This is a genomic window from Algoriphagus sp. 4150, from assembly GCF_031457395.1.
Taxonomy (GTDB): Bacteria; Bacteroidota; Bacteroidia; order Cytophagales; family Cyclobacteriaceae; genus Algoriphagus.
The window spans coordinates 1-57,671 of record NZ_JAVDWS010000021.1; the positions used below are offsets into that span (position 1 = coordinate 1).

The following is a 57,671-nucleotide window of genomic DNA, read 5'->3' on the forward strand; positions in this document are numbered from 1 at the left end:
AAAAATCAATCCGTACAACAACGGGTGACATCCTCAGCCAATTCAGGGCAATAAACTGGGCCCACACTTCAAAAATCAATTTCTCCGACTTCGTACACATCCAGAAAAAAATGCAAACACTCAAAAAATCAGATAATCCAGTCCTGTCCGCATTGTTTCATGCTAGAAATTAGCCAAACTTGAGTAAGCCTCTGAATCATATTCAGAGGCTTTTTTTTTACCAATTTTCCCTAGATTGAAAGACTGTCAGGTAGATGTGTTGAGTTTGAAAAAAACTATAGGCTTGTTTTTGCAATAGTTTTATCTTTGCATCCGAAAAACCCACAGGAGCGATGCGATTGCAGACAGTACCGATTATTGCGTGTATTTTTTTTGGACTAAGCTTCAACCAAGCCAAGGCACAATCAAAAAAATTCGTTGAGATTTCTTACGATCAGGGACCTATTATAGGCAACAATAAGGACTGGGCTGATGAGCTTATAGACAAAATAAATTACTCCGCCTTTGATGTGAGATTTGGTTGGAGGAGCAGTAATAATACTTATTACAATTACCTAAACAGGTACCCTAGCTATGGATTAGGGATTACCTCTACGGTAAATTATAGTCCCGAGATTGGCAGGCCAATGGGGATTTATGGATTTGGGGAGTTTCCTTTTGGCAAGAATAATATTTATCGCAAACTCAACTTCAGCTATTTCACCCAAATTGGTCTGGGATTTAATATGAATCCGTTTGACACTGAATCCAATCCTCTCAATGGATTTGTGGGTACTGCTGTCAATGTGCATGTTCATTTTGGCTTTAAGGCTAACTATGAATTATCCCCGGCTTTTGGAATCTTCGGTTCAGTCGGCACAAAGCATTATTCAAATGGCTCTATAAAAAAGCCTAATGCAGGGATCAATTTTGTGCCCATAGCAATCGGGCTTCGAATGAATATTGACCAGGAAAAATTCAATCCCGGTGCCAGACCGGATTTCCCGCCATTAGACAGAAGAGGATTTTGGAATATTGCTGCCTATACAGGATTGAAAAGCTACGAAATAGATGAACAAGCTTACTTCAGGGGAGGTTTGGGAGTGAATTATCTGTGGGAACTTTCTTATAAATATAGAGGTGGTATAGGAATAGATTGGTTTTATGGTGCAGGGGCAAGAGATAGATATCCCGGCGAAAATGTTAATTTTTCTGATGTGAATTCCTTCGCTGTGGTGGGCTCTTGGGAATGGAAACTGACAGAGAATCTGTATATGCCCATTGGCATCGGAGTTTACCTGAGTAAAGCACATTACAATCAGGAAACCACAGGTTTCTATGAAAGAATAGGTGTTCGCTATCGAATGAAAAACGACGTGTTTGCAGGAGTGCAGATCAAAGCACATAAGGCAAAGGCAGACTTTTTTGAGTTTACTTTAGGATACACCATCCCGGGAAAAGTGAGAAAAACCGTTCATCATTAAAGCGGCCTGCTTCCTTTAATCAAAAAATGTTTTTATTTCCATCCGGGTTGTCCTAGCTTGTAGGTATAAATTTCGCCCATTTATGACCAAGCCTATTTTCCTTAGCTGTTTAGCAATTGTTTGCCTTTTGCTGAATAGTTTGATATGCCCTGCACAGTCCCTCCCTTCTTCGGAGATTTATCACAAGCTACTTCAACTCAAAGAAACCAAAAGGGTACTCTATGTGGCTGCCCATCCGGATGACGAGAATACCCAGCTTATTTCTGCCCTGAGAAATGGAGAGCATGTAGAGGTAGCCTATTTGAGTTTGACGCGGGGAGATGGAGGCCAAAATCTACTGGGAAAAGAACTCGGGATAGAACTCGGACAGATTAGAACTCAGGAACTGATTCGGGCACGCGAAACCGACGGTGGAATACAGTTTTTTACCAGGGCAATGGATTTTGGTTATTCCAAGAATCCCGATGAAACCCTCCAAAACTGGGACAAAGAAAAGGTGTTGTCAGATGTGGTATGGGTAGTGAGGAAATTCAAACCTGACATTATCATTTCCCGGTTCAATACTGTGCCCGGAGGAGGTAATCATGGGCATCACACCACATCGGCAATTTTGGCAGAGGAAGCATTTGACCTAGCGCCCGACCCAAAAGCATTTCCTGAGCAGTTAAAGTATGTGGATACTTGGCAGACTAGAAGGATCTTTTGGAACTCATATAATTTTGGAGGGGAATTCAAGCCTATAGAGACTGAGAAATATGCGGTTTTTCAAGTAGGTGAGTTCAACAGTCTGCTCGGTAAAACTTACAGTGAAATTGCAGCGAATAGTCGTACCATGCACAAATCACAGGGTTTTGGTGCTACTCCAAGAATCGGCGCTTCCGAAGATCATCTTCAATTCATCAGAGGAGAATCCTTTGAAACCTCAGCGTTCGAGGGGATTCCGGATCGCTGGGAAGCAATTCCCGGAGGAAAAGAAATTAAAAGCAAAATTGAAGATGCTATCTTAACTTTTGATTTTAAAAAGCCGAGTTCCAATCTGAAAAATTTAATGCAGATAAGCCAAATGCTTTGGGTTGCCAATTCACATGTGACAGGAGGAGACAATTCTCAAGCGGCTTGGATTGTAGAAAAAACGCAAAAATTGGATGAGCTGATTTTTGAAGTCATGGGACTAAAAGTTGAGCTTGTCACGGATCAAGAGTTGGGATTTGGCGGTGAAGAAATCACGGCGAACCTTGTGGTAAACAATCCTTCAGATGTCCCACTTTCAGATGTGTCACTTGAGCTGTATGGTAATTCATATTCTGCTGAGAAAAAAGTTACAGTAAACAATGACCCTATTGAGGTTCCTGTTGCATTTCAGCTATCCGAAAACACTCCGTTGTCACAGCCTTATTGGCTGGAAAACCCAGTAATGGATGCGATCTACGATGTAAAAGACCAGCGTATGATCGGTAAGCCATTCAATGAGATGAAAGTAGGAGGTGAGCTGACTTTTAAAATCGACGGGCAAGACTTCTCAGTTGCAGTTCCGTTGGAATACAAGTATAATGATCAGGTAGATGGAGAGGTGAAGCAGCCGTTTACAGTTGTTCCTGAGGTTGACCTAAATGTGTCAGATCATAATGTGTTTATTGTTCCCGAGGTAAATCCTGTCGTAACCGTCACGGTCAATTTCGGCAGGGAGCTGAAAGAGGGGGAATTGTCTTTTGAGAATCTTCAGGATTCTGAGTTTGAAATATTGGGAGTAGAAGATAATCTGAGTCAGAGGAAGAGAGTTTACCGAGTTTCGTTCAACTTGAATAAAAACGAAAAAAGAGAAGTAATCGCCCGGTTTACTACTGCTGATAAAAAAGTCTTTGATCAGGTTACGCATCGGATTTCTTATAAGCATATTCCGAATCTTACCTATTTTTCTCCTGCTGCTATTAATTTGATTCAAGAAGACTGGGTAGTTTCCAAAGCCAGAATCGGATACATCATGGGAGCTGGAGATGATGTGCCGGCGGTACTTTCTTCTCTAGGTTATCAAGTCTCTGAGATTACTGATTATTCGCTGACAAACCTCTCACAGTACAAGAGCATCGTAGTAGGAATCAGAGCTTACAATACCAATTCAGCGCTTGCTGCCAACGAACATAACCTAATGACGTATGTAGAAAACGGAGGCACTGTAGTAGTGCAGTATAATGTGAGCAGACCCCTTTTGATTAAAAATTTCGGACCTTATCCATTTGCGATCAGCAGAGACCGGGTCACTGTAGAAGATTCTCCATTTGAGGCTGATTGGAATCATCCTGTTTTGGCCGGTCCAAATAAGATTACAGAAGAGGATTTTGATAATTGGGTTCAAGAAAGAGGGCTTTACTTTCAGGAGGATATAGCCCCTGAATATTCTACTCCACTTTCTTTCCAAGACCCGGGCGAGGAGCCTCTGAAAGGATCCTTGATTTATACCACCTACGGTAAAGGCACCTATATTTATACAGGAATCTCGTTTTTTAGAGAACTGCCTGCAGGAGTACCCGGAGCTACTAAATTATTTATCAATCTTATCGAGCAGTAATTTTGGAGGAAAAACCTATACGCTGGAAGTATCTATATGCAGGATTGATAGCATGTCTTTTTGTACTTATGACCTTGTTCTATTGGCTTAAAGTAGCCTACGCATGAGTACATTGGATTGGATAGTTCTTTTTGGGACTTTAGCGCTTATAACTACATACGGAATTTATAAAACCTACGGTGCCAAAAGTCTGGATTCTTATCTGAGAGGTAAAAACTCCATGAATTGGTGGTCGATTGGTTTATCCATAATGGCCACTCAGGCTTCGGCTATTACATTTCTGAGTACGCCGGGACAGGCATACGAAGACGGAATGAGGTTCATTCAGTTTTACTTTGGGTTACCGCTGGCGATGATTATTATTTCGGTGGTTTTCATTCCTATTTATTACCGACTGAAGGTTTACACGGCGTACGAGTTTCTGGAAAACCGCTTTGATCTGAAAACAAGGACACTTGCCGCTCTGCTTTTTATCCTACAGAGAGGTTTGGCAGCGGGAATTACCATCTACGCGCCGGCTATTATTCTGTCCACCTTACTCGGTTGGAATCTGACGGCTACAAATATCCTAATCGGCTCGGTGGTTATCCTGTATACCGTTTCGGGTGGTACGGAAGCTGTTTCTATTACCCAAAAGCAGCAAATGGCTGTAATGATGGGAGGGATGATTCTGGCTGGCATCATTGTGATACAGATGCTTCCTATTTCCTTTCAGGAAGCACTTCATGTAGCGGGAAAGATGGACAAGCTGAATATGATCAACCTGGAATTTGATATCTCGGATCGTTACAATGTCTGGTCGGGAATGACCGCTGCGGTTTTTCTTTTCCTATCGTATTTTGGTACAGATCAGAGCCAGGTGCAGCGCTATCTATCGGGTCAGACACTTTCCCAGAGTAGGATGGGACTGATCATGAATGGGTTCCTGAAAATCCCCATGCAATTCATTATTCTCTTTATTGGCGTGATGGTATTTGTGTTTTACCAGTTCTTTTTACCTCCCATCGTTTTCAACACCGTTCAAACAGACAAGCTTCGTCAAAGTGACTATGCCGGAGAGTTAGAAGGCTTGGAGGCTGAATACGCTGAGAATTTTGAAGAGAGTAAGTTGTCCTATCTGGATATGCTGAATGCTATAGATATGGATGATAAAAGCAGAGAAACTGAAATTCGGGAGAAGTTAACCGGCTTAAAATCCAAGCAGAATGCGATTCGGGATGAGGTGAAGGAGTTAATAGTGACCAATGATCCTATGGCAGAGACTAGAGATACAGACTACGTATTTATGCGCTTTGTGATGGATAATTTACCAAAGGGGATTATAGGGTTGCTTTTCGCAGTAATCTTCTCTGCCGCCATGTCATCTACTGCATCCGAGTTGAATGCACTGGGATCTACCAGCACTGTGGATTTGTATAAGCGATCTATTAAAAAGAATGGCAGTGACAAGCATTACCTTAAGTCATCTAAACTGTTTACCGCTTTTTGGGGTATAGGAGCCATACTATTTGCTACGTATGCATCCTTGTTCGAAAACTTGATTCAAGCCGTCAATCTGCTTGGCTCCTTATTTTACGGGACGATTCTCGGGATATTTTTGGTTGCCTTTTTTATGAAGTGGGTGAAAGGGCAAGCAGTATTTATTGCAGCTCTGCTTTCCCAGGCACTGGTTTTATTTGTTCATTTCAGCAATGGAGACGTAGGAGACGGTAACCTTTGGGATATAGGTTTCTTGTGGTATAATCCTATAGGCTGTGTGGCAGTAATGCTGTTTGCGGCTTTGATTCAGCTAGTGTTGCCATCTGGGAATACTGGACAGGATTAAGAAAAACCACCATAGATTATATCTTCCCACCCGAGGGGGAGACTGATACAGGCGGGGATGAAAGTGTATTTGGAGAAGAAGACTTCGACTTTGCCTGAGTATCATTTCTTAATTGTGGCCTCCTCAAAATAAAAAAAAACTCAGCGCCTACCGTGGTTTAAAAAAGACTTTCATAAAAAAGAGGCTGCCCAAAAAAAATTGGAGACAGCCTCTTCTGATGAATTTTCCTAGGTATTCGACTACCGGGCCAAATGAATTTACTTCAAGGATTTTATCAATCGTTCGTTTAATCCTACATAATCTTGATTTCCTGCTTCATCAGCCAAATTCATAGCTTTTTCGGCCGTCTCTACCGCATCGTTTTTTTTGCCTAAAGCAGCTTCAATTTTAGCTTTCATGTGCATGGTCCAATATTTTGGATCGTCTTCCACACATTCATTGATCCAGTTGTATGCCTGATTGATGTCTTTGCTATTGGTATAATAGTAGCTGGCCGCTGAGTATAGCAGGCTTGGGTCTTTCGTATGGCTGTCGATTACATATTCTTTGATCTGAGACATTACGAGAGGATCTACTTCAGTTTCTATTCTGAAATCCACACGGGTTTTTTCCCATTCCAAGGATAGATCAGATCCGGTATCAGTCATGTTGGCAAAGCTGATTTCGAAGGTTTCGTTTTTCTTTTTCAGTTTTGTAGGCTTTGCTTTGAAGCGAAGTACATCGTCACTTTGGTCATATCCTATGGCTCCCCATAGTTTGATGTTTTTGGAGAGAATCATCGTCCACTCGGATTTGCCCGGAATAGAGTAAAGTGCATATTGACCGGCCGGAATAGTCTTTCCGTCTATCAGCACATCCGAAGAAAAGGAAAGTGTAGTGGCGCCGTTTGCACCCGTTCTCCAAACCTGTCCATAAGGAACCAGTTCTCCAAAGATTTTACGGTCTTTTGTGCTTGGTCTACTGTAATCCACCGTGATATCTGTCAACCCCACTTTCTGGGCAATCTTTGCTGATGGTGATGCTTGAGGCATTTGGATTTGCTGCGCAAAGGAAATTAAGCTACACAGCAAAAAGGCTAAAGTGAATGCAATCTTTTGTTTCATTGGAATAGAAGTTATAATTTGGTTTAAAGTTTCTTAAGCGTAAAACCTGAAAGTATGTTTGGAAAAGCCATGCAATTTGATACTTTTTAATGGAATATTACAACGTGTAATGCCCAATTTTTTACATGAACTAGAATGTTTATTGTGATTTTTCATCCTCAACTTATGACATCCGTATAGAACATTATGAGTTTAGCTATTATAAGTCCCGGCAAGGATCCGGACGTTTGGATTAAAGAATTTAAAGCTCTTGCACCCGAGTTGGCAATTGAGATCTACCCTGATATCGCAGAACCCGAAAAAGTGAAATATGTTTTTCTGTGGCAGCATCCGGAAGGAATACTCTCAGATTTTCCAAATTTGAAGTTGATCAGTTCCATGGGAGCCGGTGTAGACCATATTCTCCGAGATAAGTCTATCCCTTCATCCATGCCGATTGTACGTATAGTGGATGAAAAGCTCACTTTTTCCATGACCAACTATGTGATAATGGCTGTATTGAATTTCCACAGACAGACGGCTCGCTATCAAGTAAACCAAGCAAGGAAAGTTTGGGATATGAGTAATCCGGAACTGGATGTGACCGTGGGGGTGATGGGAGTGGGGGCATTGGGAAAAGACGTGATGGACAAGCTCAATTATATGGGTTTTCCCGTGGTCGGATTTGGTTTTTCAGAGAAACATGACTTTGAGTACCCGTATTATTCAAAGGATGGGTTGGATGAGTTTTTAAAGAAAGTAAATGTTTTGGTGTGCTTGCTGCCGCTTACGCCCGACACCGAGAATATTTTGAATAGTGAACTCTTTGAAAAATGCAGTCCAAATACTTACCTCATTAATGTAGCAAGAGGTAAACATTTAGTGGAAGATGATTTGATAAAAGCTTTGGAAAGCGGACAGTTGGCCGGTGCCATGCTGGATGTGTATAGAGAGGAGCCTTTACCTGAGAACCATCCTTTCTGGGGAAATGATAAAATAACGATGACTCCGCACATAGCTAGTGTGACAAATCCTCAAGCAGCTGCACCCCAAGTGATAGAAAACATCAAGCGAATCGAAGAAAGCAGAGAACTTATTAATATTGTCAATCGAACAAGGGGTTACTAAATTACCTATGGATCAAGCTTTTAAAATATTGTGCCCAACGGATTTTTCTGAATGCTCGCTGAATGCCATCGAGTATGCGACCAGATTGGGAGAAAAATACAAGGCTGATTTGATTCTTTTCCATGTGCTAAATAGAGAGGATTATAAGAAATTGTCTCCCTCGGATGTGTCCGGAAAGCACCAGAATGAGTTTGTAAATGAAAAACTTAACAATCTGCAAAGTGCCGTCATCAAGGAGGGCATACAGAATGGGTTGAAAAGTTGTAGGTCAGTAGTAAAAGAAGGTAGTATTGTCAAAGAAACCCTAGATTTTGCCAAAGAAATAAATGCAGGTTTGATAGTGGTGGGAACTGAGGGAGTAAATGATTTCAGAGAAAACATCATAGGCTCCCGTGCCAGTAGAATTGTGGAGCAATCAGATCGTGACATCCTCGTTGTTCCCCGGAAAGTTTATTTCAAGGCTCCACGTAAGCTTGTATATGCAAGTGATTACATGGAGGAGGATAAGCTTGCAATTCAAAAAATCGTAGAGTTAGCCAGATTTTTCGATTCAGAAATTGATTTGGTACATGTTACTACCAGTCATAAAGCCCTCGATAAATCACTGCACATAACTATGGTGGAAGAGATTCGGCCTTTCATTAAGTATGACAAAGTCAATTACGTCTTGAAAACCTTTCGCGATGATGTCGCTTTGGGATTAGAAAACTACCTACAGACTGCCAAAGGTGATATGCTGGTAACCCTCAGTGAAAAGAAGTCATTCTTTGATCAGATTTTTTCGAAAAGCCTTTCAAAAAAAATGGCTTATTTTATCAACAAGCCGCTATGGGTGATTAAGTCTTTTTAAAGGGTAGTTTTTTTTTAACCGCAAAGTTCTCGGAGTTTTCGCGGATATACAATTTGGTTCAAAGATATGAGTCTTCTGACTTGGTCATAGTGTCGTGTCAAGCCTAAACCAACGGGTAATCCGGGGTGTCTTTTGGCCTACCTCTGCGTTGCAAAAAGCCTCAAATAGCTACGGCTATGCTCGTTTTTTGTGCCTTGATCTAGTCCAAAATACCCTACCGCCTTACCCGTCATTTAAGCATTGACATGACACTAGTATAATGCAGGATTCAGACTGCCCAAGACCAAAAAATATTGTTTAAACTTTGATTTCTTAAGTTTTTACTCACTCTTTTTTTCTGCCAAACACCCCTTTTAAATAATCAGCAAATTCTTTACGTGTCTTTGCATTTGTGAACATAGAACCCAACGTATTTAAGAAATGGTTAAATGACATTTCGTTCTTTTGAACTGGGACTGCAGGTTTTTCAATTGATTTTGGACCAACTTTAGGCAAGTCAGAACCTTCTTCAGATGGCTTTGGACTTGGTGTAGATGTTTCTTTTGGCTTATAGCCCACTAGATCATCAGCCTTCTCGAAACTTTTCTTTGACTTTTCCTTGTAACCCAGTTTCTCCTCTACGAGGCCCATATTATTGTGAGAAACTGCATCTTCAGGATCCAACTCAATGGCTTTCCCGTAATCTTCAATTGCTCCCTTAAGGTCTCCGATTCGATCTTTTAAATATGCCCGGCTGCTGTAGCGATAAGGGTTTTTCGGGTCCAGATTTGCTGCCCGGTCAAGTTCAGTGAGCGCTTCTTCATTTCTCTTGAGTAGGTGCAATACCACTGCTCTATCGGAGATGAAGTCTGTGTTGTATGGTTCCAGCGATGTAATCAGGTCAAACTCTACCAGCGCTTCCCCGGTTCTTCCAAGTCTTGAAAGTATCCTGCCACGATTAAGGTGCAGCTGTGTATGATTGGGAGTAGCTTTTACCAATTCATCAAAAATGGCCAAAGCCTCCTCAAATTTCCCTGATTTATATAATTCAATTCCTTTTTCGAAGCTCATAATCTAATTTTTTTAACCACAGAGAACACAAAGGTCACGCAAAGGGACGCTGTGTATATTTTAATTTTTCTTAAGGCTAGTTAAAGTCTTCAGACCTGCCTGACGGGAGGCAGGCTTGGACTTATCATAATGCAGTCTCCTGACTGCTCTATAAAAGCTGTTACTCTTACAAAGACAAAGTTAAGCCCTGAATAGTTTAACAAAGAATCTTTCAGCGGTTTTTGCAGGCAAATGAATAGGCCTGTTATCTTTAAGGTCTGAGATTACATAGAATTATGCCCCAACAACCACAAGCCGTACTTAAAGATCTGAAAGCGAAAAAGTTTGCTCCTATTTACTTTTTGGATGGGGAGGAGCCTTTCTTTATTGATCAAATTACCGACTTCATAGAGAAAAATGCAATTGCCGAACATGAACGCGGATTTAATCAAGTGGTGCTTTATGGGAAGGATTCAAATGTCGGTGTGATCCTCAATAATGCAAGAAAATTTCCGATGATGGCAGACCGACAGGTAGTGATCATCAAGGAAGCCCAAAGTCTTGCGGACCTTGGGAAAGAAGACATGCAAAAGCTTCTCATCAGCTACGTGCAAAATCCACTTCCAAGTACCATTTTGGTTTTCGCCCATAAGTACAAAAAGCTGGACGGAAGAAGCGCCCTTTACAAAGAGTTGGATAAGAAAACGGTCTATGTGCGCTCGGAGAAGGTCAAAGATTACAAGCTGACGGACTGGATAGAAGGATTTATTAAGGAAACTGAGCACTCGATAGATTCGCGGGCAGCACAGCTTTTATCCGATTCTATAGGGAATAATCTGGAAGTACTGTCCAATGAAATAGGTAAGATGCTTATCAATTTCCGGGAACCGACGAAAATCACTTCTGAGCATATTTCCAAATACATAGGCATCAATAAGGATTACAATAATTTTGAGTTTCTCAAAGCAATTGGATTTAAAGACGTGGTGAAGGCGAATCAGATAATCCACTATTTCATCCAGAATCCCAAGGCAAACCCGGTGATTCCCATGTTTTCGTTGATGTTCAACTACTTTACGAGGATTGCTTTAATCCATCAGGCGAAAAAATCAGGAGCAAACGAGCAGCAGCTAGCCAGTCTTTTGGGACTGCCACCTTTTGTGGTCAAAGAATATATGGTAGCGTCCAGAAACTATAATTTGGGCAAGGTAATTGATGTATTCGGATACATCAAAGAGGCTGATCTTCGTTTCAAGGGAGTAGATTCCGGAAGTCTGAGCGATGCAGAAAACCTCCGCGAGCTTGTTTATAAGATTTTGCACTGATTACCTAAGCCACTTTATGAAATCGAGTATGTCGTTGGCGGACACTTTGTGTGATTAAAGACCCTGCGAGATTCCATATGGCCATTCAAAGTCAATTATAAACACATGAAATCGAGCATGACTCAAAAGTCACACGGAGGGATGATTATTCGCCTTGCGAGATTCCATCTAACCTCTTAAAACAAAATATAAACAATGAAATCGAGCATGTCGAAGACGATACGCAGAGGGATGATTATAAACCCGGCGAGATTCCATATGGCCTTTAAGAAAAAAATGTAATCATATGAAATATCACCTTGTGCTCCTGGCGAGCCTTGGACTTAGTTTGGAGGCGTATTCCCAGTCTACCCTCTATCAGACCAGTCCCCAACAGAAGCTAGATCACAATCTAGCCCTTTTTGACAAGCAGCTTTTTTCTGCAAGTATCTATGACAATACCAGGCTTTTGGAAAAGCCTGTAAACTCAGGACAGGCAAAGTCCGCCGAATTGAACAGAGCCATGGCTGCACTGCAGCTGGAAAGTCCTGACGGTGCAGGCTTGATGAAAAAATATATTTATGACTATGGAAATGATCCCTCTGTGACCACAGCGGGGTTGTATCTGGGAGATCATTTTTTCTTCAAGAGAAATTTTGCCGAGGCACTGGATAGCTACAAGCTGGTCAATACGGATAAGTTAACTTTGGAGAATCGCGCTGAAGTACTGTTCAAGCAGGGCTATTCTCATTTTCAGCTGAAGCAATACGAGCTGGCAGCTCCCTATTTCGATGCCGGGAAGGCACTTAATCAACAGGCGAGTTTTGATTCCTATTACTATAGTGGCTTTATAGCCATGGAGGGTGGCAATACTACAAAAGCCATTTCGGATCTTCAGACTGCTTCGCAATCTCCCTACTACGCCGATAAGGTTCCCTATCTATTGGCGGCGCTTTATTACAGGCAGGGAAATTATGATCAATTGATCAGTTATGCAGAGCCGAAGTTGACTAGCGGCCAAAATTTGGAGAGAAAAGAGACGATCTATCTGTACTTGGCAGAGGCTTATTATGCCAAAAAGAACTTTCCAAAAGCTGCTGAAAACTACGATGCCTTCATTAATTCACGTAAAGGTGAGTTGGGAAGAGAGGAAATTTATAAAGCAGGGATATCCCAGTTTGAAATCAAAAACTATCAGCGGGCTACCGATTACCTGAAAGTCTCTGCATCAGCTACTGATGAAATAGGACAGGCTTCAAGTTATTATTTGGCGCATGCCTATATGAAATTGGAGAATTATCAGTTTGCTTCTACAAGCTTCCAGTCAGCAGCCAAGTCTGATTTCAACCCGGCGATCAAGGAAGAGTCTATTTTCAATTATGCTAAAGTGAATCTGCAGAAAGGAAGTTTCCAATCTGCAATCGCGGCTTTGGATGAATATGTGGATACCTATCCGTCGGGGAAATATAGGGCAGAAGCCGAGAGTTTGCTTTCTGAAGCACTCGTCAATACCAACGATTACCTGCGTGCCATTGAGCAGATGGACAAGATATCCAATAAGTCTCCCCGAATCCGGGAAGCTTATCAGAAAGTAGCTTTCTATCAGGCAATGGCCTATTACAGGGATCAAAAATGGAATCCGGCTTTGGCTTACATCGATAAATCACTGCAATTCCCTGTAGACAAAAGTTTGGTTTTAGACTCCTATTTTTGGAAAGGAGAGATCAATTCCGCTGCCAATAATTTGCCGCAGGCCATCAAAGCTTATGAGTCGGTGATTAGCAATCGTCCTTCAGGAGCGAATGGTACCGTATCCAAAACCTACTATGGACTTGGCTATGCCTACTTCAACTCACAGCAATATTCGAAAGCAGGGGAGCAGTTCAGGAAATTCACCGAGAATAGACAGATTATTGCCAACAAGCAGCAATACGACGATGCGATTTTGAGGTTGGGAGATTGTTACTACGTACAGAAGAGATTTGGAGAAGCTGCTTCCACTTTCCAGCGGGCAATCAGCGAAGGGAACACGGGAGCGGATTATGCTTACTATCGATTGGCTGTGGTACAGAATTTCCAGTCCAGAAACCAGGAGGCCTTGGGGCAATTGGATGTGTTGATCTCCCGCTATCCGAGTAGCTTGTATCTGGAAGATGCGCTATTTCAGCGTGGACAGATCTATATGGAAGAATCCAGCTATCAAGCTGCTTCCGTTTCTTTCACGGATTTGCTGAGTAGCAAACCGAATAGCCCATTTGTTCCTTATGCCCTGGAAGGTAGAGCTGTCGCAAATTTCTCTCTTCAGAATTATGACCAGACAGTGAAGGATTATAGCACAATCCTAAATAATCACCCAAATTCAGACAATTCTGAGACTGCGCTAAAAGGTCTGCAGGAGACGCTTGCTCTTCAAGGAAGATCAGGTGAGTTTTCTGATTATCTCTCGAAATATAAGGGCTCAAATCCAAGCAGTGGATCTGTTCAGTCCTTAGAATTCGAAGCGGCAAAAGGCACTTATTTTGATAAAAACTATTCCCAAGCAATACGAAGTTTTGAAAGTTATCTGAAAAATTATCCTCAATCAGCCCAGCGGGCAGAGGTATTATACTTCTTGGGAGACAGTTATATGCAGCTTGGTGATACTGATAAGGCATTGGCGCAGTTCAAAACGCTGGAAAGCGAACCTGCTTCTCCTCAGCGAATCCGTGCCATGCAGAAAATAGGCATGATAGAATTGGAAAGAAAGAACTTTGCCCAGGCGATTCCATACTTGGAGACATCAGTTCAAAATGCACGCAGCAAACCTGAGGAAGCTGAGGCTGTGCAGGGATTGATGATCGCAAATTTTGAAACCAAAAAATATCAGCAGGCAATCACGCAGGCTGAGCGTCTATCTACCCTGGACGGAGTGATCCCTGAATCATCTCCCAAGGCTTTACTTATTAAGGCAAAATCTCAACGGGAATTGGACCAGAAACCGCAGTCTGAATTGACATTGACAGCATTGGTAAACGACTACAAGACTGAGCAGGGAGCTGAAGGGCTTTATTTGTTGGCATTTGCCTTACAGGATAAGGGAGAGGTGACACAGTCAAACGAGATAATATTTGATCAGTCGGGTCCATTTGTCAATTATGACTACTGGTATGGGAGGATCTTCTTACTCTTGGCTGATAATTATGTGAAGAGCGGGGAGGAGTTCCAGGCGAAAGCGACCCTGGAATCTATAGTAGGAAATTCTACAAATGCTGAAATCAAAGAAATGGCTCAATCCAAACTTCAAACGCTTAATTAAACCATGAAAAAGCTAGCGAAAACTATCCTTTTGACAGGGATTATCGGTTTGACATCCGGATGGGCTCTGGCGCAGACTCAGCAGAGAGGGGCGGTTACTGATCAGGAATTTGTGATCAGAAAAGACCGAGTGCTCACTGTACCTGTACAGCCAAGAATGTACGAGAAATTGCCTGTATTGCCTAAACCTACAGGTTTGAGTGAATATAATTACCTGGTGACCGGTTATCCTTTGAATCTGAAGCCTTTGGATTTGAAAGCTGAGCCTTCACAGAAAGTCTATGTGCCCCAGCGACTTGATCTGTATCCGGGATACATCCGGGCAGGCTATGGCAACTTTGCCTCTCCGCTGTTGGAAGCCAGATACATGGGTACAGACATTGCCGATTTCAATTATTCATTGCAGCTCAATCATCAGAGTTTTGGAAAAGGACCGGTACTGGGAAAAGAATCCAAAGAATCCCATACTAATCTAGGGTTTGACGGAAGTTACTTTACAGATTTCTTCGAGGCCTTTGGTGGGCTCAGTTGGAATCAGGACAGTTATCAGTTCTATGGTCTGGATCCCAGTCAACTTACGGATGAAAATGGTCGGTTTGCAGGGTTTGACGGAAATGTGCTTCAAGCCGTAGAGGTGAAAGCAGGTATTAGGGAGCTTGAAAAAGTAGGTCCTTTTTCTTACGAAGGCCAATTGAGTTTTAGAAACTTCACTGATAGCTACATGGTCAAAGAGAACCAGATCGGTGTAGAAGCAAGCGGAACGTTCAGACCTACGGATGACTGGGCAGGGAGGGTAGGTTTGTCTTATTTCTCCACCAATCCTGAAGATGTAAATTATTCGTTGAAGAGGACGTACTTTGCTATCCGCCCTACGATTTCATACAAGTACGAGGCGTTTAATTTCACGGCAGGAGTAAACCTTGTTTCCGAGAATGATTCATTGGAGAATAAATCAAGTGATTTTCATGTGTTTCCTGTGCTGAAAGCTAATTACCAATTCGCTGAAGAGTTTGGCTTTTTCGCTGAATTATCCGGAGATGTACAGCGGAATACATACTACAGCTTTGTGAATGAAAATCCATTTTTGGGACCAAGTAAGCAATTGCTCAACACGGTTCAGAATTACAAAATCGAAGCAGGTATTGAGGGGCAGTTTCAGGAAGCATTCAGCTATCGCGCTACTGCCAATGTGAGCCGCTACAATCAGATGCATTTCTTTGTAAATAATTACACAAACAACCTGGTGACAACCGATTCTGCAAGGTTTAGTTTGGTATATGATGATAAAACTACGGTCTTTAATATCAATGCGGAATTGGGATACAAATTCTCTGATATTTATTCACTTAATAGTAGGTTGGACTTATATCAGTACGATCTGAGCACTCAGGCTGAAGCTTGGAATAGACCGATTTGGGAATTGAGAGTCAATAATCAGCTAACCCCGATCGAGCGATTGATTGTGCAGGCAAATTTGAATTTGATGGGTGGGATCAAAGCCCGTGGAGCTGACTTGAACGACATTCTTGGTCAAGAAACTTCTACTGGTCCATATGAGGTGGTTAAATTGAAAACGATTGCTGATTTGCAGTTGAAAGCGGATTATGGGATCACTGATAGAATCTCGATTTTTGCCGAAGGCAATAATATCCTGAACGGTAAGAACATGCGTTGGCTGAATTATCCCGTGAGGGGAATTCAGTTTATCGGAGGAGCATCCTTTAAATTCTAAGATGGTTGAAGCTTTGGGTTGGGGTTTAGACTCAATTCATTTAGTTTCGTAACATTCCCCGAAAACAATGACCGGTAAAATCACAGATAATAAGCACTGGACTGATCCTAAAGACTACGGACTTCCCTATGTGGAAGTTGTTCCTTTGGCGCAGGCTGAACCTCTTAAGAAAGAGGAAGGAAAGGCAGTTCCAATAGATGTCGCTGAAGTTAAAAACAGGACAATTCAGGCTATTAAACCTCATTTTGCTGAGCCGGAAAAGGTTTCTGGGTCTGAGTACACCATTGAGAAAAAGAAGTCCGGCAATTCCTGGATATGGATTGCTGCGATTTTGGCCCTGGCTGTAGTTGGAGTGATTATTTGGCAAATGAATAAATCTGTAGTTCCTGCCTCTGTTTCAGATGAGCTTGTTTCGGAATCCTTAGGAGATTTGGCAAATGGAAAAAATGATGAAGTAGCCGTCAATTCTACCTTAAATTTAGAAATAGAAAGCTCTGATAATCAAAGGGAAATTACGGATTCTGTAAGTTCTGTTTTAGCTGCTTCTGAATCCATCCAAACCGGTACAACTATTGCGTCTAAGGTCTCTGGAACTTTGGTTCGGGTAACAGAAAAAGCTGATCGTCCTCAATTTTATATTATAGTAGCGAGCCTTCCCGATGAAGCTACCGCTTTAAAGGAAGCTGAGCAATATAAGAACAGGACTGAGACCGTTTACCTGATTATGCCATACGAAGATGCTACAAATTATCGTTTGGCAATAGGGACTTCAAGAGGCTTCACTGCTATCAACGAAGAGTTGGCTCGGGTCAAAGACCAGTACTCAGAAGATTTATGGATTTTGAAATATTAATATGATTTTACTTCAAACGCTCTCTACAGATACTCTTTCTGCAGCAGACAGCTTGGCCATGGGGGCCACTAAAGGCAATATAGGACTTCTGGATCTTTTAATTAAGGGTGGATACATGATGGTTCCACTTTATCTGCTGTTTATTCTGGCGATTTTTATCTTTGTAGAGCGCTTACTTACGCTCAACAAAGCTTCTAAAACCTCTGCGCATCTGATGGACCAGGTGAAAGTCTTGGTCCAAAGTGGTCAGACGGAAAAAGCAAAAATTCTCTGTGCAGGTGAGCATACTCCTGTTGCTAATATGATTGCGAAAGGAATAGAGCGCATAGGTTCCCCATTGAAAAATATAGAAGTAGCAATTGAGAATGTCGGCAAAATCGAGATTTACAAGTTGGAGAAAAACTTGAATCTCTTGGCGACCGTATCCGGTGCAGCACCGATGATTGGTTTCTTGGGGACAGTAGCAGGTATGATCCAGGCGTTTATTGCTATAGCACAAGAAGAGGGGATGGTTTCACCAAAGCTTCTTTCAGAAGGTATCTATGAAGCCATGATCACTACAGCTGCAGGGTTGGTAGTAGGTATTATTGCTTATTTGGGTTATAATTTTCTGGTATCGAAGGTATCCAAGCTTGTTCACAACATGGAATATTCTTCTATAGAATTTATTGACTTGTTACAGGACTGATACTATGGGACTTCAGGCTAAAAATAAAGTAGATCCGGCATTCAGCATGTCATCCATGACAGATATTATATTTCTGTTATTGATCTTTTTTATGCTTACTTCTTCCTTCATTACCCCTTCGGGATTGCCTGTGAATTTGCCGTCCAGCGAGACTTCAGACATCATAATGCAGGAAGTTACCGTTACAGTGACTAAGGATCTTAAATATTCTGTCAATGATAGGATCGTCTCAAGGGAACAAATCAAGGGAGAATTGACTTCTTTACTTAAGGATAAGAAAGGTCAGGTCGTGTTGCATATAGACAAAGAAGTTCCTGTAGAGTATTTAGTGGAGATCGGAGGAATTGCAGCAGGATTGGAAGCAAATGTTTCTATCGCAACAAAACCATTCTAAAAAGAAATCGAGTATTTCTCATACCTCAAATACTGGAATGGTTTAATGCGAGATTCCATTTGGCCATTAAAAGACAATTTATTATCAAATGAAATGGAATACTGGGACGCAGAAAAAATAGAGAACGAAAGCAAGAAAAAATCGTGGATAATTACCATTATCTTCAACGTGTTGCTTTTGATTGCGCTCTATTTTATTGTGGTATGGAAGCAGCCTGTTCCGCCATTGCCTGCATTCGGTTTGGAACTTAATCTTGGTTTTACACCGACCGGTTCCGGTGAACGGAACAGCCCCAACGCTCCCTCAGAAGTACCTACGCCCGTAGTGGAAGCAGCCGCTCCCGGAGAAATAGCTCCGCAAGTGACCAAACCTGCCACTCCTGCACCAAGTCCCAAGACAGAGACTGCTAAGCCTGCCACACAACCTAAACCTTCTGTAAATAAAGCGGTGACTACCAAACCATCACCTATCAGAGGTGAGGAAAAGGCTACAGAGCAGACCAAAAAGCCCGAACCTGCAAAGCAAGAAGCTGCCAAGCCTGTGGAAACACCTGCAAAAGCCGAAGAGAAAGAAACAGTGCAAAAAGCTCCCGAACAGCCCAAAATTGATCAGAGAGCGATCTTTGGCGCAGGAGGGACCTCAGGAAAAGGAACCGCACCTGCTTCCGGTGGAGCTCAGGGGACTTCCAAAGATAAAGGAGATGAAGGTGATCCGAAAGGAACTGTAGATGGGAGAGCCATTATGGGAGTGGGTTCCGGAAAAGGAGCCAATTCGGGAGATGGATATAGTCTGGATCTTGCAGGTTGGGATTTTGCGCAGCGACCAAACATCAATGACAGAGTATCCACCCGAAACGGTAAAATTGTTTTTAAGATCACTATTGACGATATGGGAAGAGTAGTACAGGCAGTTCCCTTGGAATATAATGTCTCAAATGATGTGTTGGCTTATTATCGTCAGGTAGTAAACCAGATATCATTTAAAAAGCAAGGTGGTGCAGCGGCTGAGTTTTCTACCGGTAAAATCACGTTTGTCGTTAAGGTAGATTAGGAAATGGATTACCGGGAGACGCTGGATTATTTGTTTGATTCCCTTCCCATGTTCCAGCGAGTGGGGGCCTCAGCTTTCAGAAAGGATCTACGAAGTACTATTTTGCTCTGTGACCACCTAGGCAATCCCGAGCACAAATTCAAGTCAATCCATGTGGCAGGCACAAATGGGAAAGGAAGTTCCTCCCACAGTCTGGCGGCTATTTTTCAGAGTGCAGGCTATAAAACCGGACTTTATACCTCTCCCCATCTCAAGTCTTTTACTGAAAGAATAAGAATTAATGGACTGGAAATAAGTCCTGAGCTGGTTGTGGAATTTGTAGCGGAAAACAAAAGCTTTCTGGATGAACTGAAGCCTAGTTTTTTCGAGATGACAGTAGGTATGGCTTTCTGGCATTTTGCACAACAGGAAGTAGACATTGCTATCGTAGAAGTAGGTATGGGCGGGAATTTCGACAGCACCAATATCATCAATCCGGAACTCTCACTGATTACCAATATAGGGTTTGATCACGTACAGTTTCTTGGAGATACGCTGCCGTTGATCGCAGGAGAGAAAGCGGGGATTATTAAAGAAAGTGTCCCTGTGGTGATCAGTGAAACACATGAAGAAACCAGTGCGGTTTTCATCAAAAAGGCTAAAGAGATGAATGCTCCGCTAGTATTTGCAGATGAAAACTGGAAAGCCTATAAAGAATCGGAGGAAGAAGGAAAGACGAGTTATACTATTCAAACTAGCGGTGAGTTAAAGAGGTCTGTGAAGACACAGACCACGGCAGACGGTGATAAAACGCTTGATTCTGAAGTTAGTTTTAACCGGTCTGTGGAGACACAGACCGCGGCACACAATTTCTTTAATCTGACATTTGGATTGAACGGAAATTATCAGAAATACAACCTTCCCGGTATTCTGGAATCAATCGCTCAAATGCGGAAAATGGGATGGAACCTGCCGGATGAAGCTGTATTGGAAGGATTGAAAAATGTCACCGAACTTACCGGTTTGAAAGGTAGGTGGCAGACGCTCTCTTCTCATCCCACTGTCATCTGCGACACCGGACATAATGAAGCAGGCTTTCGTGAGATACTTTCCCAATTGGATACCTATACGTTCTCTAAGCTTTGGTTTGTATTGGGGATGGTTCAGGACAAGGATATTTCCAAGGTGCTGTCCATGCTACCAAACTCTGCGAATTATGTTTTTTGCGAAGCCCCACTCCCAAGAGCTTTGCCTGCCTATCAACTGGCAGAAAAGGCGCGGTTTTTCAATCTGAAAAGCGAAATAATTCCTGATATAAATGAAGCGTTGGCATTTGCGAGAAAAAATGCGGGAGAAGATGACTTGATTTTTGTGGGAGGGAGTACTTTTGTGGTTGCAGAAATCGAAGAGCTTTAGATGAGTAGAAAGAAACTGGTTCGCTTCCAAGAAAACGAAGAGAACCCAAATGTAATCCAGGCCGGAAAGCCAATTTTTGAAACAATCAAGGGGAACTGGAATGAAGCGCAGTTTCAGAATCCAAATCCTATCGTCGTGGAGTTAGCTTGCGGGAGAGGAGAGTTCACCGTTGGTTTAGCGCGTAATTTTCCCAATCAGAACTTTATAGGAGTCGATATCAAAGGAAGTAGGATTTGGAAAGGAAGTTCAACAGCCTCGGCTGAGGGCATTCATAATGTGGCGTTCCTTAGAACACAGATTGAGCTTCTGGACAAATACTTTGCGGCGGATGAAATCTCGGAGCTATGGATTACATTTCCGGATCCATTCCCAAGGGACGGGGATGAAAAGCGAAGACTGACCTCACCGCGTTTTCTGGATATGTATAAGCCCATGTTGAAGAAAGATGGCTTTTTACACTTTAAGACAGACAACACTGAGCTGTTCAATTATTCTCTTGAACTTTTCCAAAGTAGGGAAGATATCGAAGTAATCGGCTTCACCCATGATTTCTATCAAAGCGAATGGAAAGATGACCACTTTGGGATACAGACCCGCTACGAAAAGATGTTTTCTGACAAGGGAGAAAAAATCAAGTACCTTAAATGTAGGTTTAATTAAGTTCGAGTAAATTTCCCGCAGATATCCGCAGATAATTGACGCAGATTTGCGCAAATGACTCTGTTTAATTCAATTTGTAGGCAATTAAAAAATCTGCGATTATCAGCTGATCCTTTTCAGCGTAGATCAGCAGGAAGCATACTAAAAGCAATCTGCCATTGAACCTTAGAACCTACATTCATTTGGATACACGAAATATCATATTGAATTATGAGCAAAAAGAAGCATTTGGTAGTTCTCAGCGGTGCAGGTATCTCGGCAGAGAGTGGAATCAAAACTTTTAGGGATTCCGGAGGACTTTGGGAAGGTCATGACGTAATGGAAGTGGCTTCCCCGGAGGGATGGAATCGAAATAGACAACTTGTCCAGAATTTTTATAACCAGCGGAGAAAGCAGTTACTGGAATGTGAGCCAAATCAGGCACATCTTATTTTAGCTGAGTTGGAGAATGACTACGAGGTGTCCATCATCACGCAAAACGTGGACGATCTACATGAGCGTGCTGGTTCCACACAGGTTATTCATCTACACGGAGAACTGAAAAAAGCTCAGAGTACTGTGGATCCCCGATTGGTGTATGAGTTGGATCATTGGGAGATTAAAGAGGGTGATACATGCGAGAAAGGAAGCCAGTTGCGTCCTTACATCGTATGGTTTGGTGAGCAGGTTCCAATGATGGAAAAAGCGAGTGAGATTGTTGCTTCATCTGATATTTTCGTAGTGGTCGGAACTTCCCTTCAAGTCTATCCTGCTGCTGGTTTAATTGAAGATGTTGTTACTGAAACCACCATTTATGTAATTGATCCAAAAAATCCAACAATTAATTTTCGAAGAAATGTGGTCAGTATAGCGGAAAACGCCACAATTGGAATGAAGATTTTGAAGAACATGTTAAAGTCTGGGATTTAATTTTTGTTCAGCAGGGAAAAGCCATAAATTGAAGGATAAATTTTCATTTATGGCACCCAAAAAGAATTCTTGGCCGGTATTTCAGTTCGAGGAGAATAAAGACACCATTTATCTCTTACACCAGTGGACGCAGATAGTCGGCAAAGTAAGGCTCAAAAAATCTCCATGGCAAAATCACTCATGGCATGTATCGCTGTATGTGGACACTCAAGGATTGACTACGGGCAGTATTCCTTATGATGGAGGCGTTTTTAATATTCATTTCGATTTCATTCATCACGAATTGAGAATAAAAACCAGCAATGGTACTCAGGATCGCTTTGCACTGGGCGGACAAACGGTAGCCAGTTTCTATGAGCAATTGATGGAGAAGCTGCGTTTTTTGGGGATTCAGGTGAAGATCAACGAGATTCCCAATGAGATTCCTGATCCTATACCTTTTTCAAAGAACAAAAACCGCATTATGTATCAGGCCAATGCAGCACAAAGCCTGTGGAAAGTATTGGTTCAAATTCAAAATGTGTTTGGAGTTTTCAGGACCAAATTCACCGGGAAAAGTAGTCCAATTCACTTCTTTTGGGGATCTTTTGATTTGGCCTATACGCGCTTTTCAGGAAATAGAGCACCGGAATTTTCAGGTCAGGTTCCCAATATACCCCCTGTGGTAATGCAGGAAGCATATTCACATGAAGTGTTTAGCGTGGGTTTTTGGCCGGGAAGTGAAGCTTTTAAAACCCCTGTTTTCTACGCATACTGCTATCCTAATTATCCTGATTTTCAGAATGCAGAAATTTCTCCCGATAAGGCTTATTGGAATAAGGACATGGGAGAGTTTATGCTATCCTATGACGATGTGCGTAAATCCCCCGCTCCAAGCGAGATGCTGCTGGAGTTTCTACAGAGTACATACGAAGCTGCAGCAGAGGCAGGGAAGTGGGATCGAAAAAGTTTGGATTGTGATTTTTCCTATTTGGACAAAAAATAAGCTTATTGCTGAACGACTTAGCGGTATGAAAAAGTGATTTTCAACACAAAGCCGTGGAGAAGTCGATAAATTTAAACCTCAGCTTTTGATCATAATAAGTGCAGTTGTAAGGAAAGCTATTCTAAATTGTTTGCTCTATGAACAAGAAAATCAAAATCATTTTGCCTATTTTGATTTTCTGGATTGCCATATTTTTAGCATGGGAATGGTGGTATAGCTATCCCAAAGTCCGCACAATCCCCGTCCAAGAAGTGCAGTCTGAGTCTGAAGGCATCGACTCAATAATACAACAAGCTATATCAACCCATATTTTGCCCGGAATTTCTGTAGCGATAGTCAGGAATGATACTGTTTTCTATTTGAGAGCTTTTGGATATGAAAATCTCCAAACCAAAAATCTTCTGACTGTGGACAGTAAAATCCTAGTTGCTTCGGTTTCGAAACTATTTTCAGCTTTGGGAGCGGCGAGCATTTTACACGATAGGGGCATAGATGCCAATGATTCTTTACACGCTCTTCGCTTAGGAGAAAAGTTTAATTCTTCTTCACTTGCCACGATTCGATTCCAAGACCTGTTGTCACACCAATCGGGCATTCGGGACAAAAAATTCTCCGAGCTCATTTTATCTTCGCCAAAATCCCAAAGTTTGAATAAATGGGGAGAGGAGTTTTTGCAAAATTCATCCAACTTTTTTACAGATTCCATCAGCTATGCTTACGCGGATTCTAATTATGATTTATTGGGATTTATACTCAGCCAATCTGAAAAACTGGATTTTGATTCCCTAATTCACCGGAAAATATTTATGGGGTCGGGTATGACAAACTCTAATTATTTGCCCCACGGTACCAAAGATGAGTATGGGGTTGAGGGATATCAGAAAACCTTCATTTGGAAAAGGATCATGCCAAAGCAGATCAAATTCCCTGTCCTTCCGTCTCCTTCCTCAGGTCTGGCCACGACTACAAGAGACATGAGTTTGGCCATGATTCATCTGCTGCGGGGTGATAAGGGAGCATATCATCATGCCCTTGACTGGCTTACCATTGAGGGGAGTAAGGTGCCGGTGGGTTTTCAGAAAATGCCGATTAGTGGTAGTGAATGGATAGGTCATTATGGTGGACAGGGAGGATATTCTAGCTTACTTTTCTATTCCAAAGAAGCAGAGACAGGTATTTTCTTATTCTCCAATACCAAGGATAAGGAGGATTTCAGGCTTAAAATTGCTACTCAGATTATATCTTACGTCTCATTAAATGATTTATAGATGAAGCTATCCTTCCCACATCCCATTATCATCCTGTTGGGATTTATACTTCTGGCAGGGTTGTCAGGCTACTTCATTCAATCAGGTTCCTTTGAGCGGGTACTCGATGTTGAAACCGGAAGGGAAATAATAGTTCCGGGAAGTTTTCGTCCTATTGAGGATAAGAATGCAAGTATCTACGAGGTGGTTTTGTCTATTCCTGAAGGTTTTATTCTAGGTGCAGACATCGTAGCGTTGATTCTGCTCATCGGGGGAGCATTCTATGTAGTGGAAAAAACAGGTGCTTTACAAGTCGGAATTGAAGCACTGATCTACCGTTTTAGGAATAAGCAATTTTTGCTTTTATATCTCATTGGGATAGTCTTTGCTTTTTGCGGAAGTACCATGGCCATGCAGGAGGAGATTATAGCACTGACTCCGGTTTTGGTTATTCTGGCTAAAAAAATCAATTATAATATACGTTCCATCATAGCGATATCTTTAGGGTCTTCACTTGTAGGTGCAAGTTTTTCGCCATTCAATCCCTTCGGTTCTTTGCTTTCCCAAAGCATTGCCGAGCTGAATTTCGAAGAGGGATTTGCCTATCGATTGCTATTTCTGGTTTTGGCAATAGTAATCTGGTGCAGTTATCATATTAAGTATGGTAAGCAGAAAGTTGAGGATTCAGAAACCCATGCGATGAAGCCTGCAAAAATTTCATTTCAGCATGGAGTGATATTAATTCTGACTTTTGGCGGTGTGGGTGTAATGGCTTGGGGAGTAATCTATCAAGACTGGGGCTACAATGAAATGAGTGCATTGTTTTTTGTTGTTGGCATAAGCTGCGGGTTAATAGGCAAATTGGGACTTAACGGTACCGCAAAAGCATACACTGAGGGATTTGGTGAAATGATATTTGCCGGGATAATTGTAGGATTGGCCCGTTGTGTTTACTTGGTTTTACAGAATACAGCCATAATCGACCCTATTATCCAAGGGATGTTTGAGCCGCTTGAACATATGCCGGCGCAATTTGCCGCTCTAGGGCTGTATTTAAGTCAGGCCATTATCCATATACCCGTTCCCAGTACTTCAGGGCAGGCAGTACTGACCACACCGTTGGCGGTTCCATTAATGGATTTGCTGGGCATATCCCGTCAAGTTGCTGTACTTACCTATCAATATGCCGCGGGATTAATGGATCTGGTCACTCCAACCAACGGTGGCATGATGGCAGTGATTGCCGCTGCAGGAATCAAGTATGACGACTGGATCGCATACTTATGGAAAAGTTGGCTACTTCTTATGGTTTTAGGTTTGATATCAGTTTTTATCGCTCTATTTTGGTTCGCTTAATTGGACACTCAACCCTGTAACTAATAATGGATATTAACGATCACTCACCTCTTTTACCTTATCTGCCTGCTACTGACCGCTACCATCAGATGAAATACCGCAGATGCGGAAAGAGCGGCTTGGTTTTACCTGAAATCAGCCTTGGACTTTGGCACAATTTCGGGCACAATGCAGATTTTACACTCGGACGTTCTATTCTCCGTAGGGCTTTTGATCTCGGGATTTGCCATTTCGACTTAGCCAATAATTACGGCCCTCCATTTGGGTCTGCTGAGGAGAATTTCGGTAGAATGTTGAAGAAAGATTTTTCCTCTCTAAGAGACGAACTGATAATATCTTCCAAAGCGGGATGGGATATGTGGCCTGGCCCTTATGGAAATTATGGGTCCAAAAAGTACCTGGTGGCGAGTTGCGACCAAAGCCTAAAAAGAATGGGAGTAGATTATGTGGATATTTTCTATCATCACAGACCTGATCCCGATACTCCTCTAGAGGAAACTATGGGAGCACTCGATCTTCTCGTAAGACAGGGGAAAGCACTTTATGTAGGAATCTCCCAGTACTCGGCGGAAGACACTGCCAAAGCCTACGAAATATTAGAACGTCTTGGTACCCCACTATTGATTCACCAGCCGAGGTATTCGATGATCGATCGTTGGGTAGAAAATGGCCTGATGGACGTTCTGGGTGAAAAAGGAGTGGGTAGTATTGCCTTCTCTCCATTGGAACAGGGACTGCTCACGGATAAATACCTGAAAGGAATTCCGGCAGATTCCCGCGCGGCCAAAGACGGAAGGTATCTGAAAGCAGCACAGATTTCTGAAGAAAAGATCGACATGATATCAAAACTGAATGACATTGCGATTGGTAGAAAGCAGACGCTGGCACAGATGGCCATTGCTTGGTTGCTAAAGGATCAGCGAATCACATCTGTATTGGTAGGAGTTTCCAAGCCTGAGCAACTGGACGATAATGTCGCGGCGGTGAGGAATTCTGTTTTCAGTACCGGAGAAGTGGAAGCAATCAGCCGGATACTGGGAGCTTGAAAGCCGGGATAAAAAAAGAGGCTTCTTTCAAAGCCTCCCCACGTAAGTTGCTACCGGACTATCGAACTACGTTTTCTAATGTTGCGAGGTAAACCCATTTTTGATCGCGGGAGTTTAATCCTTCATTGACAGCTTTACGCTGAGCATCTGTCTGATTCATGTCTTCATAGGATTGTGCGTTGAAAAATTGCATATAATCCTTGTAAATATTCATCGTCAAATGGGTTGACTTAGCTTCCGATCCAAGAGGCAGAGCGGTTCTCAACAAACTCCAGTGCCCCATCATGCCTTGCTCAATATACCTTTGGTGAATCGGCTTGAAAACTTCGGATTCAGCCTTTTCGTAAACGTCAAATTGACCTTCGTATGCTTTCATCAAATCAAAGGAAGCCAGTACACCCGGTTTCATCTGAAAGTTATCGCTCGTCTTGGAGATTTCTTTCATATACAATCTCATAGGCGTGTCTCGCGTCTTAAGAGATTCTTGAAATAATTTACCAATCTGGACGCTGTTCAAATGTGGATACGCAATCCTAGTGTACTCGATCATCGATTGCTCATCAAGGCCATTCATCATTTGCACGGGGTCATTGTAGTGGGTGACCATGATGTACTGGAAGTCCGATTGATCGGCGCCGGATTGAAGAGACCAGAAGTCCCAGCCTTTGATACGTTTGTCGTTTAGTGCCTGTCTGTACACTTTCTCCATTAGATCTTTAAACTCGATATAATCAAAAAGTTGATCGTTTTCAACCTTGACAAATTCGAATACCATGTACTGCGTTTGCTGAGCCTTGAGACTGCTTACCCAAAGCATCCCACAAATCAGGAAAAGTAATAGCTTTTTCATGTATATAAGGGTTAAGGGTTAATTGCGCTTTTGTTTAATTTAAAAAAATATTTTGTTGAAATCCATAATTAAGAGAGAAAATTTTATTTTTCAGATAATATCCTGCCAAAATCTAATTTTAACAAAGTGTTGGAAAAAATGCTGTTTTGGTAAATCAGGGGCAATAAGCTTAGCGTTTTGGTAAACAAACAGATGAATATTCATAAGATTTGCAAGTTACTTAGTAGCAAAAAAGTGTGTATTTTCACACTGTTTTTAGTGAGCAAGCTGGATTTTAGTTAGGTAATTGAAAAATAGATGATGTTAGATAGCAAGTTGATTTTAGAAAATGACAGGGTATTACTACGTCCTATTACTGAGGATGATTTTTCAGGTTTGATGTCATTGACAAATGACCCAGCTCTTTGGACTTATTTCACCTATGATCTGAGCAGCCCGGAGGAGTTTAGAGAGTGGGCAAAGCCTGCTTTGGAAGGTCAGCGCTTTCAGTTTTTGGTGTGGGACAAAAGCATAAACCGGGCAGTGGGAAGTACTGCTTTTGGAAATTACTCCCCGAGAGATGAGCGTATAGAAATAGGTTGGACTTGGCTGGGTCGTCAGTTTCATGGAACAGGCATCAACCAGGCGATGAAACTTTTGATGCTCGAATATTGCTTCGAAACGTTAAAGCTGAAGCGCGTAGAAATCAAAACGGACGTGCTGAATATGCCTGCCAGAAAAGCACTTCTAAAATTTGGTGCAGTGGAAGAAGGAGTACTTCGGAGCCATACCTTACTTATTAAGGGGCGACGACGTGATACTATTTATTATAGCGTGCTCGACAGCGAGTGGGAGAGGATTAAAAGGTAGTGTAGGGCTATTCTTTCTTTTTTAATTCCGCTGCGCCGTTGTGTCGTCGCGAGATAATTTGTTTCTAGAATTCAAGTCCAATCACCGCCAGTATACTTTTCAACCCCAAAGCCAAAGCCATAAGCCAAATCAAAACAGCAATGAAGGTATGGGAGGATTAAAAGGTAGTGTAGGGCTATTCTCTCTTTTTTAATTCCGCTGCGCCGTTGTGTCGCCGCGAGATAATTTGTTTCTAGAATTCAAGTCCAATCACCGCCAGTATACTTTTCAACCCCAAAACCAAAGCCACAAGCCAAATCAAAACAGCAATGAAGGTATGCAAAGGCTTATTTCGGAAATCACCCAAAATAGACTTTTGAGAAGCTATCCAGATAATCCAACCGCTGATCAAAGGCAAAAGTATACCATTGGCCAATTGTGCAAGGGTGATCAATTGGATAGGTTTGATTCCCAAAGAAGCGAATGTCAATCCCAATAAAACGATTGCTCCCATCGAGGCTCTCATGGCTTTGGAGTGGATAGTCTGGTCCCAACCCATGATTCCGCAGATTACCAATCCCGCCGCCAGTGGGGCTGTGATGCTGGAGGTAAGCCCTGCCGCCATCAGTCCAAAGCCCATAAGATACTTGGCAAAGCTCCCCAAGACTCCTTCCAATCCTCTGGACACATCTAACGCACTGTTGATTTCATTGCCTGAATTGGCAGCTCCCACAATTAATATAGCCATGGATACGATTCCCCCCAAGACGATGGAAATGACAATATCTCTCCTCATCCAAGGAATACCTGCAGGACCTGACCATCGGTTTTTTGCCAAACTGGCGTAGAGAAAAAGATTGTAAGGAACGACGGTAGTTCCGATTAAAGCCACGAGTGTGGGGAGATTTGTATCATTCCAAGTTGGGATAAATCCCGTAAAAACTTCTGACCAAGCGGGTTTGGTAAGTATAGCTGTGGCTGTGAAAGCTATGGACATAAAGATCACCAAGCCTACCAGTGCCCGTTCCAGAGCTTTGTAATTGCCCCACCAAAGAAGTGCAAAAGCCACAATTCCCAAGATAAGATTGCCTGACTGAATTTCTATTCCGAAAAAAACTAACGTAGGCGCTTCCCAAAAAATCTGCAATCCCAAATTTGCCCCGGAAATATTTCCCGACTCGTATGCGGCATTTCCCAGCCCTATGGCTATCAAGACCAATATCATGGTGAAATATCGATAGAGTGGTTTCCCTTTTTGACTGCGGATGAGCTGACTCAAATCCTTGCCGGTGACCAGTCCCAGTCTTCCTGAAATCTCCTGAAAAACTACAGTAGAAATCACTGATAATCCTAATGCCCAGAGCAGAGTAAATCCAAAATTGACTCCCGCAAGTGTACATACGGTCACCGTGCCCGGGCCAATAAACGCAGCGGCAATGATGGGTCCTGGACCAAGGTTTTTGAACACAGATTTAAGATTCAAGAGTCATCTTTTATATCAAGCGAAGAATGGAGCTAATTCTTTCTGCTTTTTACTCAGCGCAAACTATATAAAGAAACTCAAAAAAGCCGATTTTAGGATTTGGATCAAACAAATTTGGGCGCTATTGGCGAACAATTACCTTTTTCCTGCAAGTAATAAGAGAACTTGGATTAATACAATTTACTCCAAAACGTTTTTTTACTCCTCCTTCTGATGTTCTGATGAGCCTCAGGATTTTGAAGTTGGTGGGCGTAGTCTTTCCCATCTGCATGTAGTATCTGCCAAATAGTGTCCCAACCTAAGAAGCCACCTACATTACGGTCATCTATAAAAATATCGGCATTGATCTTTCTACTGAAATCACCATCCAAAGTTTCTCCCCAATAGTTCTCATTTATCGCGTAAAATGACACACCGTTTTTCTTACAGAAGGCAACAGCTTTTTCAAGCAATGTGCCTCTCCTGTAAGTCCACAGAATTAGACGATGCCCTTTTTGCTGAAGAGCCTTTAGAGTAGCAAAGGCAAATAGCATTTCCTTACCTATTTCGGGGTAAGCATGTTCCACGATAGTTCCATCAAAATCCACTGCTATTATTTTACCATCCATTTTTACCATTTTAATCGATTTAGTTGAGCACGTTTTCGTTTTATTTAGGTGATTTTAGAGCTCTATTGATATTGATTGACTGGTTCTCTGCCAATTGTTCCTTTATGTTTCTAAGCAGTTTTTCTTGTTCCTTTTCTCCGATTTTTTCACCCTTGAAGTTGAAGAGGGTGATACTTGCCCGTTTAAGCTCATGATGAAGTTCATTCATATTGATATGCGCTTGTGTGGATAGGTGAAGGAGATAATGCACGGCCCGCTTGAGCATAATTTCTGCTGCGTCATATTGTCCAAGTTTTTGATAGGTATTGGAAAGATTGTTGCAGGAAATTATGAATACCTGCATAAAAGGGATATCCAGCTGTTGGCAATTTTCTTGATGATCGTTCAAAACCTCAGCTCTATATAAGGCCTCTTTGTAACCTGATAGGGCTTTTTCAAAATCTTCCTTATTGAAGCAATCATTGGCAGTAAGGGTCAATGCTTTCCAGTGGTTTTCAATGTGGCTCATACAAGTGTCACTCATTTTATTTCAAATTTTTGTGCATCAGGTCTTGTTCACGGATACTTTCTTCCAATAATTTCTTCTCTTTTTCCAGTGATCGAATGGTATAACCCATATTTTAATGATGTGTCTTGAATTTTCTAAATCGTCTTGGTCGAGCCTGCTAAGCGTAGGTTTGGTGTGCGTTTTTTGTGTCCTCAATCCTGCCATGCCTTGATTCCATTGAGCTATCCTGATTTTTTTCTTTCGTAAAAATAGTAAGTTAGACTAATCTAACAAAAATATTAGCAATATCTTTCAATTAAAAATCCTGATATTTTATGAGTTGTTTTTACAGACAGGCTAAGATCACCTGGGGCATTATCCATTTCCATCGGCACAAAAGGAGGCGTCCAGTATACATGAACTGTCGATGGAAGAATTACCGACGGAATCTGTCGCTAAATATTTCTCATGCGTAGGCGTGGAAGAACAAAAGGCCTACTTTCACACACCTATAGTGATTACCTATGCCGACTGATTATATTTTAATTCTGATTGTTTTTTTACAGGTGACTTTTTTGGTTCTGTTTTTTCTTGGAAAAGGGAAGGATCAGGAAAAAGCTTTTCTTCAAAATGAGCTTGCCAGGATGAGTAGAGAGTTGGAATTAGCGTTGGCCCAGTCCAGAAAGGAAGCCAATGAAAACCTGACCAATCAGTTTCAGTTGGTTTTCAATAGTATCCGTGCCAATTCCAAAGATCAAAACGAAGCATTAAAATCCTTTGGAGAGGTCTTTAGGCAAAATGTTCAGGATTTCAATACCCTACAGCGGGAGAAGTTCTCCGAACTGAACCGCCGGCAGGAGGACTTGATGAAAACCACCGAGTTGAGATTGGAGAAGATCAGGGAAACAGTGGATGAGAAGCTTCAAAAAACACTGGAAACCCGCCTTGGTCAATCCTTTGAGATGGTAAGCAACCAACTTCAGGCAGTACAAAAAGGACTCGGTGAAATGCAAAATCTGGCCAACGGAGTAGGGGATTTGAAGCGGGTGCTGACCAATGTGAAAAGCCGTGGGGTGCTCGGTGAATATCAGTTGCAGGCAATTTTGGAGAATTTGCTTTCTCCGGACCAATACGTATTGAATGCGGCGGTGGGGAAAGGAAATCGTGAACGGGTAGAGTTTGCAGTGAAGATGCCCGGTCAAAATGAGCCTGTTTTGCTTCCTATAGATTCTAAATTCCCCCAGGAGTCTTTCTTGAGATTGGTAGATGCATATGAAACAGCATCAAAGCCGGAGATAGAAATGTATAGAAATGAGCTTTATAAAGCGGTGAAAAAAGCCGCGCAGGATATTCAGAACAAATACATTCATCCTCCTTACACGACTGATTTTGCCATACTTTTTGTCCCTGTAGAAAGCCTCTATGCGGAAATTCTCCGTGAGCCCGGGCTTTCACAGCAAATCCAACAAGACTATAAAGTGCTCGTCACGGGACCTACGACACTCTCCGCGATATTAAACAGTCTTCAGATGGGGTTCAGGACGCTGGCTATTCAGAAGAGGAGTTCCGAGGTTTGGCAGATTTTGGGAGCGATCAAGACCGAGTTCGGGAAGTTTGGCGAATTGATAGAAAAGACCCAAAAGAAGCTTACGGAGGCAAATTCAGAGTTGGACAAATTGGTGGGAGCGAGGACCAGGGTGATCCAGCGGAAGCTAAAGGACATACAGGAACTCCCGGAAGCGGAGAGTAATAAGCTGCTCGAAGAATGAGAAAAAGGAAGTAGCTGCGGTCGAAAAAACACACCTAAAAATGAATTTTTAGATTTTAGCTTTGTTACTTTGACCTATAAGTCAGAAAAGAAATAGCTTAATGACTGATTACCATTTAGAAAGCTATTATTTTTGCCATTTCAAAAATCACGGGAAATACCTCTATGGGGATGAATATTGTGATTGCAGGCGCAGGAGATATGGGTTACCACCTCGCAGAGCAATTAAGTTACGATAATAAGGACATCACGCTGATAGATACGGACAGGGAAGTTCTGGACTATGTAGCTTCCAAACTAGACGTGTTGACTGTCCAGGGAGATGCTACTTCTTTTGAGATTCTCAAGCGGGCCAATGTGAATAGAGCGAGTATGGTCTTGGCTGTCACTACTTCCGAGAAAACCAATATTGTCACGGCAGTTTTGGCGAAGCAACTCGGAGCAAAGCGGGTGATGGCAAGGGTGAGAAACCACTCTTACATGGATCCTGAGAATCTCTCCTATTTTCAGAATTTAGGTATAGATAATTTAATCTCACCTACTATGCTTTGCAGTAAGCATATTTTTAATATGATTGAGAACTCAAGTTTTACGGAGGTTTTTGATTTTGAGGGAGGAAAGCTAAATATCGTAGGAATCACTTTGGATCAAAGTAACCCTTTGGTCAATCAGCGGATCATGGATACCAAGTCCAATCCTATTTTTGAGGATATTAGGATTATTGCGATTCTAAGGGATCAAAAAACGCTAATACCACGGGGAGGTACGATTATCCGTAACAATGATCATGTTTTTTTTATATCGAATAAGAAAAATACCCAGACGATTATGGAGGTACTGGGGCAGGTAAAACACACGATCAAGAATGTAATGATTATCGGTGGGGATGATATGGCATTGACTACTGCGCTTCGACTGGAAGATCACTTCCGCGTCACACTGATCAATAAAGATAAGGAGCGCTGTAAATGGCTGGCCGAAAATCTCAAAAACTCACTGGTGATCAATGGGGATTACAAGAATGTAGAACTTCTAATTGAGGAAGGATTAGAGCAAATGGATGCGTTTCTTGCCTTGACGGAATCTTCCGAAACCAATATTATTGCGAGTTTGACAGCCAAAAACCACGGGGTTTACAAGACCATTGCACATGTGGATACGCGGGAATACATTCATATTTCCCACAGTATCGGAGTAGATTCATTGATCAATAAAAAGCTGGTAGCAGCAAATGAGATTTCAAGGTTTCTGAAAAAAGGAACTGTAGAGGCGGTTTCGGGTATTTACGGGGTGGATGCTGAGTTTATCCAATATTCAGTGTGTAAGAATAACCGATTAATCAAAAAACCATTGAGAGAACTTCATTTTCCCGATTCTGCTATTGTAGCAGGTGTGATCCGGGGAGAAAAAGTTTTTATTCCGGACGGAGATTTTCAGCTGGATCTGAATGATAAAGCAATTGTTTTGGCTTTGCCGGAGGCAAAAACGGCACTCGAAAAACTGTTTCACTAAGGCATGATTCATTTCAAAGAAATCGGGAAGATCATGGGAGCACTCTTGGTGCTAATATCTCTCATGATGCTTCCTGGGGCTGTTTTTTCTATTTATTTCGAGGAAGATCCTTGGCCGATATTTAGTTCGGCATTGATTACTATGGTTTTTGGGATGACATTGTTTTTCTCCTTTTCCAAGCAAGATCAAAATATCCGCAAGAGAGAAGGGTATTTGATTGTGGCTTTGAGCTGGATTTTTATGGCAGGTTTTGGAATGCTTCCTTACGTGCTCAGCAATCAGATTGATGGATTTGCAAACGCTCTTTTCGAGACTATGTCCGGCCTTACCACTACCGGGGCTTCTATATTGACCGATATAGAAGCGATGCCAAAAGGCTTGCTTTTTTGGAGAAGTATGACTCAATGGATTGGGGGATTGGGAATAATTGTCTTGACAGTAGCGATTTTCCCATTACTTGGAATCGGTGGAATTGAGTTGTTTGTAGCAGAATCTCCCGGACCAACTTCAGATAAGGTACATCCAAGAATTTCTGAAACAGCCAAGCGGCTTTGGTACGTTTATGTGGGACTTACCGGCTTGGCCGCACTACTGTATTGGGCTGGAGGAATGACGTTTTTTGATGCAATAAACCATGCACTTACCACCCTGGCTTCAGGAGGGTTTTCCACCAAAAATGACAGTATGGCTTTTTACGATTCTGCGTTTATTCAATATGTAGCAATTGTGTTTATGTTTTTGGCAGGCACCAACTTTACGGTGATCTATTTCGGTCTGATGGGTAAGTTCAAGCGGGTTTTTAGAAGTGATGAATTCAAGACATATGGAATGACGCTGTTGGCACTCTCGATCGTGCTGTATTACCCGATCTTTGCACATGGAGGTGTAAGTCATGAATTAGCTTTTAGGAAGTCATTATTTCAGGTGGTTTCAATTGTCACAACGACAGGTTATGTTACGGATGACTATACCCAGTATGGTCAGGGAATTATTTTTATCTGCTTTATGATGTTGTTTTTGGGTGGGTGTGCAGGATCTACGTCCGGAGGGATCAAGTTTGTAAGGCACCTTACATTTATAAAGAATTCATGGTTGGAATTCAAACGTCTGGTTCATCCTAGAGCAATCGTTCCTTTAATGATCAATGGCGATAGGGTTACCGGTAGGATCATCACTCATATCATGAATTTCTTGTTGATTTATTTATTGACGTTTGTGTTGGGAGCCTTGGCACTTTCGCTGATGGGCTATGATTTGGTGACTTCTCTAGGGGCAGTTGCTACTTCACTGGGGAATGTTGGCCCGGGAATAGGCATGGTGGGACCATTGGATAATTTTGCGTTTTTCTCTCCTGCAGCCAAAATATTCCTAGTAGTTATTATGCTGTTGGGACGTTTGGAACTATTTACGCTGTTGATTTTATTTACCCCCTTCTTTTGGAGGGCAAATTGACCTGATAGCTGATTGGCAGCTGGACCTTTGGGATTTCTTTCAAACTGATAACTTCTAAGAATTGCGAACAGAATTGAATATCTTTCCGTTGAGCATTGAAAGCCTTATTATTATTATGAAAAAAATATTTTTATTATTCTTTTTACTAGTAAGTATTTGGTCTTGTAGTGAATCTGACCCTGATAGTTACACGGGTCAGAAGTTAGAATATCAGCTCTACAAGGCCAGCGAGTATGACTACACAGGGACACTTACTGTCAGAGAATTGACCGATGGTAACCTGGAGTTGACATTACAGTTGCAAGGTGAGAGAAGCACTTCTTCCACTACATTCCCGGCTCACTTGCATTATGGGAATTACTCCGAGCCGGAAGCTCCCATGGCTGCTATGCTGACTCCCGTCAGCGGATCAAATCTTCAAAGCAAAACAGTACTTGGAGCTTTGATGAATGGAGATAAGCTGAGTTTTGAGGATTTCCAAAGCTTTGACGGACATGTAAAAGTCCATTTGGCCAATGAGGGGCCCGATTACAGAGTGATTTTGGTAGCGGGAGATATAGGCTCAAACCTAGATGAAGCATTGGGATTCGATGCTTCTCAGATGACTGTTTGTTCACCGGATTTCTAAGTTTACCGGAACTTGTATAAAATCAAAGAGTGCCGCACATACGGCACTCTTTGGATAAAATAGAAACATCGGGGTTGAAGCTTTCCTTATTCCAGAATAAGCGGGAATGAAATGTCCAGATCAGATTCACCACCTGCTTGTGCATAGCCTTCAAAATTCGGATTATCTGCACCTGGATAGTCTTTGTCCAAGTCATGACGAAGCAGGATTCGCATAGTGGCATTGTTTGTAGCAGGAGTTGAGGCTACGGTTACTATTCCTTTCAGTCCCAATAAGACTCCTCCCTCATCATCGTATGCGTAAGACAGTACCGGGGAGCCTACAAAGGCTGTTCCCAGAAAATAGAACTGATGCTCATCCGATTCTTCCAGTATCTCTTCCGTGATGTCTTCATCGGCTATAGAATTGTAAACTTCAATGGACATTTGATAAGTTTTTCCCTTCGTCAATGTCACCGTTTCTATAGTGGGAGCTGAACCGACTTCTATGCCTTGCGGATCAGAAGCTGTGAAATCAAAGGAGTCGCCTACTGCATTTCCATTTTCGTCAATTTCCTGAAAAGTAAGTGTGACGTCGGTAATTAGTTCTCCGTCATTTTCCGGAACGGGGTCATCACTGCTACAACTTGAGAAATTCAATGAGACTAGTGCGAGTGCGATAAGGTAAAGTTTGTTTGTGGTTTTCATAAGCTGAAGATTAAAATTCATAATTGATTTTTAGAAGTATATTTCTTCCCATATCATAGGTGAAGTATCGGAAGCGGTTCATGTAATCTTTGTATTCGGTATTGAGTAGGTTGTGCACCTGAAGCCCAAGGTTTAGCTTGTTATCTCCTATATTCAATTGTTTTTGGTAAGAGATATTGAAAAGGGCATAAGCAGGAGGGGAGGGAGCAATGTCCAAATCAGGTTCCCTTTTTTGCTTGGCTACCAGAAGATTACTCAAGGTTAATTTATTCGTACGGGTATCAGTGTCTTTGGAGAAATCATAAGAAATACCCCAATCCATTCTATTGCTTGGAATAAATGGGAAATAGCTGTCGTTATCCGTGTTTTTTGCCTGTACGATGGAGCCTTTCAGATAGCCGCTGATTTTGTTGGTAAACTCATAACTTCCCGCGAAGTCAACCCCGTAGAAAAATGCGCTTGCCTGCAAGTATTCGTATACATTGAATGTGCCTCTCAGGCTCACATAGGTTTCCCCTGTGGGATTGAGATAAATGTAGTCACGGATGGGATTGAGGTACGCTGTAAGCTCCAAATGGGTTCTTTTGCCATCATACTGCAGCTCGTTGATCCACTTGAGTGATTTTTCCGATTTCAGATCAGCATTTCCGATTTCCACTGCCGCTGCCCCGTGATGCAAACCTTCACTGAATAGTTCGTTTACATTCGGTGGTCTCCAAGCAGAGCCCAGATTGGTATTGAAAGTGAAATTTGGGCTGATATGGTAGAGGCCTCCAAGGAAGGCCGAGAAATTTTGATAATCCAATTCGGAAGTTCTCAACTCTTCGCTGATGTATCTGGCAGTGCTGACATTCCTGAAGTCGTACCGTATTCCGGCTTCTACTTCCAATGGCCCTTTAGAGTATTTTTCCATCGCATACAAGCCGGTGTTTACCATATCATAGTTGGGGATCAATGGCGTCACCCCGGTGCCGGGTACATTCGTATTGGCTTGCTGGATGAAGTTGATTCCCCATGTCCCACTTAATTCATTCTTGTGCGTGTGGTCCACATAGAGGTCAATGGTATTGGTGTATAACTCCAGGTCTAAGCTGGCCTTATCGTTCAGGCTTCCACGTCTCTTGTCAAATTCCTGTCTGTGATTGAGTTGAAAACCATATTGAAAGTTCAATTTCCAGCTTCCTGAGATATGGTAGTGGGATTTCAACTTGGCCAGATGGTGGGTTACTTTTTGTTTTGGATTGACGATATCATAATTGAATTCCCCGTCTGCGAAAGGTCGGCCGTTTGCAATGATATTTTCTAAATCTGAAAGGTTGCCTGTATGCGAATCATTTAATATTCCCAATTCCGTACTGAAAAGACTGTAGTAAGCCTCCAAGCCAAGTTTGGAACTGCTATAACCAATGGAGCTGCTAAGATTAAGCTCACTTACCCCTGTATTCTCTTGAAAATACCCGGGAGACTTCACATTTCCGGATCGTTTGGCTGAGCCTTGCACGCGATACCCCAAGCCTTTGATTCTTTCTGAGCCACCCACGTGTACTACATTGATATTGCCCATTCTTCCATTTGTTCCACCGATTAGGTTAAGGCTGGTTGTGCCCATTTTTTTTGTTGGGAGAGGAGCAGGGTTTACCAGAATTACTCCACCCATAGCTTCTGGGCCATACCTTACTGTTTCAGCACCTTTCACCACCGTGATTTCATCTGCCAGAAAAGGATCGATTTCAGGAGCATGCTCAGCTCCCCATTGCTGGCCTTCCAGTCGGATGCCATTGTTCATAATCATAATCCGGTTACTGTGCATTCCGTGAATCACGGGTTTTGCTATACTGTTTCCTGTAGAAAAAGTGGATACACCGGATATTCGTTTTAGACTTTCTCCAAGGTTTTCCCCTCTGGATTCCAGTAAATTTTCTCCATAAAGAGCCGATACGGCTGTTGTGGTCTGCACTGCATCTCGGTGACCATGGATTTCCACTCCACCCAGCTCCAATGCCTCATCTTCCAGCCGATACGTTTTGCTGAATGTGCCTGATTCTAATTTTACAGTATCTCTTACATCCTTATGTCCTAAGTATTGTATCGTAAGCGTATAAGTCCCACGGCAAAGGTTCTTTATGGTGAAATTCCCATTTTGATCACTTACAGCTCCTTCTCCAGCCTCAATAACCCATACATAAGCAGCATCTATAGGTTCATTGTTTTCCAAATGGATGATTTTTCCACGTATCGAAAGATTACAATCCTGAGCTTGAGACTTAAACCCAAGCAATAGAATCAATGTTACCGGTATTCCAAATTTCAAATTCACAACGCAAAAATAGTGGGAGTTGGATTTATAAACTATAGTGGATGAAACTAAGTTGCATTAATGGTTTAAAAGGTAGAAAATCAGAGGGAATGAGCGTTTGTAAATGTTTTATCGGTATAGGCAAAAAAATACAATGCTTCGGGCATCTACCGATGCAATAACGGTCATGTCAAAATTTGAATATGATTAGCCGCAATGATGCCAGTAGCCATATTTTCTTTGATTTACTGGATGGAAGACAGGAGACCGAAGACGGAAGAGGCCTTCCGCTAGTGTTTTCCGAATAGTATGACACCTTATCTTCCGTGACTGCTAGAAAAGCGGATATGCATGAAACTGAATTGCCGAAAGCAAGAAATACCCACAAAACATGTCATTCTGTGACATCTAGCCTAAACTGAAAATTCAAATTCATACTTTTACTCCATGGAATTTGCCATAGTAGATATTGAGACCACAGGCGGAGCGCCCAAGTATGGTGGTATTACAGAGATTGCCGTTTTGATTCATGATGGAGAGTCGATTGTAAGGGAATATCAAACGCTTCTTAATCCTGAACAGGCAATCCCAACATACATCACCGGGCTGACAGGAATTGATAATTTCATGGTAAGGCATAAACCTACTTTTTCGGATATTCAGGAAGATCTGTGGGAGTTGCTCGATGGCAGGGTGTTCGTGGCTCACAACGTCAGTTTTGATTATGGTTTCCTTCGTGAGGCATTTTTGAAAGTAGGAAAGGAGCTCAAAACACCTAAACTATGCACTGTTCGTCTGAGCAGAAAGGTATATCCGGGCATGGGCTCCTATAGTCTTGGACGGCTTTGCGAAAGTCAAAAAATACAGATTGAAGCTAGGCACAGGGCGATGGGCGATGCTAAAGCCACTGCTATATTATTTGATCGAATGATCAAATCTGATTATCAGATTATCAACCAATCGCTTAAGAAAAATACCGGTGAAGCCTTTTTACCCCCTAATTTCCCCCATTCCAAATTCAGGGAAATCCCGACAGCATGCGGTGTTTACTACATGCTTGACGAGCGCAGTAAAGTGATCTATGTGGGAAAGGCTATAAATATCAGAGAAAGGTTTAAGAACCACTTTTCCGGAGAGTTGCTTCCAAATCTTAAGCAAAAGCTTAAGACCGAAGTTTTTGATTTGAAATGGGAACTTACAGGAAGTGAATTTATGGCACTGTTGTTTGAGACGTTGGAAATCAAAAGATTATGGCCAAAGTATAATTCTGCGTTGAAGCGTCCTAAGCGTCTGCTTGGCTTGTTCCATTATGAAGATAATTCAGGCTATGGAAGATTTCAGGTAGCTAAGATTACCAAGTTTTTCAAACCGGTTGAATCCTTTTTTTCCATGGAGGAGGCGAATTCATTTTTGAAAACGGGTATTGAGACGTACGGCTTGTGCCCCAAACTGTGTGGGCTTAGAAAAGTGAACTGTGATCCTGAAGAAGACCTAAGTTGCAATGGAGCTTGCAGCTCCACTGAGCCGCCAAAGGAATATAATAAGCGTGTGACGGAGTTTATGGAAAAGATCAGGGAGAGCCAAAAGGAAATCTTGATCAAGCTGGATGGAAGAAACCCGAATGAAACCGCCTATTGTATGTTTGAAAGCGGTATGCTGAGCAGGTTTTCCTATCTGGAAAATGACCGGGTTTCCGACGATATTCCGTCCCAGCTGAATCCTGTAGCGCAGGTACCGGAGACTTATTACCTTTTACGGCAATTTATTCATCAGATAAGCGCAGAGCAGATTATGGTCTTGGAGTCTAGCAAATCCAATCTATAAATTGGCAGTATTGAATGTGTCGCCCTGATTAATATCCCCGGTTTCAAAACCCTTTTTGAACCAGTTCATTCGCTGGGCCGAGGTGCCGTGAGTGAAAGAATCTGGAGTGACGCGACCGGTAGCTTGCTTTTGTAGACGATCGTCTCCAATAGCATTTGCAGCATTCAATGCTTCTTCCAAATCTCCTTTTTCCATCCACCCGAGAGATTTTTGGCTGTGGTGAGCCCAGACTCCTGCCAGAAAATCTGCCTGCAGTTCTAACCTTACCGAAAATTGATTGTATTCTTTTTCACTCACTTGTCCCCGTAATTTGTTCATTTGATCAGTGATCCCCATGATTTTCTGGATATGATGGCCTACCTCATGCGCTATGACATAAGCTTGGGCGAAGTCCCCCGGAGCATTTAATTTCACTTCCATGTCCTTGAAAAAGCTCAGATCTATGTACAGTTTTTCATCCCCGGGACAATAGAAAGGGCCTGTGGCGCTGGAGGCAAGTCCGCAGGCAGATGACACCTGTCCGCTGAACAGAACCAACGTAGGCTCTCTATAATTTTCCAAAAGCCTATTCCATACATCTTCTGTATCTGCCAGGATGGTTTCGCTGAAGGCTGCCAGCCGATCTTCGGCTGCAGATGGTGTGTAATTTGACTCAGTGGTAAAGCCTTGACCACCACCATCCATGAAATTCCCCAAAAAGGTAAGCGGATTAGTGCCTGTGATCACCGAGATGGCAATGACTATACCAACGATGATCAGTCCGGTTTTGGAAAATAATATCTTGAGCAAGGGTCCAATAAGCATAGGATTAAATCCTCCTCCGCTCATTCCGCCACCGCTCTTGCCCCGTCTATCCTCTACATTGGAGCTTCGTCTTCTTCCTTCCCATTTCATGTCTGTATAATTTGTTTTTTAGCGGTCACTACCTGTCTCGCATATTTGATAATCCACTGGTTGACACTTTCCGTTATGCTCGATTTCATGGCATAAAAAGTTTGATTTTGTCTAAAATTAACCAAATTCAACAATTGAACATTGTCTTAAATTTATTTCAAAAAAAATAACCTAATCGCAAAATTTATGAACACCGGAATTATTCGAAAACTTTCGCTCAGCTTGGCTCTTGGCTTGGCATTTACTGTTTTGCATGCCCAAACAGGAGTGGGGGCAAAGCCTGAGAAGGGAGCTAAACTGTATCTGGATGGCTCAAAGAAATCCTTAGAGAAAAATTGGGTGTATTGGGAAGGACCGAGATTTGCAGCGGAAATGCCTATCAAATGGCCTGAGGTAACAGATCCTGTCGATGGGGGAAAGGCAATCAGCAGTAATGATCCGGCGGCAGCGGGAGGTTTGTATGGTGCGGCAGATGTTGTCACCAAAGACAAGTTCAGGGATTTTCGGGCCCATGTTGAGTTTTTTATAAAAGATGAAGGAGGCAACTCCGGTGTTTACTTGCAAAACAGATATGAGATCCAGATCCTGGACGGAGATTACGGTGATCATGGTATGGCTGCACTGATCAATGAACATATCCCTACTTCCAAAGAATACTATGGCCTGGGTAAGTGGAATGCTTATGATATTGAGTTTAAAGCGGCACGTTTTGAAAATGGCCAGCTGGTAGCCAAGCCTAGAGCAACAGTCTATCTGAATGGTGTGAAAATCCATGAGGACAAGGAGATACAACAGGTATGGGGTGGTCCAAACTCTGGCTTAGATGGTGGAAATGACGGAGGAAAAGGAATTACAGATACTCCCGGCGGATTAAAGTTGCAGGCTGAAGGACACGATGTGTTTTACAGAAATATCTGGATCAAAAAGCTTGATTTGGATGGGAAGTCAACGGATTTCTAAACCATAAGAGGCTGTCTCAAAACTCATAATTGTCACATTGAACGAAGTCGAAATGGGCTTAATTAGCACATAAAAGGCTTCGACTTCGCTCAGCATGACAAGAAAACATGATCATGAGACAGCCTCTTTTTTGATACATCTAATTCTACTTCCTGCGAAATTTTGAAGGCTGTTTATCCTTCATTGAATTCTTTGAAGCTGCATCTAAAATCAGACACTTGGTGAATAAAGTAACTTGTATTTCTCAGCTGCAAGCTGAGTTTGTCATTGGGAAACTTTAATCGGGGTAATCTTAATTTGGGTAGTTATATTCTATAAAGGGTACTCAACAATTTAGCCATTTGATTTAAAATCAAATTTTGGTTCCATGGCAATGGATTCACTTGAATATTTTGGGCTAGGCTCCGGAGGTAAGATCCGAATAAGGAGAGGAGTTTCTAATTAGGAAAAATGTGAAAGTTTGGATTTGTGGTTTGACTTTCTGTATTGTCTCCTAATTATTTTTCAAATATAGAATAAGTAGGGGTTATAATTTGATCTGTCAACAGATTTTTTTGACAGAAATTGGAAAAGTGGTTTTTATGGATGTTGAGCCGTCGGGATGTTATTTGTATTTATTGAATTATCTCTTTTAAACTTCCGGTGCCAAAGCCGATCATTTTCCAATCCGATATTTCCAAATCTATCACAGCCATCATCCCCGGCTGTAATCCAAGGTAATGCTCGGCGGAAATGTGGGCCAAGAGCAGACTAATAGTGGGATTATGCCCAACAAAAAGACAAGATTCGACTGAGGGAGAAGTTTTTTCCAGTATTCCAATCATATCTCCCATGTCACCTTGATAGATCTCCCGCGTGAAGATGCTCTCCTTCACGGTGATATGTTTCCCTATCAAATCAGCAGTTTCCAGGGTGCGTTCTGAAGAAGAACAGTACATCAAATCGACGGATTTTAGGGTTGAAATTAAGCCTTCAGCCATTCGCATTAGGTTTTCTCGACCTTTTTTGGTGAGTTGTCTTTGAAAATCCGAACCTTGGGAAAAACCTGCTTCTCCGTGTCTGAGTAAAAACAATTGCTTCATGATAAGTGATTTATAACCTCAAAAGTAATTGTTACTTTAATCAAAAATCCCACCAAATCGGGTGTAGTCAATTTTAAATATTTGGACGAGAATACAATGCCATCTATTTTTAGCTTTTCTAAACGGGCTTGAACCCCCAGAAATATTGCTTTTTATGTCAAAAAACCTTGTTATCGTCGAGTCACCTGCCAAAGCCAAAACCATTGAGGGATACTTAGGCAAAGACTATAAGGTAGCATCCAGCTACGGTCACGTTCGGGATCTACCTAAAGGCGATAAAGCGATCGATATTAAAAATAGATTTAATCCCACCTATGAGGTCACGGCCGACAAAAAGGATGTGATCAAAAATCTCAAAGCTTTGGTGAAGGATGCAGAAACTGTCTATCTGGCGAGTGATGATGACCGCGAGGGAGAGGCTATTTCTTGGCATTTGAAAGAAGTACTGAAGCTTAAGGATGAGAATACCCGAAGAATTGTTTTCAGGGAAATCACCAAAAACGCAATTACCAAAGCAATCGAAAATCCGAGAGGAATTGATATAGATCTGGTAAATGCCCAGCAAGCAAGACGTATTTTGGACCGATTGGTAGGATTTGAACTTTCTCCCATACTTTGGAAAAAAATCAAAACGGGGCTTTCTGCAGGCAGGGTTCAGTCTGTGGCAGTTCGTCTTATCGTAGATCGTGAGCGGGAAATCGAGAAACATAAAGCGAAGTCCAGCTTTAGAATCACGGCTATTTTTGAGGTGGAAGGAAGGACATTCCAAGCGGAACTTCCCAAGAAATTTGATACCAAAGCTGAAGCTGAAGAGTTTTTAAAGAAATGTCTTGACGCTGATTTTTCTGTTGCTAACCTAGAGAAAAAGCCCGGTAAAAAATCTCCTGCAGCACCTTTTACCACATCTACGCTTCAGCAGGAGGCAAGTAGAAAGCTATATTTCTCGGTGGCGCAGACCATGTCTGTAGCGCAGAAACTGTATGAAGCCGGTAAGATTACTTACATGAGAACAGACAGTGTGAATCTATCAGATGATGCAATGGCTTCTGCCAAGAATGCGATTTATGATTCATACGGTGACAAATACCATAAATCAAGAAAATTCACAACCAAGTCAGAAGGTGCTCAGGAAGCTCACGAAGCCATCCGTCCTACAGACTTTGCCAATACCCATGGTTCGGGGGAACGCAATGAGCAGCGTCTCTATGAGCTGATCTGGAAGCGTGCTATCGCGTCGCAGATGGCAGATGCGGAGTTGGAGAAGACCATTATCACAGTTGACATCTCCAACCAACCTCAAAATCTGGTGGCAACAGGAGAGATCATCAAGTTTGACGGATTTCTAAAAGTATATTTGGAAGACACAGATGATGAGCCGGAAGAGGATGATAACAACGATGGCAAGGCGCTTTTACCCCCTTTGATTATAGGTCAGAGTCTTAGCCTTCAGGAAATGAAAGGTCGGGAGACATTCTCCAGACCTGCTCCGAGATATACGGAAGCCTCATTGGTGAAGAAGTTAGAGGAATTGGGAATCGGACGTCCGTCTACTTATGCACCTACTATTTCTACCATACAAAGACGTGAATATGTGATCAAGGAATCCAGAGATGGCACGCCTAGGGATTATGTAGAAATGATCATTGCCAAGGGAAAATTCAAGGATGCGACCAAAACTGAAAATACGGGAGCTGAGAAACAGAAGCTATTTCCTACCAATATCGCAATGGTGGTAAATGACTTTCTGGTGGAGCATTTTCCGAATGTGATTGATTTTAGCTTCACAGCTAGAGTAGAGAAAGAATTTGATGATATCGCGGCAGGAGGACAGGTTTGGCAGGATATGCTGGATTCTTTTTACGGCGATTTTCACAAGAATGTAGAGGATACAGAGCAGGTTTCCAGACAGGATATCAATTCAAGTCGGGAGCTGGGAAACCATCCGGTGAGCGGCAAGCCAATAATTGCCAGACTTGGTAAGTTTGGTCCATTGGTTCAGATCGGTGATGCCGAAGATGAAGAGAAACAGTTTGCCAGCTTGAAAAAAGGACAGTTTATCGAGAATATCACCCTGGAGGATGCACTTGAGCTGTTCAAGTTGCCTCGTGACATCGGGATGTTTGAGGATAAAAAAATGGTGGCCGCTATTGGTAGATTTGGTCCATATGTGAGACACGATGGTTCATTTGTTTCGCTTCCAAAAGAAATGGATCCGCTAAGTGTCACAGAAGAGGAGGCTATCCAACTGATCAAAGATAAGCGTGAAGCGGATGCAAAGAAGCATATCAAATCCTTTGATGAGAATCCTGAAATCCAGATTTTGAATGGAAGATGGGGGCCTTACATCAAGATGGGTAAGAATAATTATAAGATACCTAAGGACAAAGAAGCTGAAGCATTGACTTACGAAGAGACTATTCATATTGTTGAAAATCAGCCTGAGCCAAAGAAAAAAGGCGGACGATTTGCCAAGAAAAAGTAATTCACACAGCTATTTGGACTGTTACGAACAAGTCTAATTCAATCCTAAAAAGGATTGTTTTAGGCTTGTTTCTTTTTTGTGGGAAGTTTCCCAGATTTTACCCAGCCAATTTTCAGAGTATTGGAGTGGAAGGCTATATGGGGAAGCGTAGGGCTGTAGAGCTACTTCCCTTTGACTATTATCCCAAAGCAGAAAATGATGCTAGGTGAAGCCCGACAAAGCCTGAAGCGGACTACTTTAAGAAGTCGGGTTGCTTATAGCTGGGATATGGATAGGTGTAGAAGCCTTCGCTGGATTTGACGCCTAATTTGCCCTGATCTACATAAGTTTTGAGTAGTGCTGCAAAAGCTCTCGAAGCTGTATTCCTTTTGGAATTGGTGATGTGCCATGCAGTATCCAACCCTACCTTGTCCAAGATCCCAAAGGGCCCTGCCGGCATATTGAAATTTATCATCCAGGATTTATCTATAGCCTCTACTTCGGCGATTTCTCCGGTCAATAATCTGCCTGCAGCATCGATCCAGGCTATGAGTAAGGTGTTGAAAATGTAGCCGGGATTTTCTTTCTTAACCAGAATAGGAACTTGGTTAAGTGTCCTTGCGAAGTCTTCCAAAATTTCAATTATCTCTACTGCAGTGCCGGCATGTGGCATAATGTCCACCACTCTAGCATGAAAGACATCATGAAAATGGAATGCGCAGAATTTCTCTCCCCGCCCTGATACTTCGGCAAACTGGGACGGAAGCAGGTAAGAGGTGTTGGTCGTGAAAATAGTGTGATCCGCGGCCAAATTGCCTATTTCTTCCCAAACTTTCATTTTGATTTCGGGATCTTCAGTTACACTTTCACTGACTAGATCAACTTGCTGAAGTGCCTGTCCAAGATTTCCGGTGAAGGAAATTCTTTCAATGGCTTGGATTCCGGCTTCTTCATTTAACTGGGCGGCTCGGATCATTTGAGCTATTAATTTATTCATCGTGGCCAAAGACTTTTTCAAGCTTTTTTCCTGAATATCAAAAATCTTCACCTGATAGCCTGAAATTGCTGCTTGCAAAGCAATTCTGGTTCCCAGGTTACCGGCGCCTATAATGCCTATGTTATAAATGTTCATTAAGATCTGACCTTCTGTGAATTAAATGGTGAATCCACCATCAGCAGTAAAAACAGATCCAGTGGTGTATGAGGATGCCTGGGAAGCTAAGAACAAAGCCATTGAACCAATCTCATCTGCTGCTCCCACCCGTTTAATAGCAAGTTTTTTCATTACCATATCCATGATTTTTTCATTTGACCATAGTGGTTCAGAGAATTTGGTTTCGATCAAGCCGGGACAGATGACATTTACCCTGATTTTAGATTCCCCCCATTCTTTTGCCAAAACCTTTGTCATGGAGATCAATGCAGCCTTGCTTACACTGTAGATTCCCAATCCATGTTCAGGCGAAATTCCACCTATGGAACTGATGTTGATCACTGAGGCATTGGCGGACTTTCTGAGATGAGGCCAACAAAGTTTAGCCAATTCAAAGGGAGCTTTGAGGTTTACGTTCATGATTTTGTCAAATGCCTCAGAACTAGTCTCATGCACAGGACCAAAAACGGGGCTTGTCGCAGCATTATTGACCAAAATATCCAGTTGGCCATATTTTTCTATAGTCTTATTGACCAGATTAGGCAGTTCATCCATATTACCTACGTTACAGGAAATGCCGATTGCTTCATATCCTTTTGACCTGAGTTTGCTTGCCATTTCATCTACAGCTTCCTGTTTTCTGCTGCAGAGAACGACTTTTGCACCCGCAGCGGCAAAGATTTCACCGATACTATAGCCGATTCCTTTACTGGCCCCGGTGATGAGTGCGACTTTTCCTTGGAGGGAGAATAGAGAAGAGAGATCCATAAGTAGATTAGTTTTCTTCCTTCAAGATAAAGAAAGATAAAGAGTAAGCCTGAACGAATGCCTATTATTCTTAGTTTAAAAAAAGCTAATCAATATCCGCTAATGCCGGGAAAACCTTAAATTTCTTTTTCGGAGGGAAGAAAGACTCCTGTCTTCGACAAACAGGGATCTGGTTTTGAGGCTTGTCACTCAGCACCTGACTGGGCAACAGTGGATAGTAATAAAATGTTTGTGACCTCTAAAAGCAAAATATAAACAGATGAAATCGAGCATGTCGAAGGCGACACACAACTTGTCCCGAACTTGCTTCGGGAGAGGGATGATTATAAACCAGGCGAGATTCCATGTGGCCATTGAAAAACAATTATAAACACATGAAAGAAGTGATTTTTGAAGAAACCGGTAGGGCTGCGGATGTATTGAAGGTGAGAGAAGCGCCTGCTCCTGAGCCAAAAGCCCATGAGGTTCAGATAGAAGTAAAAGCAAGAAATATCAATCCTTCCGATCTGATGTTTATTAGAGGGCGGTATGGGATACAGCCTGATTTGCCAAGCAGTGCCGGTTTTGAAGCAGCAGGAATAGTGAGTAAGGCCGATGCTGAGGGGACATTTCCAGTTGGAACCAGAGTGATGTTTACAGCTCAGGGAACTAATATGGGTACTTGGAGGGAGTTTATCGTGCTTCCTGTCAAACAGGTCATTCCTATGCCGGAAGGTATGTCATTTGAAGTGGCCTGTCAGGCCTTTGTCAATCCTGTGACAGCGGTGGCGATGGTCAATAAATCCGGATTGAAAGCAGGAGAATGGCTTTTGATCACTGCCGGGGCTTCAGCTTTTGGGAAATTTGCAATCCAGGTAGCCAAAAATAAGGGGATCAAAGTAGCCTGTACTGTCCGTCACGATGAGCAGAAGAAGCGATTGGCTAATCTTGGAGCGGATTTGGTGATCAATACTGAGAAAGAAGAGTTGAAAAATGTAATCAGAGAAAATGTGGGAGAAGGAGTCTCGGTAGTATTTGATGCTGTGGGAGGAGAACTGGGAGCCGAAGCATTGTCATGCATCAAGAAATTTGGGACGATGTACGTATTCGGGATGTTGAGTATGCAGAATTTACCGCTCAATACTGGGATGATGATTTTCAAAGAAGTGAAGATAGAAGGGTTTTGGCTGAGCAGTATTCTGCAGCGGATAAGTGATGGGGATAGAGCGGAGCTTTATAAAGAAACGCAGTCCTTTCTGATGCAAGATGATGCTAAGGCTGAGGTAGCAGAAAAGTTTCCGCTGACAGAAGTGAAGGCAGCAATCGAGGCTTATAACAAGCCGGGAAGAAACGGAAAAATCCTTTTGGTGAGTTAATTTCTTTGAAATAGTTCTTCATAAAAAAAGGGATTCCCCATCTTTGCATTTCAAATCAAAAAATGAACAGAATGAATTGGGATACGCTGGACAAAGAGCTTACCGAAATAGTAGAAAAAAGAAATCAACTGGCCGCAATGGACTACAGTGACGAAAACTATGATGATCTGGAAGAAGAGCTTCATGACTTGGAGGATGATTTTAATGAAAACTATGAGGATAGGCTTGAAACTGAAATTGAGAAAATTCAGGATAAGTTACAGTCCGATACTGATATTCTTCTGCCTACAGCCTATATCGCCAATGCTTACAAACCGCTTCTTCCCGATGCTAACGGTGTTGTAAGCTATGAGGTCTCCGGTCTGCAGGGTGTGCCTATAGAGTCAGAGCAATTTGACAAGCAAGATGTACGAATCGTATTGATTCCCAATCCCGCACGCTTCGTTATGCTGATCAATGGTAGGCAGCTTAAGGATCTGTGGAGAAGTAGATAGTAGTAAGTATCAAGATATTAGTATTGAGTATCTAGACTTTAGTATCAATATGATGATAGGTTATAAAATCATAAATCTAGTTTTATGATCTAACTAATTTGAAAGACCTGGCGAGTAGCCGGGTTTTTCTGTTTTTCACTGCTGATCCAAGTTGAAGCTTAAAGCTGATGATAAATACAGGTTTCTATTAGCAAGGCTAATGAACTTGGGCTGAACATAGATTTAATTAAGAAGATCACCGTTTATCCTATTTGGTCTTTCGAATTATGCCTAATAAATTAAAATTTAACCAATGAATTCAAGAAGAGTAGTTATTACGGGCTTGGGGGCGCTTTCTGCTCTTGGCAATGATGTGAAGACCAACTGGAGAAATGCCAAGGAAAGCATAAGCGGTGCAGGTCCAATCACCTATTTTAATGCTGAAAAATTTAAAACCCGATTTGCCAGCGAAATCAAGAATTTTGACCCTACGCTGAAACTCGATAGAAATGAGATTAAACGGGGTGATCTCTATACTCAATACGGTCTGTATGCGGCTTCGGAAGCAATGGAAGATTCAGGCTTAGACGTTTCCCAACTAGCTTCACCATTTGATGCCGGTGTGATCTGGGGTACAAGTCAGGGTGGTATGAATACCTTTGAAAAAGAGATGAAAGAGTTTGTGGGAAATGACCTAACTCCCCGGTTTAATCCTTTTTTCATTCCAAAATACTTGGTAAATATGGCTTCAGGAGTGATTTCGATGAAGTACGGCTTTATGGGAATCAATTATACTCCGGTGACGGCCTGTGCATCTTCCAACAGTGCGATCATGGATGCGTTCAATTACATCAAGTGGGGTAAAGCCAAAGTGATCATCACGGGTGGTTCGGATGCACCGATTACAGAAGCTTCCATGGGAGGGTTCAATGCGCTGAAAGCACTTTCTACCAGAAATGAAAATCCTACAGCCGCTTCAAGACCCTTTGATGCAGATAGAGATGGGTTTGTAATGGGAGAGGGTGCTGCGGCTTTGATCTTGGAAGAATATGAGCATGCCAAGAAACGCGGTGCAAAGATCTATGGGGAAGTGGTTGGAGCAGCGATGACAGCCGATGCCTATCATTTGACGGCCACTCACCCGGAAGGTGAGGGAGCTTATACCTGCATGAAGTTTGCCTTGGAAGAAGCCGGCTTGAGTATTCAGGACGTAGACTATCTGAATGCCCATGCTACTTCTACACCCACGGGAGATCTAAGTGAGATCAAGGCTGTGTCAAGACTGCTGAATGGGACCTATGATAAACTGCATATTTCATCCACCAAGTCCATGACGGGGCATTTGCTGGGAGCGGCAGGAGCAATAGAGGCAATCTTCTGCGTCAAGGCAATCAATGAAGGCGTAGTGCCGCCTACCATCAATACCGAAAACTTAGACCCGGCAATTCCAAAAGGAGTTCAAATAGTGACTAAGAATGCTATTGAGAAAAAAGTAAAAGTTGCCCTGAGCAATACCTTTGGCTTTGGAGGACATAACGCCACGGTGATTTTCAAGGAGTTTGTTTAACCTTTGGTGTCTTATAGACCTCGGAGGTTTTCTCTTGTATGTTTTACCGCGAAGCCGCTGAGGGCGCAAAGTATTCCGCAGGGATTTATTTAGGCTTCGGTGAATATTTCAGGATATGATTTAATCAAAAATGGCTCCTTCATTTAGAGGGAGCCATTTTATTCAGATTACTAATCCTTTAAAAGGACTTCGGGATTGCATCTCGATATCGGGACCCGAAGAGCTTATTTTCTCCAAACGTAACGTCGCTGCGTCGTAGCGAGAAATAGTTAAATCTTACCTAAACCCCAACTTCGCTCTTACCTTATCCAAAATCTCAGCCCCTACAGCTTTGGCTTTTTCTTCCCCCGCAGCCAGTTTAATTTCGATTTCTTCCGGATGGCTCATGTAGAAGTCAAATAGCTCGCGCTCTTTTCTGTATTTGTTCAAAATCAGCTCCAGCAATTCCTTTTTGGCATGCCCGTAGCCATAGTTGCCACCTTCATAGTTAGCTCTCATTTGCTGAGTTTGTTCCTCCGTAGCTATCAGGCTATATAGCTTAAATACATTATCCGTATCGGGATCTTTTGGCTCTTCCAATTCCTTGCTATCCGTCACAATGCTGTTGACATTTTTCTTAAGGGCTTTTTCGGGAAGGAAAATATCGATAAAGTTATTGTACGACTTGCTCATTTTCTGTCCGTCCGTTCCCGGAATTGTCTTTACTACCTCATCGATCCTGGCTTCGGGAATAGTCAGGATATCTTCACCCACTATTCTGTTGAATGTGGAAGCGATATCCCGGGTCATCTCAAGATGCTGCATCTGGTCCTTTCCTACAGGAACCAAATCCGCTGAATACAGCAAAATATCCGCAGCCATCAATACCGGGTAGGTAAACAGACCGGCATTTACATCCGATAGTTTTTCGGCTTTATCCTTGAAGCTGTGAGCATTTGCCAGCATGGGAAAAGGAGTGAAGCAGTTTAGATACCAGGCGAGTTCTGTTACTTCCGGTCTTCTGGATTGACGGTAAAAGGTAGTACGGGATATGTCCAAGCCAAAGGCCAGCCAAGCAGCAGCCACTGCAAGCGTGTTTTGCTTGCGGAGCTCACCGTCTTTGGAGGTAGTGAGGGAGTGTAGATCCGCAATAAAAATGAAAGACTCTTCTTTGTTCTCGTTGATCAATTCGATCGCAGGTACGATCGCACCGAGAATATTTCCCATGTGTGGTCTGCCACTACTTTGAATGCCTGTTAGTACTCTTGCCATTGGTCTGATTTTGCTGCAAATTAAGTAAATCAGCCTATAATACGTTTGAAATTATGCGTTAATTGCGGGCATGATTAGAATTGAAAAGACCTTTTATATCCTCTTAATCCTTAGTTTTTTCTCCCAACTTGCAGTAGCTCAAGATACTATCACTCCCAAATTGATCTGGGCAGTGAACAAGGTGGATTTGGGAACGGTCCTCGAAGAACAGGGATCGCAGATGGCAGAATTTCAGTTTACGCACACACAGGATTCACTTTTCTTTATAGAAAAAGTCTGGACAGACTGTGGATGTACAACAGTTGATTATACCAAGGACACCTTGGTAGTAGGAGAAAGCGGGTCATTGCTGGTTTCTTTTGACCCATCTTCAAGTGCGGGGTATTTCTCCAGAATGATTGTCGTGAAAGGCAACCTCTTGGGAGCTCAGGATACGCTTTACATTGAAGGAAATGCGATTCCAAGAGCGAGTGACCCTGAGGGAACATATAGAACGCGGAAGGGGGATTTGGGATTTAGGCTTTCTAAAATCAATGTGGGAGAAGTCCTGACCAATGAGCCCAAATTGAAGCAAGTGGAGGTGTATAATTTCGGAGAGAAGATTTTCCACAAAGACAGTTTGATGTATACCGGACCTGAATACATTCGTGTGAACCAACTTTCAGATGTTATACTGCCCAATGACCGTGGGCTACTTCAGGTTTTCTATGATGGAAATATGAAAGGCGATTTGGGATACTTCGAGGACAAAATTTCTCTCAACTGGCAAGACAGTACCACCTATATTGACTTGGATGTGTTGGCGGATGTGTTTGAATATTATGCACCTTTTTCCAAGGAAAACTTGAATCTAGTTCCCCAGCTGGTAATTGGTACGAAAGAGATTGACCTAAAAACCATCAAGGCAAGTACAATTCAAGTCGAATATGTAGTACTGAGCAATAGAGGGAAGCAAGTGCTGGAGATCAAGAAAATCCAAGGGAATTGTGAATGTCTAAAGCTTGAGCTACCTAAAACCTCCCTTGATCCGGGAGAGTCCATTGAGCTCAAAGTAGTCTTTGACCCCAAAGGAAGACAGGGAATCGATCAGCGGAATATTTACATCTTCAGCAACGATCCTCTGAATCCTGTTCAATTGTTTCTGTTGAAAAGTAGGGTGGAGTAGTTCCTTCTTTACAGATAGAAGCATTGGACTTTTGAATTGTATTTTAACCACGGCGCGGTGGTTCGATGTGCACACCAACTGAGTTTATGCATAGAGCACAGGTTAGTGATATCGGGCATTTTCAGTGAGTGTTTATCATTTAATGAGTTGCTGAATCCAATTTTGGATGATTTCCGACTGTAAATCATCCAGTCTTTTCAGCTTAATATGACGCATATCTTTACCTGTTCCTTCTAAAAGATTTTTGTGGTCTTTTATTTTTTCATAGTTAAAAATACCAAATGTCAGATGTGATTTTGAGGTTTTGAAATAAGCAAAGTCTGAATCAGTGGAAAAAACCGGTCGACTCCACTTAAAGTTCTCTTCAACAGAAGGAACTTCCTTATGGATGAGTAAGCGGATCGCCTCCATAATCTTTCGTTGTTCTTCTGTAGCTTCAGAAATGTACTTTGTTATTTGTTCATTCATTCTTGTTATGTTTTTCGTTTTATCTAGCCTATAACTTTATGGTTGGGTAAGTTTGGAGGCATATGACTGTGCGAAGTACACCGATAACTGTTCGGATTTATATTGCTAGAGATTTTCAGTCATTTTACCCAAATTGATTTTCTCACCTTTTGTAAATGTTATTTCTCGTACAAATTCCATCTTGCCCCATAGATAATCATTCCCTTTAAGCCATTTTGTAATCCTCATCCTGGAGTTTAGCCTTTTTATTTCAATGTCCGTAGCCTTTCTTTTTTCTCCAAGGTGTCCGTAAAGTTTAATGGCGGGATAACTGTTGAATTGTCCTTTGAATAATGAAGTCAACCAAAATAAGGTGCTGCTGTTTACACCTAGCACGCAAATATTTTTATTGTTCTCACTGTTTTCCGGAAGTTTTGTAGGGAATTTTTCAAAGTAAAATCCTGTCATATTACTGTTTAGGAATAAGGAGCCAATTGGCGTTACTGTAGGATTATTCTCCTTGTCAACTGAACCCAATGAGACATGAAAATTTGTCCTAAAACTTCTGTTGAAATGGTTTCTTATTTCCGGCCAATGTTTTTGAATGTCCATTTTAATCGTTGGTGTACAAATCAATTATGGTTGACAATTAGTTGCAATTTTTAGCCTTTTTATAGGTTGATTGATATTATTGGGCGTGTATGAATTACTGGAGGCGTGTATAATTCATATATCAACTACTGATTAGCTGATAAAATCCCCACTTGCGCCCTTCGCGTTACCCTCCGTGCTCTCAGTGGTTAAAAAACTCATACAAAAGCCGGTATCCCAGTAATCCTCCTGTCCTAAAATCAGCAAGTGAATATCATGTGTTCCCTCGTAGGTGATCACCGATTCTAGATTCATCATATGACGCATGATCGGATATTCCCCGGTGATATGTCATAAGATAGGCATTTACCGATTTTTACTCCCATTCCCCTTACAAGATCGCATTTTGCGATCTTAAAATTTTAAATTGCTTCTGTTCATTCATTTTTCCATTTACGCTAAAAACTAATCTGCCTAGAAAAGTACCTGAGTATGTTATGTTTTTTTATCCTCGCGACCTCTGCGTTACCCTCCGTGCCCTCCGTGGTTAAATATCCAAATCTCATACAAAAGCGGGTATCCCAGTAATCTCCTGACCCAAAATCAGCAAGTGGATATCGTGGGTGCCTTCGTAAGTAATCACCGATTCCAGATTCATCATATGGCGCATGATCGGATATTCCCCTGTGATTCCCATGCCTCCATGGATCTGTCTCGCTTCCCGGGCGATAGTTAAAGCCATCTCAACATTGTTCCGTTTTGCCATGGAGATATGGACAGTCTTGGCTTTTCCCTCATTCATCATTTTACCGACTTTCCATGCCAGTAATTGGGCCTTGGTGATTTCGGTAAGCATTTCCGAAAGCTTCTTCTGTACCAATTGAAAACTTGCAATGGGTTTACCGAATTGAATACGCTCAGCTGCGTATTTTCTGGCGGATTCGTAGCAGTCCATGGCCGCACCGATCGCGCCCCAGGCGATTCCAAAGCGTGCAGAATCCAAGCACATCAACGGAGCACCGAGACCTGATTTTCCCGGGAGCAGGTTTTCTTTTGGGACTTTTACATTATCAAAAACAAGTTCGCCGGTGCATGAAGCCCGAAGAGACCATTTCCCGTGGGTTTCCGGCGTAGAAAATCCTTCCATTCCCCGTTCTACAATCAGTCCGTGAATTCTTCCTTCCTCATTTTTTGCCCAAACCACTGCGATATCCGCTTGGGGCGAATTGGAGATCCATAGCTTGGCACCATTTAGCAAAAAGTGATCGCCCATATCCTTGAAATTGGTCACCATGCCACTTGGATTGGAACCATGATCTGGCTCAGTCAATCCAAAGCATCCCAGCATTTCTCCGGAAGCAAGCTTAGGCAGATACTTGTTTCGCTGTTCCTCTGATCCAAATTTGTAAATGGGATACATCACCAAGGAGCCCTGTACAGAAGCTGTAGATCTCATTCCGGAATCACCCCGTTCTATCTCCTGCATGATCAATCCGTAGGAAATATAGTCCAACCCGCCACCGCCGTATTGCTCGGGAATCTGCGGTCCAAATGCTCCTACGTCACCAAATTTCCTGACAATTTCTGTGGGAAAATATGCCTTTTGGGCCCAGTCTTCTATGTAAGGAGATATCTCTTTCTTGACAAAATCCCTGATGGAAGTTCGGATCAATTTATGCTCATCTGTGAGCAAGTCATCCAGGTCCAAAAAATCGACACCTTCGAAGGTATCCCGCTTCAATGACTTTCTGATTTCAACTGACTCCATGTTATTTTTGGTTTATACGAATGAATCTGTGATTTTTGTCGGGAATTTAACCCGCCTTTTGCATTGGGTTTCGTGGTGAGGGCTGTAATTACAAGAAAATCAGAATGTTTGGAGACTGAGTCATAGCAATGGCTATGGTGAAGTCGAAAATAGTAACGTAGTGACTGATTTTGAAGTAATTAAAGCCCGTAACAGAAAGGCTAATGCATAATTCGGGTTTAAGCTCCCGTCACGATTCTAATTAACCGGAAATGGGGCTAAAAAACTATCAATTCCATTAAAAATTACTCATGGAGGAATCCCGATTTGATCCCAAGATATTAGAGAAAATAGAACTGCTTCAGAAGAAATTCATGTCATCCGGGCAGGATATGCTTTCGTACTTGGAAGGCTTGTTATATTCAGATTATTTGACCTACTGGGATTACATCAATCTTGATGTATTGCTTTCTTTGCAG

At 42.2% G+C, this 57,671-nt stretch carries 48 protein-coding genes and 1 pseudogene (1 of these 49 running past the window's edge); 32 read left to right on the forward strand and 17 right to left on the reverse strand.

What is annotated here, in order from left to right:
- Positions 1 to 332 precede the first annotated feature (332 nt).
- From J2X69_RS20285 to J2X69_RS20295, 3 genes are all read left to right on the forward strand, one after another.
- Positions 333 to 1,463, forward strand: a complete 1,131-nt coding sequence (locus tag J2X69_RS20285; RefSeq protein ID WP_310107472.1) for an acyloxyacyl hydrolase — start codon at positions 333 to 335, stop codon at positions 1,461 to 1,463.
- Positions 1,464 to 1,545: 82 nt separating this feature from the next.
- A complete protein-coding gene (locus J2X69_RS20290) occupies positions 1,546 to 4,029 on the forward strand; it encodes a PIG-L family deacetylase (RefSeq protein ID WP_310107474.1) in 2,484 nt (827 codons plus the stop codon).
- A gap of 103 nt (positions 4,030 to 4,132) precedes the next feature.
- Positions 4,133 to 5,854, forward strand: coding sequence for a sodium:solute symporter (locus J2X69_RS20295; RefSeq protein WP_310107476.1), 1,722 nt, complete (start codon positions 4,133 to 4,135; stop codon positions 5,852 to 5,854).
- Positions 5,855 to 6,111: 257 nt separating this feature from the next.
- On the opposite strand, the gene J2X69_RS20300 is transcribed toward J2X69_RS20295, so the two are convergent.
- Positions 6,112 to 6,957, reverse strand: a complete 846-nt coding sequence (locus J2X69_RS20300; RefSeq protein WP_310107478.1) for a DUF2911 domain-containing protein — start codon at positions 6,955 to 6,957, stop codon at positions 6,112 to 6,114.
- A gap of 186 nt (positions 6,958 to 7,143) precedes the next feature.
- Here J2X69_RS20300 and J2X69_RS20305 point away from each other — a divergent pair, with 186 nt between their 5' ends.
- Both J2X69_RS20305 and J2X69_RS20310 read left to right on the forward strand, forming a co-directional pair.
- Complete coding sequence (locus J2X69_RS20305) at positions 7,144 to 8,064, forward strand: glyoxylate/hydroxypyruvate reductase A (RefSeq protein ID WP_310107480.1); 921 nt, start codon at positions 7,144 to 7,146, stop codon at positions 8,062 to 8,064.
- A gap of 7 nt (positions 8,065 to 8,071) precedes the next feature.
- Positions 8,072 to 8,914 carry a universal stress protein gene (locus J2X69_RS20310; RefSeq protein WP_310107482.1) on the forward strand — a complete coding sequence of 281 codons (843 nt, stop codon included), beginning with the start codon at positions 8,072 to 8,074 and terminating at the stop codon, positions 8,912 to 8,914.
- 324 nt (positions 8,915 to 9,238) lie between these two features.
- Here J2X69_RS20310 and J2X69_RS20315 read toward each other — a convergent pair whose 3' ends face one another.
- Positions 9,239 to 9,964, reverse strand: a complete 726-nt coding sequence (locus J2X69_RS20315) for a tetratricopeptide repeat protein (protein ID WP_310107484.1) — start codon at positions 9,962 to 9,964, stop codon at positions 9,239 to 9,241.
- 275 nt (positions 9,965 to 10,239) lie between these two features.
- Between J2X69_RS20315 and holA the strand changes: the two genes are divergently transcribed.
- From holA to mgrA, 14 genes are all read left to right on the forward strand, one after another.
- The gene (gene holA / locus J2X69_RS20320; RefSeq protein WP_310107486.1) at positions 10,240 to 11,268 is read left to right on the forward strand and encodes a DNA polymerase III subunit delta; all 1,029 of its coding nucleotides are present in this window, start codon (positions 10,240 to 10,242) and stop codon (positions 11,266 to 11,268) included.
- Between the two features lie 286 nt (positions 11,269 to 11,554).
- On the forward strand, positions 11,555 to 14,542 hold the full coding sequence (locus tag J2X69_RS20325) for a tetratricopeptide repeat protein (RefSeq protein WP_310107488.1): 2,988 nt from the start codon (positions 11,555 to 11,557) through the stop codon (positions 14,540 to 14,542).
- 3 nt (positions 14,543 to 14,545) lie between these two features.
- Positions 14,546 to 16,273, forward strand: coding sequence for a TonB-dependent receptor (locus tag J2X69_RS20330; protein ID WP_310107490.1), 1,728 nt, complete (start codon positions 14,546 to 14,548; stop codon positions 16,271 to 16,273).
- Between the two features lie 67 nt (positions 16,274 to 16,340).
- Positions 16,341 to 17,126, forward strand: a complete 786-nt coding sequence (locus J2X69_RS20335; protein WP_310107492.1) for a hypothetical protein — start codon at positions 16,341 to 16,343, stop codon at positions 17,124 to 17,126.
- Position 17,127: 1 nt separating this feature from the next.
- Complete coding sequence (locus J2X69_RS20340) at positions 17,128 to 17,814, forward strand: MotA/TolQ/ExbB proton channel family protein (protein WP_310107494.1); 687 nt, start codon at positions 17,128 to 17,130, stop codon at positions 17,812 to 17,814.
- A 4-nt stretch (positions 17,815 to 17,818) separates the two neighbouring features.
- Positions 17,819 to 18,208: a biopolymer transporter ExbD gene (locus J2X69_RS20345; RefSeq protein WP_310107495.1), complete on the forward strand. Its 390-nt coding sequence runs from the start codon at positions 17,819 to 17,821 to the stop codon at positions 18,206 to 18,208.
- Between the two features lie 93 nt (positions 18,209 to 18,301).
- Positions 18,302 to 19,258: an energy transducer TonB gene (locus tag J2X69_RS20350; protein ID WP_310107497.1), complete on the forward strand. Its 957-nt coding sequence runs from the start codon at positions 18,302 to 18,304 to the stop codon at positions 19,256 to 19,258.
- A gap of 3 nt (positions 19,259 to 19,261) precedes the next feature.
- Positions 19,262 to 20,653, forward strand: coding sequence for a folylpolyglutamate synthase/dihydrofolate synthase family protein (locus J2X69_RS20355; RefSeq protein ID WP_310107499.1), 1,392 nt, complete (start codon positions 19,262 to 19,264; stop codon positions 20,651 to 20,653).
- Positions 20,654 to 21,313 (forward strand): tRNA (guanosine(46)-N7)-methyltransferase TrmB, encoded by a 660-nt coding sequence (gene trmB, locus J2X69_RS20360; RefSeq protein ID WP_310107501.1) that lies wholly within the window; start codon positions 20,654 to 20,656, stop codon positions 21,311 to 21,313. It abuts the gene before it with no gap.
- Positions 21,314 to 21,523: 210 nt separating this feature from the next.
- Positions 21,524 to 22,222 (forward strand): NAD-dependent deacylase, encoded by a 699-nt coding sequence (locus J2X69_RS20365; RefSeq protein ID WP_310107503.1) that lies wholly within the window; start codon positions 21,524 to 21,526, stop codon positions 22,220 to 22,222.
- Positions 22,223 to 22,271: 49 nt separating this feature from the next.
- Complete coding sequence (locus J2X69_RS20370) at positions 22,272 to 23,207, forward strand: DUF5996 family protein (protein ID WP_310107505.1); 936 nt, start codon at positions 22,272 to 22,274, stop codon at positions 23,205 to 23,207.
- Between the two features lie 137 nt (positions 23,208 to 23,344).
- On the forward strand, positions 23,345 to 24,475 hold the full coding sequence (locus tag J2X69_RS20375) for a serine hydrolase domain-containing protein (protein ID WP_310107509.1): 1,131 nt from the start codon (positions 23,345 to 23,347) through the stop codon (positions 24,473 to 24,475).
- Positions 24,476 to 25,810 carry a Na+/H+ antiporter NhaC family protein gene (locus tag J2X69_RS20380; protein WP_310107511.1) on the forward strand — a complete coding sequence of 445 codons (1,335 nt, stop codon included), beginning with the start codon at positions 24,476 to 24,478 and terminating at the stop codon, positions 25,808 to 25,810.
- A 26-nt stretch (positions 25,811 to 25,836) separates the two neighbouring features.
- The gene (mgrA, locus tag J2X69_RS20385; protein WP_310107513.1) at positions 25,837 to 26,856 is read left to right on the forward strand and encodes an L-glyceraldehyde 3-phosphate reductase; all 1,020 of its coding nucleotides are present in this window, start codon (positions 25,837 to 25,839) and stop codon (positions 26,854 to 26,856) included.
- Positions 26,857 to 26,914: 58 nt separating this feature from the next.
- Here the strand turns inward: mgrA and J2X69_RS20390 are convergent, their stop codons facing one another.
- Positions 26,915 to 27,706, reverse strand: a complete 792-nt coding sequence (locus tag J2X69_RS20390) for a hypothetical protein (RefSeq protein ID WP_310107515.1) — start codon at positions 27,704 to 27,706, stop codon at positions 26,915 to 26,917.
- Between the two features lie 297 nt (positions 27,707 to 28,003).
- Between J2X69_RS20390 and J2X69_RS20395 the strand changes: the two genes are divergently transcribed.
- A complete protein-coding gene (locus tag J2X69_RS20395) occupies positions 28,004 to 28,555 on the forward strand; it encodes a GNAT family protein (protein ID WP_310107518.1) in 552 nt (183 codons plus the stop codon).
- A gap of 232 nt (positions 28,556 to 28,787) precedes the next feature.
- Here the strand turns inward: J2X69_RS20395 and J2X69_RS20400 are convergent, their stop codons facing one another.
- From J2X69_RS20400 to J2X69_RS20410, 3 genes are all read right to left on the reverse strand, one after another.
- A complete protein-coding gene (locus tag J2X69_RS20400) occupies positions 28,788 to 30,002 on the reverse strand; it encodes an Nramp family divalent metal transporter (protein ID WP_310107520.1) in 1,215 nt (404 codons plus the stop codon).
- 185 nt (positions 30,003 to 30,187) lie between these two features.
- Entirely contained in the window at positions 30,188 to 30,625 is a 438-nt protein-coding gene (locus J2X69_RS20405) for a BT0820 family HAD-type phosphatase (protein WP_310107522.1), read from the reverse strand.
- A 40-nt stretch (positions 30,626 to 30,665) separates the two neighbouring features.
- The gene (locus tag J2X69_RS20410) at positions 30,666 to 31,148 is read right to left on the reverse strand and encodes a tetratricopeptide repeat protein (protein ID WP_310107524.1); all 483 of its coding nucleotides are present in this window, start codon (positions 31,146 to 31,148) and stop codon (positions 30,666 to 30,668) included.
- A gap of 488 nt (positions 31,149 to 31,636) precedes the next feature.
- On the opposite strand from J2X69_RS20410, the gene rmuC reads away from it, so the two are divergent.
- The 4 genes from rmuC to J2X69_RS20430 all read left to right on the forward strand — a co-directional run bounded on the left by rmuC (position 31,637) and on the right by J2X69_RS20430 (position 36,472).
- Positions 31,637 to 32,881, forward strand: a complete 1,245-nt coding sequence (rmuC, locus tag J2X69_RS20415; protein WP_310107527.1) for a DNA recombination protein RmuC — start codon at positions 31,637 to 31,639, stop codon at positions 32,879 to 32,881.
- A 164-nt stretch (positions 32,882 to 33,045) separates the two neighbouring features.
- Positions 33,046 to 34,392 (forward strand): Trk system potassium transporter TrkA, encoded by a 1,347-nt coding sequence (trkA, locus tag J2X69_RS20420; protein ID WP_310107529.1) that lies wholly within the window; start codon positions 33,046 to 33,048, stop codon positions 34,390 to 34,392.
- A 3-nt stretch (positions 34,393 to 34,395) separates the two neighbouring features.
- Positions 34,396 to 35,844: a potassium transporter TrkG gene (locus tag J2X69_RS20425; RefSeq protein WP_310107531.1), complete on the forward strand. Its 1,449-nt coding sequence runs from the start codon at positions 34,396 to 34,398 to the stop codon at positions 35,842 to 35,844.
- Between the two features lie 115 nt (positions 35,845 to 35,959).
- On the forward strand, positions 35,960 to 36,472 hold the full coding sequence (locus tag J2X69_RS20430) for a hypothetical protein (RefSeq protein ID WP_310107533.1): 513 nt from the start codon (positions 35,960 to 35,962) through the stop codon (positions 36,470 to 36,472).
- A gap of 86 nt (positions 36,473 to 36,558) precedes the next feature.
- Here the strand turns inward: J2X69_RS20430 and J2X69_RS20435 are convergent, their stop codons facing one another.
- Both J2X69_RS20435 and J2X69_RS20440 read right to left on the reverse strand, forming a co-directional pair.
- Positions 36,559 to 37,158, reverse strand: coding sequence for a hypothetical protein (locus tag J2X69_RS20435; RefSeq protein WP_310107535.1), 600 nt, complete (start codon positions 37,156 to 37,158; stop codon positions 36,559 to 36,561).
- 10 nt (positions 37,159 to 37,168) lie between these two features.
- Positions 37,169 to 39,475, reverse strand: a complete 2,307-nt coding sequence (locus tag J2X69_RS20440; RefSeq protein ID WP_310107537.1) for a TonB-dependent receptor — start codon at positions 39,473 to 39,475, stop codon at positions 37,169 to 37,171.
- Between the two features lie 426 nt (positions 39,476 to 39,901).
- Between J2X69_RS20440 and J2X69_RS20445 the strand changes: the two genes are divergently transcribed.
- Positions 39,902 to 41,278 carry an exonuclease domain-containing protein gene (locus J2X69_RS20445; protein WP_310107539.1) on the forward strand — a complete coding sequence of 459 codons (1,377 nt, stop codon included), beginning with the start codon at positions 39,902 to 39,904 and terminating at the stop codon, positions 41,276 to 41,278.
- Here J2X69_RS20445 and J2X69_RS20450 read toward each other — a convergent pair.
- Positions 41,273 to 42,172, reverse strand: a complete 900-nt coding sequence (locus J2X69_RS20450; protein ID WP_310107541.1) for a neutral zinc metallopeptidase — start codon at positions 42,170 to 42,172, stop codon at positions 41,273 to 41,275. The two genes, J2X69_RS20445 and J2X69_RS20450, sit on opposite strands and share 6 nt — an antisense overlap.
- A 186-nt stretch (positions 42,173 to 42,358) precedes the next feature.
- Here J2X69_RS20450 and J2X69_RS20455 point away from each other — a divergent pair, with 186 nt between their 5' ends.
- Complete coding sequence (locus tag J2X69_RS20455) at positions 42,359 to 43,132, forward strand: DUF1080 domain-containing protein (protein WP_310107543.1); 774 nt, start codon at positions 42,359 to 42,361, stop codon at positions 43,130 to 43,132.
- Between the two features lie 614 nt (positions 43,133 to 43,746).
- Here the strand turns inward: J2X69_RS20455 and J2X69_RS20460 are convergent.
- Positions 43,747 to 44,214, reverse strand: a complete 468-nt coding sequence (locus J2X69_RS20460) for a histidine phosphatase family protein (RefSeq protein ID WP_310107545.1) — start codon at positions 44,212 to 44,214, stop codon at positions 43,747 to 43,749.
- A gap of 154 nt (positions 44,215 to 44,368) precedes the next feature.
- Between J2X69_RS20460 and topA the strand changes: the two genes are divergently transcribed.
- Positions 44,369 to 46,696: a type I DNA topoisomerase gene (topA, locus tag J2X69_RS20465; protein WP_310107547.1), complete on the forward strand. Its 2,328-nt coding sequence runs from the start codon at positions 44,369 to 44,371 to the stop codon at positions 46,694 to 46,696.
- A gap of 232 nt (positions 46,697 to 46,928) precedes the next feature.
- Here topA and J2X69_RS20470 read toward each other — a convergent pair whose 3' ends face one another.
- Together J2X69_RS20470 and J2X69_RS20475 are read right to left on the reverse strand one after the other, a co-directional pair.
- On the reverse strand, positions 46,929 to 47,807 hold the full coding sequence (locus tag J2X69_RS20470) for a 3-hydroxyacyl-CoA dehydrogenase (RefSeq protein WP_310107549.1): 879 nt from the start codon (positions 47,805 to 47,807) through the stop codon (positions 46,929 to 46,931).
- Between the two features lie 21 nt (positions 47,808 to 47,828).
- Entirely contained in the window at positions 47,829 to 48,596 is a 768-nt protein-coding gene (locus tag J2X69_RS20475) for a glucose 1-dehydrogenase (RefSeq protein ID WP_310107551.1), read from the reverse strand.
- Between the two features lie 374 nt (positions 48,597 to 48,970).
- On the opposite strand from J2X69_RS20475, the gene J2X69_RS20480 reads away from it, so the two are divergent.
- From J2X69_RS20480 to fabF, 3 genes are all read left to right on the forward strand, one after another.
- On the forward strand, positions 48,971 to 49,951 hold the full coding sequence (locus J2X69_RS20480) for a zinc-dependent alcohol dehydrogenase family protein (protein WP_310107553.1): 981 nt from the start codon (positions 48,971 to 48,973) through the stop codon (positions 49,949 to 49,951).
- Positions 49,952 to 50,022: 71 nt separating this feature from the next.
- Positions 50,023 to 50,445, forward strand: coding sequence for a hypothetical protein (locus J2X69_RS20485; RefSeq protein WP_310107652.1), 423 nt, complete (start codon positions 50,023 to 50,025; stop codon positions 50,443 to 50,445).
- 292 nt (positions 50,446 to 50,737) lie between these two features.
- Positions 50,738 to 51,991: a beta-ketoacyl-ACP synthase II gene (gene fabF, locus J2X69_RS20490; protein WP_310107555.1), complete on the forward strand. Its 1,254-nt coding sequence runs from the start codon at positions 50,738 to 50,740 to the stop codon at positions 51,989 to 51,991.
- 276 nt (positions 51,992 to 52,267) lie between these two features.
- Here the strand turns inward: fabF and trpS are convergent, their stop codons facing one another.
- Entirely contained in the window at positions 52,268 to 53,242 is a 975-nt protein-coding gene (gene trpS, locus J2X69_RS20495; protein ID WP_310107558.1) for a tryptophan--tRNA ligase, read from the reverse strand.
- A gap of 70 nt (positions 53,243 to 53,312) precedes the next feature.
- Between trpS and J2X69_RS20500 the strand changes: the two genes are divergently transcribed.
- On the forward strand, positions 53,313 to 54,407 hold the full coding sequence (locus tag J2X69_RS20500; RefSeq protein WP_310107560.1) for a DUF1573 domain-containing protein: 1,095 nt from the start codon (positions 53,313 to 53,315) through the stop codon (positions 54,405 to 54,407).
- A 135-nt stretch (positions 54,408 to 54,542) separates the two neighbouring features.
- On the opposite strand, the gene J2X69_RS20505 is transcribed toward J2X69_RS20500, so the two are convergent.
- The 4 genes and pseudogenes from J2X69_RS20505 to J2X69_RS20520 form a co-directional block, all read right to left on the reverse strand.
- Positions 54,543 to 54,875 (reverse strand): DUF1801 domain-containing protein, encoded by a 333-nt coding sequence (locus tag J2X69_RS20505; RefSeq protein WP_310107562.1) that lies wholly within the window; start codon positions 54,873 to 54,875, stop codon positions 54,543 to 54,545.
- A 105-nt stretch (positions 54,876 to 54,980) separates the two neighbouring features.
- Entirely contained in the window at positions 54,981 to 55,466 is a 486-nt protein-coding gene (locus J2X69_RS20510; protein WP_310107564.1) for a hypothetical protein, read from the reverse strand.
- Positions 55,467 to 55,663: 197 nt separating this feature from the next.
- A pseudogene (locus J2X69_RS24875) lies at positions 55,664 to 55,793 on the reverse strand (acyl-CoA dehydrogenase); the annotation flags it as partial.
- Positions 55,794 to 56,007: 214 nt separating this feature from the next.
- Entirely contained in the window at positions 56,008 to 57,213 is a 1,206-nt protein-coding gene (locus J2X69_RS20520; RefSeq protein ID WP_310107568.1) for an acyl-CoA dehydrogenase family protein, read from the reverse strand.
- A 290-nt stretch (positions 57,214 to 57,503) separates the two neighbouring features.
- On the opposite strand from J2X69_RS20520, the gene J2X69_RS20525 reads away from it, so the two are divergent.
- Positions 57,504 to 57,671, forward strand: the 5' end (the start) of a protein-coding gene (locus J2X69_RS20525) for a tryptophan 2,3-dioxygenase family protein (protein ID WP_310107571.1). It continues 804 nt past the right edge of the window; 168 of the gene's 972 nt are visible here — the first part of the coding sequence; the start codon lies at positions 57,504 to 57,506; its stop codon lies off the right edge, out of view.

What these genes read in the sequence shown, in the direction of transcription:
- J2X69_RS20285 (WP_310107472.1), top strand. Translation starts at nt 333, where the DNA reads ATGCGATTGCAGACAGTACCGATTATTGCGTGTATTTTTTTTGGACTA.
- J2X69_RS20290 (WP_310107474.1), top strand. Translation starts at nt 1,546, where the DNA reads ATGACCAAGCCTATTTTCCTTAGCTGTTTAGCAATTGTTTGCCTTTTG.
- J2X69_RS20295 (WP_310107476.1), top strand. Translation starts at nt 4,133, where the DNA reads ATGAGTACATTGGATTGGATAGTTCTTTTTGGGACTTTAGCGCTTATA.
- J2X69_RS20300 (WP_310107478.1), bottom strand. Translation starts at nt 6,957, where the DNA reads ATGAAACAAAAGATTGCATTCACTTTAGCCTTTTTGCTGTGTAGCTTA.
- J2X69_RS20305 (WP_310107480.1), top strand. Translation starts at nt 7,144, where the DNA reads ATGAGTTTAGCTATTATAAGTCCCGGCAAGGATCCGGACGTTTGGATT.
- J2X69_RS20310 (WP_310107482.1), top strand. Translation starts at nt 8,072, where the DNA reads ATGGATCAAGCTTTTAAAATATTGTGCCCAACGGATTTTTCTGAATGC.
- J2X69_RS20315 (WP_310107484.1), bottom strand. Translation starts at nt 9,964, where the DNA reads ATGAGCTTCGAAAAAGGAATTGAATTATATAAATCAGGGAAATTTGAG.
- holA (WP_310107486.1), top strand. Translation starts at nt 10,240, where the DNA reads ATGCCCCAACAACCACAAGCCGTACTTAAAGATCTGAAAGCGAAAAAG.
- J2X69_RS20325 (WP_310107488.1), top strand. Translation starts at nt 11,555, where the DNA reads ATGAAATATCACCTTGTGCTCCTGGCGAGCCTTGGACTTAGTTTGGAG.
- J2X69_RS20330 (WP_310107490.1), top strand. Translation starts at nt 14,546, where the DNA reads ATGAAAAAGCTAGCGAAAACTATCCTTTTGACAGGGATTATCGGTTTG.
- J2X69_RS20335 (WP_310107492.1), top strand. Translation starts at nt 16,341, where the DNA reads ATGACCGGTAAAATCACAGATAATAAGCACTGGACTGATCCTAAAGAC.
- J2X69_RS20340 (WP_310107494.1), top strand. Translation starts at nt 17,128, where the DNA reads ATGATTTTACTTCAAACGCTCTCTACAGATACTCTTTCTGCAGCAGAC.
- J2X69_RS20345 (WP_310107495.1), top strand. Translation starts at nt 17,819, where the DNA reads ATGGGACTTCAGGCTAAAAATAAAGTAGATCCGGCATTCAGCATGTCA.
- J2X69_RS20350 (WP_310107497.1), top strand. Translation starts at nt 18,302, where the DNA reads ATGGAATACTGGGACGCAGAAAAAATAGAGAACGAAAGCAAGAAAAAA.
- J2X69_RS20355 (WP_310107499.1), top strand. Translation starts at nt 19,262, where the DNA reads ATGGATTACCGGGAGACGCTGGATTATTTGTTTGATTCCCTTCCCATG.
- trmB (WP_310107501.1), top strand. Translation starts at nt 20,654, where the DNA reads ATGAGTAGAAAGAAACTGGTTCGCTTCCAAGAAAACGAAGAGAACCCA.
- J2X69_RS20365 (WP_310107503.1), top strand. Translation starts at nt 21,524, where the DNA reads ATGAGCAAAAAGAAGCATTTGGTAGTTCTCAGCGGTGCAGGTATCTCG.
- J2X69_RS20370 (WP_310107505.1), top strand. Translation starts at nt 22,272, where the DNA reads ATGGCACCCAAAAAGAATTCTTGGCCGGTATTTCAGTTCGAGGAGAAT.
- J2X69_RS20375 (WP_310107509.1), top strand. Translation starts at nt 23,345, where the DNA reads ATGAACAAGAAAATCAAAATCATTTTGCCTATTTTGATTTTCTGGATT.
- J2X69_RS20380 (WP_310107511.1), top strand. Translation starts at nt 24,476, where the DNA reads ATGAAGCTATCCTTCCCACATCCCATTATCATCCTGTTGGGATTTATA.
- mgrA (WP_310107513.1), top strand. Translation starts at nt 25,837, where the DNA reads ATGGATATTAACGATCACTCACCTCTTTTACCTTATCTGCCTGCTACT.
- J2X69_RS20390 (WP_310107515.1), bottom strand. Translation starts at nt 27,706, where the DNA reads ATGAAAAAGCTATTACTTTTCCTGATTTGTGGGATGCTTTGGGTAAGC.
- J2X69_RS20395 (WP_310107518.1), top strand. Translation starts at nt 28,004, where the DNA reads ATGATGTTAGATAGCAAGTTGATTTTAGAAAATGACAGGGTATTACTA.
- J2X69_RS20405 (WP_310107522.1), bottom strand. Translation starts at nt 30,625, where the DNA reads ATGGATGGTAAAATAATAGCAGTGGATTTTGATGGAACTATCGTGGAA.
- J2X69_RS20410 (WP_310107524.1), bottom strand. Translation starts at nt 31,148, where the DNA reads ATGAGTGACACTTGTATGAGCCACATTGAAAACCACTGGAAAGCATTG.
- rmuC (WP_310107527.1), top strand. Translation starts at nt 31,637, where the DNA reads ATGCCGACTGATTATATTTTAATTCTGATTGTTTTTTTACAGGTGACT.
- trkA (WP_310107529.1), top strand. Translation starts at nt 33,046, where the DNA reads ATGGGGATGAATATTGTGATTGCAGGCGCAGGAGATATGGGTTACCAC.
- J2X69_RS20425 (WP_310107531.1), top strand. Translation starts at nt 34,396, where the DNA reads ATGATTCATTTCAAAGAAATCGGGAAGATCATGGGAGCACTCTTGGTG.
- J2X69_RS20430 (WP_310107533.1), top strand. Translation starts at nt 35,960, where the DNA reads ATGAAAAAAATATTTTTATTATTCTTTTTACTAGTAAGTATTTGGTCT.
- J2X69_RS20435 (WP_310107535.1), bottom strand. Translation starts at nt 37,158, where the DNA reads ATGAAAACCACAAACAAACTTTACCTTATCGCACTCGCACTAGTCTCA.
- J2X69_RS20445 (WP_310107539.1), top strand. Translation starts at nt 39,902, where the DNA reads ATGGAATTTGCCATAGTAGATATTGAGACCACAGGCGGAGCGCCCAAG.
- J2X69_RS20450 (WP_310107541.1), bottom strand. Translation starts at nt 42,172, where the DNA reads ATGAAATGGGAAGGAAGAAGACGAAGCTCCAATGTAGAGGATAGACGG.
- J2X69_RS20455 (WP_310107543.1), top strand. Translation starts at nt 42,359, where the DNA reads ATGAACACCGGAATTATTCGAAAACTTTCGCTCAGCTTGGCTCTTGGC.
- J2X69_RS20460 (WP_310107545.1), bottom strand. Translation starts at nt 44,214, where the DNA reads ATGAAGCAATTGTTTTTACTCAGACACGGAGAAGCAGGTTTTTCCCAA.
- topA (WP_310107547.1), top strand. Translation starts at nt 44,369, where the DNA reads ATGTCAAAAAACCTTGTTATCGTCGAGTCACCTGCCAAAGCCAAAACC.
- J2X69_RS20470 (WP_310107549.1), bottom strand. Translation starts at nt 47,807, where the DNA reads ATGAACATTTATAACATAGGCATTATAGGCGCCGGTAACCTGGGAACC.
- J2X69_RS20475 (WP_310107551.1), bottom strand. Translation starts at nt 48,596, where the DNA reads ATGGATCTCTCTTCTCTATTCTCCCTCCAAGGAAAAGTCGCACTCATC.
- J2X69_RS20480 (WP_310107553.1), top strand. Translation starts at nt 48,971, where the DNA reads ATGAAAGAAGTGATTTTTGAAGAAACCGGTAGGGCTGCGGATGTATTG.
- J2X69_RS20485 (WP_310107652.1), top strand. Translation starts at nt 50,023, where the DNA reads ATGAATTGGGATACGCTGGACAAAGAGCTTACCGAAATAGTAGAAAAA.
- fabF (WP_310107555.1), top strand. Translation starts at nt 50,738, where the DNA reads ATGAATTCAAGAAGAGTAGTTATTACGGGCTTGGGGGCGCTTTCTGCT.
- trpS (WP_310107558.1), bottom strand. Translation starts at nt 53,242, where the DNA reads ATGGCAAGAGTACTAACAGGCATTCAAAGTAGTGGCAGACCACACATG.
- J2X69_RS20500 (WP_310107560.1), top strand. Translation starts at nt 53,313, where the DNA reads ATGATTAGAATTGAAAAGACCTTTTATATCCTCTTAATCCTTAGTTTT.
- J2X69_RS20505 (WP_310107562.1), bottom strand. Translation starts at nt 54,875, where the DNA reads ATGAATGAACAAATAACAAAGTACATTTCTGAAGCTACAGAAGAACAA.
- J2X69_RS20510 (WP_310107564.1), bottom strand. Translation starts at nt 55,466, where the DNA reads ATGGACATTCAAAAACATTGGCCGGAAATAAGAAACCATTTCAACAGA.
- J2X69_RS20520 (WP_310107568.1), bottom strand. Translation starts at nt 57,213, where the DNA reads ATGGAGTCAGTTGAAATCAGAAAGTCATTGAAGCGGGATACCTTCGAA.